The following is a 57,671-nucleotide window of genomic DNA, read 5'->3' as shown; positions in this document are numbered from 1 at the left end:
CGATCCGTCGCTCCAGCCCGGCCCTGACCAGCACGGAGCGGGCATTCTCGCGGGCGATCCACTTGGCCAGCTGTTGCGGCGAGTCGCCGGCGCCTGGGCCCAGCTCGCGAATGCGCGACAGCGATTCGCTGCGGGCAGCGGCTTGCCGGTTCCAGCGTTCGAGGGCCTTGGCCATGTTGCTTCGGCGGGCAGTGGCAACGGCATCTGGCGTCTTGCTCAAGGGCACCTCCTGGCGGGTACGGGATTCCTTTCGGGCTGTCGATTTGAGCGTAGACAACAAGTGCCGCGGCAGACGGCTGGCGACATGCCGGCTCGTCGGATCCGTGGGCGGCATACAGGGTGAAAGGCGGCTCAGCTGACCGGGCGGGAGATACCGGTGGCCAGGCGCATAAGGCCGTCAAAGGCGCGGTCGGAAAGCAGCCTGCGCAAGAAGATCAGCGGTTTGGCCCCGAACCCGACGGCATAGCGGGTCTTAGGTCGGCGGGCGTTGACAGCCCTGGCGATGGTATCGGCGATGACTTGCGGCGGTGACTGATACTTGCGGCTGGTCTCGCCGACCATGGACCGCGCCATGGCTTGCGCCTGGGGAGCGTAGGGCCCACGGCCCGAGGTCTCGACGACTTTCTGCGCCGCGATGTCCGCCCACTCGGTCTTGATGCCGCCCGGCTCGATCACCACCACATCGATACCGAAAGGCTGCACCTCCAGGCGCAGGCAATCGCTGATCGCTTCCAGGGCGAACTTGGTGCCGTGGTACCAGGCGCCCAGCGGCGTGTGCATCTTGCCGCCCATCGAGGTGATGTTGATGATCGTCCCCGAGCGCTGCACGCGCATCTGCGGCAACACCAACTGGATCAAGCGGACGGCGCCGAACACATTGACCTCGAACTGGGCACGGGCTTCGTCGCTCGGCACATCCTCCACCGCGCCGTAGGATCCATAGCCGGCGTTGTTGACCAGCACGTCGATACGCCCCGACCGGGCGAGAATGTCCTGCACGCAGGCCTGCATCGAGGCATCGTCGGTCACGTCCAGGGGCAGCACATGCAGGCCGGCCTGCGCGAGCGGGTGCATGCGCTCGACCCGGCGGGCGGCGGCATACACCGTATAACCCAGGGCTTTCAACTTGAGGGCGGTGGCCTCGCCAATGCCGGAAGAGGCGCCCGTTACCAAGGCAACTTTGCTGTTCATGTCTGTCGATCCTCTGATTGAGAAGGGGCCGGCAAGCCAGCTCGGGCCGCCATCCGTGGGGGGAACTTTAGGGGGATGGCGGCGCCGGCGCTCTAGCGCTTGGCGCCATCGAACTTGCAAACAGCGCCACGGCCATCGAGGGTTTTCCGGGCCGATTGCGCGATGGGCACAGGAGCGCCCTGGCCCGGCAGTTTCAGTTCAGGCGCAGGGCGTGGCGGGCGCGATCGGGGGTCTGCCCGGTCCAGTCGAGGAAGGCGCGGTAAAAGGAGTTCGGGTCTTCGAAACCGAGCAGAAAGGCGATTTCCGTACCGGACAGGGCGGTGTTTTCCAGATAGTGGCGTGCCAGGCTTTCCCGCGTGCCGTTGAGCAGCGCGCGGAAGTTCTCGCCTTCGTCCTCCAGGCGCCGCTGCAAGGTGCGCTTGCTCATGCACAGGCGGGCGGCGACCTCCTCGATGCTGGCCGCATTGCTTGGCAGCAACTCCAGCAGCAGGGCGCGCACCCGTTCGGCGGTCGCCGCCGTGGCATCGAGTTCACTCAGGCGTCGACGCAGGTCGGGCTCGAAGACCCGCCACATCCCTTCGTTGAGGGTCAGGAAGGGGCGCAGGGCATCGACCGCGGCGAAGCGGATGCTCAGGTTGGCGCCGCGTTGCACGGGCACTCCGAAGAAGCTTGCATACTGGCGGGCATGGGCGGCGGGGGGGAGCGCGGGGAGCGTTACACCGAGGGCGTTCACCGGTTCGCGGGTCGCCAGCCGCGCCAGCCGGACAAAGAACGCCAGCTCCGCGACCTGCAGCGAATAGGGGATGTCGCCCCGGGCCAGCAGCCAACGCGGCGAGAGTCTCAGGTCGCCGTTGCCGGCGACCTCGATGTCCAGGCTCATCGGCGCCACCAGTTGCTTGTACTTGGCCAGGCGCTGGACGGCCTGCATCAGATTGGCGCTGCACAGCGCGGCGAACACCGGTGGGTTGAACGACTCCGCCGAGACCGACTCGATGATCCGCAGTGCAAACAGCGGATCCGCGGCCTCGTCCTCGAGGCTTTGCCAGAAGCGCAGGTACTGCGTCGTGGAAAGGCTCTGGCCCGGGCGAGACAGCAGGTCTTGCGGCAAGCCCGCGCGACGCAGCACGTGGGCGGGCTGAAAGCCCAAGTCCTTGAGGATCAGCTGCCATCCGATGTCGAGGGGGAAAGACTGATTGCGGGTCATCGAACCTCTTGCGCTGTGCGGAGAAGGACGGTGGATGTGGAGGTCGAGTATAGGGGGGCCAAGAGGATTCCTGGCATTCGGAGCGCGCCAGGCTGCCGGCAATTGGCGCCAGTGCGCAGGCGCCTGATCCCTAGGATCGTCCCGCTGGCTGTTTGCCGAGGGAGCGCCATGGGGTTGGAAAACGCGTGATGCTCACGGCCTTTGGCATGAATTGGCCAATCGGGTGCCGATGACGGCATGAAAAAACCTATTGCGCAGCAGGTTTGAGGGATTTACTGCGAATGAGACGCTCATTACAATGATAATCATTGCTATTAACATCCCTCCCTCGAGTGCCCATCTTGAAGCCATCCTGTCCGCGTGCCCGTCGTAAAACCCTGATCAAACGCATGTTGCCGACACTGTCTTGCTGTCTGGTCGCCAGCCCGCTGTGGGCACAGGAGGCGGTCGAGCTGCCGACCACCGATATCCAGGCCGATCGCCTCAGCCAGGACACCGGCTACACCACCTCGCAGGCCAGCACGGCGAGCAAGAGCAATGTGCCGATCAAGGAGGAGGCGCAGTCGATCAACGTGGTGACCCAGCAGACCCTGGCCGACTATCAGGTGCGCTCGCTGGAGGACGCCATGAAGTTCGTCAGCGGCGTCAGCCAGGGCAACACCCTGGGCGGCTCCCGGGACTCGCTGGTCAAGCGCGGGTTCGGCACCAACGACGACGGCTCGATCCTGCGCGATGGCGTGCGTTCCAACCTGGGGCAGAACTTCAGCGCCACCACCGAGCGGGTCGAGGTGCTCAAGGGCCCGGCCTCGATGCTCTACGGCGCGCTGGAGCCGGGCGGACTGGTGAACATCATCAGCAAGCAGCCGGAGTACACCCAGAGCACCACCCTCAGCGGCTCAGCCTACAGCGAAGGCGGCGGCACCATGGCCCTGGACACCACCGGGCCGCTGGGGGATACCGGCCTGGCCTACCGCCTGATCGCCGAGCGCGGCCATGAGGATTACTGGCGCAACTACGGGGTCAACGAGCACACCCTGGTGGCGCCGTCGCTGACCTGGACCGGCGAGCGCGCCAGCCTGACCCTGAACTACGAATACAACGACTATTCCAACCCCTTCGACCGCGGCACCGTATTCACCAACGGGCATCCGGCGGACATCGACTACGACAAGCGCCTGGACGAGCGCTGGGCGAAAAGCGTCGGTATCCGTGAAGTGGCCAGCGCGCGCTTCGAGTATCAGTTGAGCGACGCCTGGAAAACCCGCGTCACCTACGGCTGGAACAACGACCGCTACAGCCTGTCGATCGCCCAGCCCAACAGCCTGACCGGCAACACCCTGCGCCGGGCCGCCAACGGCGCCCACTACGACGACGAAACCCGCTACGCCAGCTGGGACTTCATCGGCCAGCAGGAGCTGTTCGGCCAGCGCCATGACCTGCTGGTGGGTGTCGACAGCGAGCACTCCGACCAGTACCGCGGCAAGACCTACCGCAACACTGCCCAGGTCGGTTTCAACATCACCTCGCCGGTCTACGGCAAGCTGGCCGAGCCGAGCCTGGTCAGCGCCACCCAAAGCAATCTGCGCAACCAGCTGACCTCGAGCTCGGTGTACTTCAAGGACAACTGGCACTTGGACGACCAGTGGATCCTGGTCTTCGGCGGTCGCCAGCAGCATTACGACCAGTACAGCGACCAGGGCCTGGGCCGCAGTTACACAGTCAACCGCGACAGCAACGGCGATACCTTCGTACCCTTCCTCGGCCTGGTGTTCAAGGCCACCGACAGCCTGTCGCTGTACGGCAACTACAGCCGTTCGTTCAAGCCCAACACCGATGTCGACGACGCCGGCAACACCTTCGATCCGGAAGAGGGCCGCAGCTACGAGGTGGGGGCCAAGTACGATCCGCTGCCGGGCCTGAACATCAACCTGGCGCTGTACGACATCGAGAAGAAGAACGTGGTGACCACTACCACTGTCAATGGCGTAAGCCTCTCGGAAGCCGCCGGCAAGGTCGGTTCCCAGGGCGTGGAGCTGGACGTCACCGGGCGCATCGCCGAGCGCTGGGACCTGATCGGCACCTACGCCTACAACCACACGGAAATCCTCGACGACCCGAGCAATGAAGGTCATCGCCTGGCCAACGCCCCCAAGCACACCGCCAGCCTGTACCTCAGTCATCACCTGAACGTACCTGCGGAATTCGGCGCCTGGCATGCGGGCGGCGGCGCCCGTTATGTCGGCGAGCGCGCGGCCAACAACGCCAACGATTTCTGGCTCAGCAGCTACACAGTGGCCGATGCTTTCGTGCGTTGGGAGTCGCCGCTGTTCGGCTACAAAACCAGCCTGCAGTTCAACGTCGACAACCTGTTCGACAAGCAGTACTACCCGTCGTCCACCGGCAGCCAGCTGCAGGTCAATGTCGGCGAGCCACGCACCGCACGCCTGAGTGCCAGCGTGACTTTCTGACAACACCCGGACCGCTGCGCGTCGCCCTGCAGGGTGGCGCGTCGGCGGCAGCCGTTGCCCCGCTGTCGCTATTCCCCCCGCCCATTCCGCCCTTCATGGCATTCCCGCCAATCTCCCGACTTTGCCCGCCCGCGGCCCGATTCCCCGTGGCCTGGCGTCAAGAAAGCTGTGGCCATGTCGATAGTTGAAAGGCGATTTTGGCAATTTGCCACTATCGTTGCTGACTGAACCGCTCGCCGAAAGCGGTCATCCCGTTTTGCCCTCTGCCGTTTTTCTTCCCGTCACGTACATGGAGTAAGAGTGCATGGCTTTCCCCCCGCGTTTTCTCGAGCATTACCGCAAAGCCGACCGCATCATGATGGGCCTGATCTGGCTGATGTTCGCCTATGCCCTGGGCCTGGCGTTCTGGCACGACACCTTCACCCAGGCGCTGCTGGTGGGCGGCGGCACCACCCTGGTCCTGAGCCTGCTGTACCGCGCCATCAGCGGCACGCGCCTGATGCGCTGCTGCATCGCCATCGGCTTCATGCTCATGGCGGCGCTGCACATCAACCAGGCCAAGGGCCTGATCGAAGCGCACTTCGGCATTTTCGTGCTGCTGGCGGTGCTGACCTTCTATCGCGACTGGCTGCCGATCCTGCTGGCGGCGGTGACCATCGCCCTGCATCACGTGGTGTTTCATGTGCTGCAGCACCAGGGCTTTCCGGTCTATGTCATGGCCCATCACGGCGGTTTCGGCATGGTGGCGGTGCACGCCTTCTATGTGGTGGTGGAGACGGTGATCCTGCTGTACCTGGCGGTGCACAGCCATGCCGACGCGGTGGAGAGCCAGGACATGCTGGACAAGATGCTCGCCGCCACGTCCCAGCTGACGGTCGAGGTTCATCAGGGCGAAAGCGGCAAGGAGCATGTGTCGCTGGCCCAGCGTTTCGACCACTTCATGCAGCAGATCACCGCTCTGGTGGATGGGGTGGTGCGGGACACCCATGGCCTGCGCGAACTGGGCCAGGACCTGGCGAAAACCAGCCAGACCCTGGAGCAGGGCGCCCAGCACCAGTTGACGGAAATCACCCAGATGACCGGCTCCATGCAGCGCATGGGCGATGCCATGGGCGACATCGCGGTGCACGTCGAACAGGCGGTCGAGCGCGCCGGCCAGGCCAGCGCGCAAATCAGCCGCGGCCAGCAAAGCGTCGACCGCGCCCAGGCGGAAATCACCCAGTTGGCCTCACGCATCAACGGCACCAACGAAACCGTGCAACGGCTGGCGGGGCAGGCGGAACAGATCGGCAACGTGCTGGAAGTGATCGGCAGCATCGCCGCCCAGACCAACCTGCTGGCCCTCAACGCCGCCATCGAGGCCGCCCGCGCCGGCGAGCAGGGCCGCGGTTTCGCCGTGGTCGCCGATGAGGTGCGCAACCTGGCCCAGCGCACTGCGCTGTCCACCCAGGAAATCAAGACCATCATCGAAGCCCTGCAACAGGGCAGCCGCCAGGCCGCCGAAGCCATGCACGACAGCCGCGAAGGCGCCCAGCGCTGCGTCGAAGACAGCCGCCAGGCCTCCGCGATGTTCCAGGCCGTGGGCGCCGACATCTCCCATATCGACCAACTCAACGGCCGCATCGTCAGCACCACCCGCGAACAATCCAGCGCCAGCCTCGACATAGTCGGCCGCCTGCACTCGGTCCAGGCCATCGCCCAGAACACCGCCGACGACATGGGCAGCCTGGCCCTGAGCAGCCAGCGCCTGCCGCCGATCGCGATCCGCCTGGAGGCGTTGGGGCAGACGTTTCATAAGTAACAGGGGAGCGGTGCTTGCTTGCCGATAAGCAGCGGGCGCCATCACTGCTGCTGGTTCGCAGGCCCTGAGCGGAATCCGGACTACAGGTCATTCAGACCGGTCGACGTCAATCTCAGAGTTCTCCAAGTTTCCAAGGGCGAGCTGTTTCGCCAACTTGAGATATCGACAGCCTGAGTGTCATTACACCGAAACATCACATCGACATTCACCGAAAAGGATGACGTTTATCAATGAAGAACAGCATCACTGACTTTACCGAAGATGAATTTGTCAGCTATCTGAAAGAACTGCTCGCCGCTAACACGACCGCAACCGACAGTGTGCTTGACGATCTTCTAGAGAAGTTCTGCGAGATTACCGGTCATCCAGACGGAACCGATTTGATTTACTACCCGGAGGACGGTTCAAAGGGAACCGCCGAAGACATCACGCGAGTTGTGAAAGCGTGGCGTGCGGCGAATGGGCTACCGGGATTCAAACGGTGATGATCGAAGGCGAGGGCGAGCGTCTGATATCAGGTTCATCAAAAGTGATATCTCCAAAAGCATCGCTCAAGGTTAGCTGCCATGTCTTTAGATAAGACCCGGCTTGAGCACTACACAGAGTGTGAGTTCCTACAGCTGATCAATGAGTTCTTCAGTGAAACCAATGACCTTGAAGGGGCCCAACTCGAAAAGTATCTGAGTACGCTGGCCAGTCATTTTGAGAAAGTCACCGGGCATCCGGCGGGTTATGGACTCATTTACTACCCGGATCAAAACGGTATTGAAGACAGTCCTGAGGCGGTCTTGAGTGAGGTGAAAGCATGGCGGGCCGCGAACGGTTTACCTGGCTTCAAGGCGTGATGCCCCACCTTGTTGAGCACCAAACAGAACCGATAAAAAGCCCCGCTCATGCGGGGCTTTTTCATGGCTGGGAACAGGTCAGCCGGGCGGCAGGCTGGCGCGTATCTGGCTGACGCGTTGTTGCACTTCTTTCCAGGGTGCCTGGCCCGCCAGGTTCTGGCGCAGGAAGCTCAGCAGGTCGGCGATCTGTTGGTCGTCGAGGCTGTGGCGGAACGCGGGCATGTAGCCCAGTTCCGGGTTGGCCGGTTGGGCGATGCCTTCGAGGATTATGCGGATGGCGTTGTCGGGGCTGTCGGCGTAGAGGTTGCTGTTGAGGGCCAGGGAGGGGCGCATGCCGGTCAGGGTCGGGCCTTTTTCCTGGGCGTGGCAGGCCATGCAGGCCCCCGAGAACAGGCGGGCGCCAGGGGAGCCGAGGGGCTCGGTGCGTTGCTCGGCCTGGCGGTTCAGGGTGGCGGCGCTGGCTGGTGTGGCGCTGGCCGGTTGCAGGCTGGACAGGTAATGGGCGATGGCCTGTAGATCGGCCTCCGGCAGTTGCGCCAGGCCTTCGTGGATCACTGGGGCCATGGGGCCGGCGGCGACGCCGTGGCGCGGGCTGTAGCCGTGGCTCAGGAAGTCCAGCAGGTCCTGTTCGGTCCAGGCCAGCGGCGCCTTGCCGCCGGCCAAGGCATGGGCGCTCCAGTCTTCGGCAATGCCGCCGCTCAGGTGGCGCCGACCGCCGCGTTCGCCAAACAATGGGTCGCGGGGCGAGTGGCAGGCGCTGCAGTGTCCCAGGCCTTCGCTCAGGTAGGCACCCCGGTTCCACTGGGCGCTGCGCCCGGGATCGTCGGCCATGGCGCCGGGGCTGAGGTAGAGCCAGTTCCAGGCAAGGATGCCCGGGCGGATATTGAAGGGGAAATGCAGGTCGGTCTGCGGTGGCTGGTGGCGGACTGGCGGCTGGCTCATCAGGTAGGCGTAGAGCGCCTTGAGGTCCTCGTCGCGGGTCTTGGTGAAGGCGGTATAGGGAAATGCCGGATACAGGTAGCGCCCGCCGCGGTCGATGCCGTGGCGCATGGCGCGCTCGAAGGCCGGATAGGACCAGCTGCCGATCCCAGTCTCTGGATCGGGGGTGATGTTGGTGCTGTACAGGGTGCCGAACGGGATGCGCATGGCCAGGCCGCCGGCGTTGCGGGCCCCGCCCGGCGCGGTATGGCAGACCGCGCAATCGCCCAGGGCCGCGAGTTGCTCGCCCTTGGCGATTTGCGCGTGGCTGAAGAACTGGGTGTCGTGATTGTCCAGAGGCGCGATCGCCGGCTGCCAGCTGAGGAACACGCCCGCGGTGACGGCCAGGCTCAAGGCAGTCAGGCTCCATCCGGCGATGGTCTTGAGTGTGCTCATGGGCGGGGCTCCAGGCCAGGGCGGTCAGCGCCGGGGGCTCGCTGCAAGGCTTGCAACACCCTCCCCGGGGTGAAGGGCACTTGCCGCAGGCGCACGCCGACCGCATCGAAAATCGCATTGGCGATGGCTGCGGCACTGGGGACCGAGGCCGACTCGCCGGCGCCCATGGACGGTTGTTCCGGGCGGTCCAGCAGTTGCACATCCACTTCCGGCAATTCGTCGAAGCGCAGGATCGGATACCCGCCCCATTCCAGGGAGGTGCTGCCGCGGCGGTCGAAGCTGACGTATTCCTTGAGCACCCGGCTGCACGACTGGACGATATTGCCGTGCACCTGGTGCCGGACCCCGGCCGGGTTGACCATGCGCCCGCAGTCGTGGCTGACGAAGATCTTGTCCAGGCGGATCTGCCCGGTGCGGCGGTTGACGCTCAGGTCGCAGACCCAGGCGGCCCAGGCGGCGCCGAAGCCGGGGAACTTGCTGTGGAAATAACGGGCATAGGCAAAACCCCGGCCCTTGACCCATTCCTGTGACGGCGGTGCCGGGTTGCGGTGAGCGCTGCCGTCCTGCCAGTCGGCCTGCTTTTTCAGCGCCTCGATCAACGCCAGGGCGCGCGGATCGTCCAGGTAGCGCAGGCGGAAGGCGATCGGGTCCTGCTGGGCGATGTAGGCCAGTTCGTCGATCCAGGATTCGTGGGCGAAAACATTGGGCAGCGCCGAAACCCCGCGCATCCACGAGGCGCGGACGATCGGCGCGGCGTCCTGGCAGACGATGCGCATCTGTGGGAAGCGGTATTGCGGGATCGCCGTGCGGTCGCCCATCTGCTGGATGTCGGGGCGGTTGGCGACTGTGCCGGTGAGCAACAGCGCCAGGGTGCGGGCGTTGTTCGAGGGATAGCAGGTTTTCAATTCGTAGGCGGCCACTTCGCGTTTGCCGTCGAGGCCACCGCGGACCTGCATCAGTTGCGCGGTGCCCTTGGGTTCCCAGCCGGCTTCCTGTTCGCGCATCAGTTGCACCCGCACCGGCCGCCCGACCGCCTGGGACAGCAGGGCGGCATCGGCGGCCACATCGTCGGCGCAGTTGCGTCCGTAACAGCCGGAGGCCTCCATGCGGTTGACCTGCACCTGTTGCGGCGGGCGCCCCAGCAGCAGGGCGATGTCCTTGCGCAGGTCGTGGGGGTTCTGGCTGCCGGTCCAGACCTCGGTGCGTTCGGCATCGACCATCGCCACCGCGCAGGAGGGTCCGATGGAGGCATGCAGGTGATAGGGCCAGACATAGTCGACATTGAGCGGGCTGTTGAGCTTGCCCAGGCGGCTGTCGAAATCGGGATCGTCGCGTAGTACCCGGTCTTGCTTGGGGTGGGCCAGGAGCGTCTTGCGCAGTGCATCCGGCCGCAGGTCGGGCAGCGCGTCCCAGGGTTTCCACTGGACCTTGAGCTGGCGCATGGCGGCTATGGCCTGCTCCTCGCGCTCGGCGACTATGCCGACAAAGTCACCGATCACCACCAGTTTGACGATGCCCGGCAAGTGCGCGATGGACGCCACGTCCACCGCGATCAGCGCATGGCCCAAGGGCGCGCTGGCATCGGCGCCGGGGTAGGGCGGGCGTACCACGCGACCGTGGAGCATGCCGTCCAGGCGCAGGTCGTGGACATAGGTCAGCTGGCCGCTGACCTTGGCCGGGATGTCCACGCGTGGGGTGGACTGGCCGACATAACGACCGGCGCCGACGGCCTTGAGTTCGACGCGCGGGTCCAGGGGCAGATGCAGGTCCTGTCCGCGGGCCAGTTCGGCATAGCTCAGGCGCCGTTTGGGGCGAGCGCTGGCGTAGATCTGCCCTCGTTCAACCCGCAACCCGGCAAGCGGCTGGTCGAGGATTTCCGCTGCGCCTTCCAGCAGCCACCGGCGCAACTGGGCGGCGGCCTGGCGCAGGGGCAGGGCGCTGACCTGCAGCGTCGCGCTGGCGATGGTCGGGCCCTGGTCCGGGGTGCTGGCGGTGTCGCCGAGAATCATCCGCACCTGCTCGAAGTCGACATCCAGTTCATCGGCGACGAGCTGCGCCAGCGCGGTGCGCACCCCGGTGCCGAGATCGACATGACCGCAGAACGCGGTCACGCGGCCGTCGGCGCCCAGGGCGATAAAGCTGTCGACATGGTCTGGCGTCGGGTCCGTTGGCAACGCAGTCGGGTTGCGGGTTTCGGCCATGGCCAGCAGCGGTTTGGGCAGCAGGGTGCTGATCATGATCAGGCCGCCGGCCTGGAGCAGGCGGCGACGGGTCAACGGCAGGTCGTTCATGGTCGACCCCGCTCTGCCAGCAGCTGGCGAGCCCTGGACGCGGCTTGCAGGATCTCGAAGTGCGCGCCGCAGCGGCAGAGGTTGTAGGCCAGTTCGTTCTTGATCCGTTGCTCGTCGGCCTCGGGTTCGCGCTCGAACAGCGCCACCAGGGTCATGATCATGCCGTTGCTGCAATAGCCGCATTGCGCAGCCTGCTCATCGATGAACGCCTGCTGCACCGGGTGCAGGCGCTCTTCCTGCTTCAGGCCTTCCAGGGTGGTGACCTGTCTGCCCTGCACGCTGGACAGCGGCAGGGTGCAGGAGCGGGCGGCGACACCGTCCACCAGCACCGTGCAGGCGCCGCATTGCCCCAGGCCGCAGCCGTATTTGGGGCCATTGAGGCCGAAGTCGTTGCGCAGGGCATACAGCAGAGGTGTGTTTGGCGGCAGCTGATCCAGTAAAAGGCGGCGGCCGTTGAGGGTAAAAGTCATGGCAGCTTGGGTCCTGTGAGTGAGTGGCGTGGCGCGCGGAGAACGCGACAGCGGTCAGGGCAGGTGTGAGCCGGCAACGCGCCCCGGTCAGGGACTGGACAACAGGGTTGGGCTCAGGTGCTGGGCAGATTGGCGGGGGCGAAGCATGCGGCGTTTGAGGTGGCTCGATAAATAAGACGATTCTGGTTTTTTGTAGGCCAAAGCCAGGGGGCGATTCGGTTTTATCTGAGCAAGCTCCTGAGAAAGCTCCTGAGAAAATGATGGCTAGTAGCCACAATTGTCGCTTGTGACAGTCTTGGGCAGGGCGTAGGATGCGCGCCCTGATCAGCCTGGCTGAACCGTTTTACCCGAATGCGACATGGATTGTTATGACTCACTCCCCCCGTTTTTTCTCGCCCTTGCTCATCCTGGCAACGGTGACGCTGCCGGCTTTCGCCGATCCAGGCGCCCAGCGCGCCGAGCTGCTGCAGGTTTACCGCCAGGCCGTCGAGCATGACGCCCAGCTGTCCGCGGCGCGCCACGAGTACCAGGCCCAGCGCGAAAGCGTCCCCCAGGCCCGGGCCGGGTTACTGCCCACGCTCAATGCCGGCAGCACTGTGGAATCGGTGCGTCTGGAGCGGGATGAACCGGGCCTGACCCGCACCCGCAGTACCACAGTATTCCAGGCCAATCTCAACCAGCCGCTGTTTCGTGCCGATCGTTGGTTTCAACTGGAAGCGGCCCATGCCAGCACCGCCCAGGCCGAGCTTGAATTGGGCGCGAAGGAGCAGGGGCTGGTGCTGACCACGGCCCAGGCCTATTTCGAAACCTTGCGCGCCCTGGACCTGCTCGCCGCCTCCAAGGCCGAGGAAGCGGCGCTCAAGCGCCAACAGCAACAGGCCCAGGCCCGCCTGGAGAATGGCGCCTCGAGCATCACCGATGTGCTCGACGCCCAGGCCGCCCATGACAACGCCGACGCCAATCGCAAACTCGCCGAGCGCAAGGTCGAGGATGCCTTCGAGGCCTTGTCCCGTTTGACCCGCCAGGACTATTCGACGATCGAGGGCATTCAGCATCAACTGCCGGTGGAGCTGCCGGTGCCCAACGATGCCAACGAATGGGTCAGCCGCGCGGTGCGCCAGAACCTGGCGTTGCAGGCCAGCAGCTACGCGGTGATTGCCGCCGAACAGACCAATCGCCAGCGCAAGGCCGGTTATGCGCCGACCCTCGATGCGGTGGCGTCCTGGCGCAAAGGTGAAAACGACAGCTTCGGCTACAGCAACCCCACCGACTTCGGGCGGGATGGCTATCGAGGCAATGTCACGCAAAGCAGCATCGGCCTGGAGCTGAATATTCCGCTGTACTCCGGCGGCATGACCCGTTCCCAGGTGCGCGAAGCGACCGAGCGGCTGGCCCAGAGTGAAGACGAGCGCGAGGACCGCCGCCGTGAAGTGGTGCAGAACACGCGCAATTTCTACCGCGCGGTGAATTCCGATATCGAGCAGGTCATTGCCCGCCGGCAGACGATTCGTTCCGGCCAGGCTTCGGTCAAGGCCAACCAGGTCGGGCGGGACCTGGGCTCGCGTAACACCGCGGATGTGCTCAATGCCCAGCGCCAGCTGTACAGCGCGGTGCGTGAGTACAACAACGCGCGCTACGACTACATCATCGACACCCTCAAGCTCAAGCAGGCGGCGGGAACCCTGAGCCCGAAGGACCTGAGCGATCTGGCGATGTACCTGACGAAAGACTACGACGCCGATCGGGATTTCCTGCCACCGCAGGAGCGCAAGGCGCTCTGATGGGCGGTTCATACAATCGAGTGAAATAAATCTCAATCAATGATATCGTATTGATACTAATTGTTTCAGGTTTGATATAACATCTTGAAATATTAGGACTTTACGGCCGCAACGCGGCATGCATGGAAGCTTATGAGCGAACAAGGAAGGGGCGCTGAGTCGCCCACACCAGACACTGGCCTGGTCTGTCTGGTGATGCTGGCCCGGTTTCATTCGGTGGCGGCATCCGCCGAGCAACTGGCCCACGAATTCGCTCCCGAGAACCAGCCGTTCACCCAGCGCGAACTGCTGCTCGCCGCCCGCAAGCTGGGGCTCAAGGCCAAGTCGGTCAGCACTTCCATCGCTCGCCTGGAGCGCACGCCATTGCCGGCGATCGCGGCCGATGGCGACGGCACATTCTTCATCATTGCCAAGCTCGACCAAGGCCAGGCGCTGATCCAGGACCCGCGTGCGGACCGGCCTGAGGTCATCTCCTTCGAGGCCCTGGCCGCACGCTGGACCGGCGAGCTGGTGCTGCTGCGCTCCGAGGCCGGGTTGCCGGGGGAAACCTCGCGGTTCGATTTCACCTGGTTCATTCCCGCCATCGTCAAATACCGCAAGTTGCTCGGCGAAGTGCTGCTGGTGTCCTTTGCCCTGCAGCTGTTTGCCCTGGTGACGCCGTTGTTTTTCCAGGTGGTGATGGACAAGGTGCTGGTGCACCACGGGCTGACCACCCTGGATGTCATCGCCGCGGGGTTGCTGGGCATCATGCTGTTCGAATCGGCCTTGAGCGGTTTGCGCAGCTACGTGTTCGCCCATACCGCCAGCCGGATCGATGTGGAGCTGGGCTCGCGCCTGTTCCGTCATCTGATCAACCTGCCGCTGGCGTATTTCCAGGCGCGCCGGGTCGGCGATTCGGTGGCCAGGGTGCGTGAGCTGGAGAACATCCGCAGCTTCCTGACCGGCAACGCCATTACCTTGTTGCTGGACGTGCTGTTCTCGCTGGTGTTCATCCTGGTGATGTTCTACTACAGCGGCTGGCTGACCCTGGTGGTGCTGTTGTCGCTGCCCCTGTACGTGCTGGTCTCGCTGTTTGTCACCCCGCTGTTGCGCGCCCGCTTGCAGGACAGTTTCACGCGCGGCGCGGAGAACCAGGCGTTCCTGGTGGAGACGGTGAACGGCATCGACACGGTGAAATCCATGGCCGTCGAGCCCCAGGCGATTCGCAAGTGGGACAACCAGATGGCGGCTTATGTCGCGGCCGGGTTCAAGACCCAGACCTTGTCCACCATCGCCAACGAGAGCGTGTCGCTGATTGGCAAACTGGTGACTGTGGCGACCCTCTGGCTGGGCGCGCGGCTGGTGATCGACGGGCAGCTGTCGGTGGGCGAACTGATCGCCTTCAACATGCTGGCCGGCCGGGTCAGCGGCCCGATCATGCGCCTGGCGCAGTTGTGGACCAGCTTCCAGCAGACCGGCGTTTCGGTGCAGCGCCTGGGCGATATCCTCAACACCCGCACCGAGCTGTCCCAGGCCACCCGCAGCGCCTTGCCGCCCCTCAGGGGGCAGATCGAATTCGACCAGGTGCATTTCCGTTATCGCGCCGACGGTTCGGAAATCCTGCGCGGGATCAACCTGCAGATCGCCGCCGGCGAAGTGATTGGCGTGGTGGGGCGTTCCGGCTCGGGTAAAAGCACGCTGACCCGCCTGCTCCAGCGCCTGTATGTGCCCGAGCGTGGGCGGGTGCTGGTGGACGGCATGGACCTGGCGCTGGCGGACGTTTCCTCCCTGCGCCGGCAGATCGGCGTGGTGTTGCAGGACAACATGCTGTTCAACCGCAGCATCCGGGAAAACATCGCCCTGAGCGATCCGGGCGTGCCGCTGGAAACGGTGATGCATGCCGCCAGCATGGCCGGGGCCCACGAATTCATCCTGGAACTGCCCGAAGGCTACGACACCATGGTCGGGGAGCATGGCACCTCGCTGTCCGGCGGCCAGCGGCAACGCATCGCCATCGCCCGGGCCCTGATCGGCAACCCGCGGATCCTGATTTTCGACGAGGCCACCAGTGCGCTGGACTACGAGTCCGAACGGATCATCCAGCAGAACATGCAAAGCATCTGCGCCGGGCGCACGGTGATCATCATCGCTCACCGGTTGTCGGCGGTACGCGATGCCAACCGCATCCTGGTGGTCGACCGCGGGCAGATCGTCGAGCAGGGCAACCATGCCGAACTGCTGGCGCACCAGGCCGGCCACTATTCGCGCCTGCACCGCATGCAGCAGGGTTGAGCAGTCCTTCCGCCGCTTGTCATGACCGCCCCGGCGCGCAGGATTCCAGGCGCGCCGGCACTCACCGTATTCCGGATTCAAGGATCGATTTCCCATGAGCGCAACGCCTTCGTTAATGCAGCGTTATCGCCACGCCTGGCGTGAGTCCTGGCGCCAGCGCAAACGCATGGACAGCGTGCAGCGCCTGCCCCATGAAGCGCAGTTCCTGCCCGCCGCCCTGGAGTTGCAGGACACCCCCGTGCATCCGGCGCCGCGGATCTTTGTCTGGAGCATCCTGGGCTTTGCCGTGCTGGCCTTGCTGTGGGCCTTTATCGGCAAGATCGAAGTGGTGGCGGTCGCGCCGGGCAAGATAGTGCCCAATGGCAAGACCAAGCTGATTCAATCCAGCGAAACGGCGGTGGTCAGGGCGATCCATGTCAGTGACGGCCAGGCGGTGAAAGTCGGCGAGCTGCTGGTGGAGCTCGACCCGACGGCGGCGGATGCCGACGTCAGGCGGATTCAGAACGAACTGCTGGCGGCCCACGTCGACAGCGCCCGTGGTGCGGCCATGCTCGATGCGATCAATCGGCAACAGCCGCCGGCATCGCTGATCGGCGCGATTGCCAATGCCAACCCGGAGCAGGTGCTCGGCGCCCAGCGCTGGTTGCAGGGGCAGTATCAGGAATACCGCAGCAACCTGGAGCTGGTGGACGCGGAAATCCTCCAGCGCAGCGCCGAAATCCAGTCCGCCCAGGCCCAGGTGGCCAGCCTGCGGCAAACGGTGCCGATCGCCACGCAATTGGCCGAGGACTACCGGCGGCTGCTGGAGCAACAGTACGTGGCGCGCCATGAGTACCTGGAAAAGGAACAGGCGCGCCTCGACCTGCTGCGCCAGCTGAGCGTGCAGCAGGCCAGTGTCTTGCAGTCCACCGCGGCCCAGGCTGAGGCGCGGCGCCGGCGCGAAGGCGTGGTCGCGCAGAACCGCCGGGCCATGCTCGACCTGCAACAGGAGGCCAATCAGAAAGCCGCGAGCCTGGTCCAGGAACTGGCCAAGGCCCGTTACCAGGAAACCCTGACCAGCCTCAAGGCCCCGGTGGACGGCACCGTGCAACAACTGGCGATCCACACCGTCGGCGGCGTGGTCACCCCGGCCCAGCCGCTGATGGTCATAGTGCCCGCGGACCAGCCGGTAGAAGTGGAAGCGATGCTGGAAAACAAGGACGTGGGTTTCGTCCGCGCCGGTCAGTCGGTCACGGTCAAGGTGGAAACCTTCACCTTCACCAAATACGGCACCCTCGACGGCGAAGTGCTGAGTGTCTCGAACGATGCCATCGAGGACGAAAAACGCGGGCTGATCTACAGCAGCCGCATCCGCCTGAAGTCCGACCACCTGCTGGTCAACGGCCAACGCGTGGCGCTGTCGCCGGGCATGTCGATCACTGCGGAAGTGAAGACCGACCAGCGCCGGGTGATCGACTACTTCCTGAGCCCGTTGCAACAGCATGTGGATGAGAGTTTGCGGGAGCGCTAGAGCTGTTGAAGTGACGTTCCCGGCGTATCGCCAGGCATCAATGATTCTTTCAACGTGGGGGGAATGACCGGTATGGCCAGATCTGTAAGCCGAAGCCTGTATTGGCTCGGGGCGGCAGCGGCAGTTGTGCTGCTTGTGTACTACTTGCTGCCAACCACGCAAGACAACCCCTACATGAAACTTCATTCAATCGGGGATGGCAGTGTTTTTACCGGGTGTGAGTTTTCACCCATCAAGCAGGACCTGCCTGCTTTTCGACTCTCCATGAGCCCGCAGACCTGTCGCCTGGTGCGTTATGACGGCAGCAGCGGCATTGAATTCACCCTTGAGTATCCAACGGCAGAGGTGGTCAGCGACGACGCCAAGGGCAGCCGTTACCCGATAGCTTTGTTTATCGAACGTATTTCCATGGAAGGCTTCGACGCCGACAGGCACCTGCGCGGGAAGCATCCCGTGGCGCTGGCGGACGGGATCGAGGGTTATGAGGTCGGTGGTTTTCAGGAGCGCAAGTTCACAGGGAAAGACGGTGTCTCGGTATATGTCTCGGACTACCTGGCGACGGTCCGGGCGAACCGCCTGTATGGCAGCGGATCATGGGTTTTCTACCAATACCCAAAGGAACTTACGGATGTAAGGGCAGTAGATGATTTTGTTCTCGATGCCCTCGGTAATGTATTGGCTGAATAAGGAGGTGGTGTGTGGAATTGATGGCGTTTAATGACCACCAGCTACAAGGGGCTTCGCGCTTTTTGGATAAAAAATATTATTCGGTTGGCAAGGTTCTTAATGTTGCTTCAAGGATCGAGGTCTGGCGCAAGTTCTTGATTTTTTTCAGTTGTATCTGGCTGGCGGCATGCTCTGCACCGGTATGGGTGGTCAAACCCATTGATATTTCACAGGCCGAACAAAGAGTCACAGCAGATTTTGTAGTCAGCAAGTCGGCTGACTATAGATTCGCTTTGCTATTTGTTCAGGGAAACACCCTGGACGAAATAATCAGCCGGGAAGAAATCTTGGGCACCAGCCACAAGGAAGGTGTAGCGATTCCTCTGCATCTGCGGGTCTTGAAAGATGGAACGCCGGTGTTTGACGGGAACATAGTGACCACGCGTATCTACTGGGGGCAGACGTTCGATTATCAGGGGCAGCGAATCAACACGGCGGTGCGTTTGATCAAGACATTGGAATTGTCGCCTGGGAAATATTCGGTCGAAGTCGGCACTCTTGGGGAAGTACAGGCATTTCGCAGTATCGAGAGCTACGTAGAGTTTAGTTATTACAATCCCAAGCATTGAAGCGTTTTTGTAAGCTGGTAACGCACTGAAGGGACAGATTTGTTTTTAGGTGAATCCAGCTCTAAAAAATAAATCTATCCCCGTTGACTAATTATTGAGGGATCAGGAGATGTTATCGATAATCCACTTTCAACGCAGTTTGCTGATCGCTGTAATCCTGTTGTTTTCTGCTTCGGTTACTGCGTCCTGCAGGTTTGAGGGGGGAAGGGATGGTCATCACTCATATGAGCTGAATCTTCCTGAGTCCGAATGTCGCTGGGTGGACAATGGGGGCGGTGAAGTCATGACGCTTTCAATCGAGTACCCCAGCATGAAAGTCGTAAAACCGCGAGTAGGGAACTCAGTTATCACGATTCGAATGTTCCCGGTTTTACGACCCTCTTTTCGGGAAGGGGCATTTTTAGAAGGGGTGAAACCGTTCAAGGTTGTTGAGGGAGTCGAGTTCTACGACTACGGGGGACTTATTACTCGCACATTTGACGGAGGTGAAGGCGAGACTGTATTTACCACCGATCATGAGCGCTTCTGGCTGGCTAAGCGTTTGTTTAAAGATTTGCGGGTGTCTTATCAGTATGCGCGTAACTATGAAGACATAAAGTTTATGGATAGGTTTGTAATGGGTTTTCTTGAGCAGGTAATAGTTAGGTAAGGGTTTACAGCATCCGCATCCGCCCGAAAGCCGACCACCTGCTGGTCAACGGCCAGCGCGTGGCGCTGTCGCTGGGCATGTCGGTCACCGCGGAAGTGAAGACTGACCAGCGCCGGGTGATCGACTACTTTCTGAGTCTGATGCAACAGCATGTGGGTGAGAGTTTGCGGGAGTGTTGAGGGTTGTTCGCCATTTATATGCTATTGAGGTCAATTGATGATTACTAAATCAAGGAAATATCTGTATTGGCTGGGGGGCGCAATATTTTCTTTATTATTGCTGTTTTTCTTGGTTTCAAAGCCGAAAGACAATCCATATATGACGCTTTATTCGTCGTCGAATGAGCACGGCTTTTCAGGGTGTGAGTTTTCAAACGAAAAGCGGCCAGGCGTGAGGTTTCGATTTTATGTCCCAGCCGATGAGTGCAAATTAATTATTTATCATGGTGGCGCTGGTATTAGATTTTATATTGGTTATCCGAGCTTGAAGGTTGTTCGTGCGGGTGCCAAGGAAGGCTTTTCTATCTATTTTTACATGGAGCGCATTTCCTCAGGTGAGTTTGATGCAGATAGGCATTTGGCAGGAAAAAAGCCGATTGCAGTTAGGGATGGAATGGAGATATATGAACTTAATGATTATAAGGAAAGAAAATTCAATGGAGAAGATGGTGTTCCTGTTTATGCTTCTGACTATCTAGCTACCATTCGGGCAAGCAGGTTGTACAAGTCGGAGTTTTTGGTTTTTTATCAGTACCCAAAAGAGTTTGCAGATGTCAAGGCAATGGATGATTTCGCTCTTGATGTTTTGCGTAAGATAGTAGCTGAATAAGGAAGTGGTCCATGGCGTTGGTAGTATTTAGTGATGATCAAATAAAAGAGCTGCAGCGGCTTTCGGATAAAAAAGATTATCCAGCAGCGTATGACTATATGCATGGTATTCTCGCGGCTGAAACCGCAAAAGCTGGGAACTCAGCGAATGCGGCTGATTTACAGGCCGTTACTAACTGGCTCGCGACAGCCAAGGCTATCAATTCAAACGATAGAGGCAATTTCCTTAATGATCTTGTTCGTGGGTCGATACAGTATTCGGTTGCCAAGACCGGGCGCCCGTTAGATGATGCCGCGTTTCAAGTTGCTTCGGACAGACTGGCTTCGGAGACAATAAAAAATATAGTGAATGGGAAGGGAGTATCTACGGCCGATATTATCGGGGATTTAGAGTCGGACGGTATGACGACAGGGTTGCAGTTACAGGCATGGCAATGGCCCGGCGCCTTGGCTGACATACTTCCAGCTCCCGCGGGCATGGGGCGGGACTTCATACAGATGCCCCACGAAACGAACATGGAGTTTATGCAAAATATCATAAGTTCCATGATTTCAAATATGGCGGGATTGGAACGAGTATTAAACCGAGATTCTGTACTTGATCGCAGTCCAGCGTGGAAGTTGTGGCGAGAGTTAAATACATTTGTGGCGAATAACCGCTATAAACTGTATGAGAAAGATGACGCGGCGCAAGTTGTCCCCCGTAAAGACCTGATCAACATCGACATCAACCCATCCCCGCAACCCCAACAACACATCCAGGGCGAAAGCAAAGCCCAGCAGGACGTCGCCAACGGCTTCATTCAAAACTCGGCGACCAACAGCATCTTTGCCGTCGGCGGCATTCTCAGCAAAACCGATTTCACCTCGACCCAGATGGCCAGCCTGGCCTCGGGTGGCATTCGCCCGGGCGAAATGCAGCTTGATCCCAATGCTCGCCCCAATACCTACCTGACCCAGTTCTACCAGCCGTCCAGCCCGGACAAGCCGGATTTCAGCCTGCGTAACGCGGTAACGCTGAACGGCCTGTCGGCCATGACCACCTTCAACACCTACGTTGACCCGCTGTTGCTGGACCTGACCGGCAACGGCGTGCACATGACCGATATCCGTGACGGCGTGCTGTTCGACACCGACCACAGCGGCACGCTCAAGCGCAGTGGCTGGGCCGATCGCAGCACCGGCATGCTGGTGATCGACGATGGCAGCGGCCAGATCAAGGACGTCAGCCAGATGTTCTCCGAGTACTACGGCGGCAAGGCCGGGGTGAACGGTGCGGCGGGCGAGACGAAATTCAAGGACGGTTTCGCCGCGCTGGCCAGCGAGGACGCGAACAAGGATGGGGTGATCGACCAGCGCGATCCGATCTGGAGCAAGCTGCGGGTCTGGGTCGACGGCACCCATGACGCGAAAGTCGATGCCGGCGAACTCAAGACCCTGGCCGAACTGGGCATCACCCAGATCAACGTGCGGGCGGCGGCGTCCACTCAAACCGAAGTGCGTGACGGCAACCGGGTGCTCGCCACCGGTTCGTTCACCATCAATGGCAAGAGCCAGGAAGCGCTGGCAGTGGATTTCCTCGGTGACCCGGTCAGCAACACCCTGAGTGCCCAGGGCGCGGGTACCAAGGTGACCTCGACCACCAATGGCATCACCACCACCGCCTATGCCAGCCAGAGCACCACCGGCGAAACCCTGGACGCGGCGCAGCTGGGCGTGGGCAACCTGTATGGCGGCAGCGGCAACGACACGCTGATTGCCGCGCCGGCCGGTGGCTGGCTGGTGGGTGGCGGTGGCAGCAACACCTATGTCGGCGGCAAGGGCGATGATGTCTTCGTGATCAGCGCCTCGGACGACACCAAGAACATCCACGGCAATGGCGGTCATGACACGGCGATCATCGTCGGCGACAAAGGCGTGGTGCTGAACATGGCCCAGGCCGGCCTGACCATTGCCCAGGGCGGCAGTGGCGACGACACCCTGATCAGCGGCGGCAACGGCAGCGCCTTCATCAAGGGCGGCTCCGGCAATTCGACCCTGGTGGGCGGGGCGGGCAGCGACGTGCTGGTCGGCGGCAGCGGCCACAACACCATCATCGGCGGCAGCGGCAAGGCGGTGATCTACGCCGGGCCCCAGGGCGACGTGATTTACGCCGCCGAAGGCGGCAGCATCATTCACGCCGGTGGCGGCGCCGACCGGATTTTCGGTGGTGCCGGCAATGACGTGATCGAAGTCGGCCACGGCAACGCGACCATCGACGGCGACGGCGGGATCAACCTGGTGACGCTGCACGGCAACCATGGCGACTACCGCATCACCCGCACCGCCAGCGGCTATGAAGTGGCCGACAAGGTGAGCGGGCGCGACGGCACTGTGACCCTGAAAAATATCCAGAAGCTGAATTTCTCGGATATCTCAGCAGTCGACCTGCAAACCCCCAACGCCATGCCCGTGGCCGATGTGCTGACCCTCGACAAGGACGGCAAGGCCTTCAACCGGACCCAGGCCCACCTGATTTCCGCGCAAAGCCTGCTGGCCAACGATCAACACCTCAACAGCCAGGGCGCGCTGCGCATCGCCAATGTCGGCGACGCGGTCGGCGGCACCGTCAGCCTCACCGCCCAGGGCGACGTGCTCTTTACCCCGGATGCGCGCTACACCGGTCTGCTCAGCTTCAAGTACGGCGTGGTCGATGCCGCCGGCAACCTGTCGGCCTCGGTGGTGGACCTGAGCAGCGGGCAGACCGCGCCGATGCGCGCCGGGGTGACCTTGCTGACCCCGGAAGTGCCGCTGGACCCATTGGCGGCCCAGGAGTGGTACCTGAGCGACACCAACGTGCTGCCGGTCTGGAAGGACTACACCGGCAAGGGCGTGCGTATCGGCCAGTTCGAGCCGGGCGGCCAGTTCGCCACCGCGCCCGAGATCTTCGATATCGCCCACCCGGACCTGGCCGCCAACGTCGATAAGGCCTGGCTGCAAACCCAACAGAGCAACGGCAGCTTGCCGGGCCTGGTGTCCAACCACGCCACCATGGTGGCGGGCGTGATGGTCGCCGCCAAGAATGGCTCGGGCGGGGTAGGGGTGGCCTACGGCGCGACGCTGGGCGGCTACTACCTGGCCAACAGCGGCGCCGACCTGGCCGGGCTGGGGCATATGGTTAGCTTCGACATTGCCAACAACAGCTGGGGCTTCACCAACGATTTCGCCCTCAGCAGTTTCCAGGACGGCTTCGTCAACACCGCCACGGCGCTGAGCATGAATGCCCAGTACGCCGCGAGTAACGGCCGCGGTGGCCTGGGTACGATCATTGTCGCGGCCGGCGGCAACAGCCGCGCAACCGGCGGCAATGCCCAGGGATCCCTGACCAACAACAACCGCTTCTCGGTGGAAGTCGGCGCGATCAATGCCCAGGGCGACTTGTCGACCCTGCAGATCGGCTCCTCGCCGTTCTCCAACCCGGGGGCCAGCCTGCTGGTGTCGGCGCCGGGCAGCAACGTGGTGTCCACCAGCCATATGCTGGAAACCGATCGTGGCTCGACCTTCGGCAACGACTACACCAGCATGCAGGGCACCAGCTTCGCCGCGCCGATCGTCTCCGGTATCGTGGCGCTGATGCTCGAGGCCAACCCGAACCTGGGCTACCGCGACGTGCAGCAGATCCTCGCGCTGTCCGCGCGCAAGATCAACGACCCGTCCACCCAGTGGAGCGACAACGCCGCCCACGGTTGGAACGGCGGCGGTATGCACACCAGCAACGACTACGGTTTCGGTGAAGTCGACGCGCGGGCCGCGGTGCGCCTGTCCGAAGCCTGGATGACCCAGAGCACCGGGGCCAACGAGTATGTCTACAGCGCCTCCAGCGGCGCCCTGGGCAAGAGCCTGGCGGCGGGGGGCACGCTGAGCTCGTCGATCGCCATGAACGCCGGCCTCAATGTGGAACACGTCGAGATCGACTTCGATGCCCAGGTGGGCCGCCTTGGCGACCTGACGCTCAAGCTGATCTCGCCCGACGGCACCCAGAGCGTCCTGCTCAACCGCCAGGGCAAGGTGCCGGACGGCATGCCCGGCGCGAGTGCCAGCGATGTCGGCAGCACGCAGTCGGGAGCGTTCAAATACACTTTCATGACGACCCATGACTTCGGCGAGCGCTCGGCGGGCAACTGGACCCTGCAGGTGAGCGATGCGGCTTCCGGCCAGCCGGTCACGCTCAATGCCTGGTCGCTGCGTTTGTACGGCAGCAAGAGCACCCCGGACGACACCTATTTCTACACCGACGAATACCTCAAGTCGGTGGTCGGGCATGCCAACCGCGCGGTCCTGGACGATGCGGTCAATGGTGTCGCGGGCGGGCGCAATACCCTCAACGCGGCAGCCGTTTCGGGGGACACCTCGGTCAACCTGTTGACCGGTGTCGCCAGCATCGGCGGCGCGGCGTTGACGGTGAAAAATCCGGCGAGCATTCAGAACATCGTCACCGGCGACGGCAACGATGTGCTGGTGGCTGGCAAGGCCGATGCCTTGCTCGACGGCGGGCGTGGCAACAACAGCCTGAGCGGTGGCGCGGGCAAGGACTTCTTCGTGGTCCACCGCCGTGAGGGCGGCAGCGATGTCATCAGCAACTTCGAGGCTGCCCGTGGCGAGATCATCGACCTGGTGGGCTTTGCCGGGAAGAAGTTCACCGACCTGGTGCTCAGCCAGCAAGGTGCGGACGTCAAGATCGACCTGACCAAGGGCCAGAGCATCGTCCTGAAGAACCAGCTGCTGGCCGGGATCGGCGCGGCCAACTTCAAGTTCCAGGACACCTTTGTCGCCCCGACGGCCTACGTCAACAGCGACGCCTCGGCGGTCCAGCCGCAGGAAGGCCTGGGCACCGTGCTGCTCAACGGCGGCGCTAAGGGCGTGATGTACAGCAGCGATGCCCAGGGCAAGATGGTCGCTTCGTTGAGCGGCACTATCTACAGCCATGACAGCGCGACCTCGGATGTGTTCGTGGTGGCGGCCCAGTCGGGCGTCAAGGACTACAACAACGCCTTGCGTGGCTTCCGTCATGGGATCGACAAGATCGACCTGCGCCAGACCGGAGTGACCGATTTCAGCCAGCTGACCATCGAGCACAAGAATCGCGCCACCCTCAACGGCCTGACGCAGATTCATGGGGTGTACGTGACACGTAACGGCGCCCAGGGCGCTGCCTCGAACGTCAACCTGGTGTACCTGGATGCGCTGGATGTGGCACAGGTCAGTGCTTCGGACTTCATCTTCGCCGAGCATGCGCCGGAGGTGGTGCCGAGCGTTGGCCCGGTGCCTGCGGTAACCGAGCAGCCGACGGTGACTGTGCCGGGTACGCTGACGCCGATTGTCGAGCGTCCTGGCGTGGACAAGCCATCGGTGGTGTCGCCGCTGCCGCCGGTCGATCTGCACCCGACCATCAGCGTTCCAGTGGTCGACCCGGTGTTGCGACCTACGGTCACGTTCCCGGACATCAGTCTGCCGGAACACAAGACGATCGATCAGATCCTTGCCGAACGCGGTATCGACCTGAACCCTAAGGTGCCGGAGCACAAGACCCTCGACCAGATCCTGGCCGAGCGTGGCGGCAACCAGGGACCGACGACGATTCCCGAGCACAAGACCATCGAGCAGATTCTCGCCGAGCGCGGCATCGGTTCGCTGGAGCCGTCGAAGGTGCCGGATATCGGCCCGGTCGGCCGTGATCTGGCGGGGCGTACCCCGGTGGATGTGCCGAGCCCGCGACCGATCGTGATCCCTGATATCCCGGTGGTCGATATCGCTCACCGCGACCTGGATATTCCGAGTCGTCCACGGGTTACCGTGCCGGATATCCCGGTGGCGTCGGACCCGCGGCTGAAGTTCGACGATCCGCTGCCAGCGGTGACCGACACCGATGATTTCTCGTTCGCGTCGATCCGCGACAGAATCCGTACGCGCCCGACACCGACCACCGTGGAGCCGGTAACGAGCTCGTCGCGCGACCCGCTCACGCTGAGCCCGTTGCCGACGGTCGATCCCGCGCCCGTGGCCAGCGATCCCAACACCATGACGGTCAAGGGCTTCTTCGCCAATGTCAGCCTGGGCGACGAGAGCAAGACCATCAACGTCGAGGCTACAGGCGCCAAGCTGGTGGCCGGTAACGGTGACAACAAGGTCAACGTGACGGGCCGCCGGGCCGAGATCACCCTGGGCAATGGCAACAATGTGATTGCCGGCGACATCAACAAGCTCACGGTCGGTCATGGCAACAACAGCATCACTGACAGCGGCTCCTTCGCCACGGTGAAGCTGGGGGATGGCAACAACAAGGTCGTGGTCAGCGGCAGCATGCCGACCGTGGAAGTCGGACACGGGGTCAACGACCTCGAGTTCAGCGGCAGCATGGGCCAGCTGGTGTTCGGCCAGGACATCAGCCCCGAGCGCCTGTGGTTCCAGCATGAAGGGGCGGACCTGCAGATCTCGGTGATCGGCAGCCAGCAGGAAGTCACGCTGCACAACTGGTACGCCGCAACCCCTGAGCGTCCACGGGACATCATGACCGGCGACCGTCACCGGTTGCTGGGCAACGATGTGGAAAACCTGGTCCAGGCCATGGCGGCGTTCGCGCCGGCAGCCCCGGCGACCATGACCTTCGGCGCTGCCGAGCAACAGGCCTTGCAACCTGTGCTGGCGGCCAACTGGACGTGACCGCGGTAGTTTGATCCGGTAACAGGGCCCGCGATGTTTATCGCGGGCTTTTGCCGCTCTCGTTCGGGAGCGGTTTCTGTCTTATCCCTCCAATCTCCTCGTCTTGCCAATCACCCGTCGCTCAGTCGCCGGCAGGCGTCTGCTCCTTCAGGCCAAGGTGACGTGGCACCGGACCTGGTCGGGGCTCTCCTTGAAGCAAGCCATAGTGTCTGGCCTGCACAACGCTTTTTTCCATTCCAGGCTCCAGTGCTTGAGAAATGTGGATTCGGAGCGGAGTGGGTCCCGTTATGGGGCGCATAGATCAAATAGAGTCCAGCCCACTCAATGTTTGAGTGCTGTGCTCCGCGCAACTTCCGATGCATTTCAAGAGTACCAGTTCGCTTCCCGCTTTTCAGACGAGTTCGCACCCTGGCTTATCAAGTTTCAGATTAACGATATCTAAACTGTCGAATGCCCATAGGCAGCAGTAGGAATGCTCCTACAGTGTGTCAGGAACAACTCTTATAGATTTGTTTGCAGGGCGCGATGACACTGATATCGCCTCTTGATGTTCGCAGGAAATACCAAGTTTCTGAAGTCTCTATCCCTGTGTTTGTACTGGGTTTAGTGAAAAGTTAATACAGTGATAGCGGCGGCAGGGGCGATATCAAGGCAGGTGTTTAATTCTGGATAATATATTGCAGTGCGAGCGATTATCCAGATTAATGTAATCATCCATATTGGAAAATACATCATCTACAGGGGCTTAATATGAATACTCAATCAAATCAGGGAGAGGTCGTGGGCGCGGTAGACTGGAGCAAATTTGATGGGATTGAAACCTTGAATATCGAATTCGCCGACAACACCGCATCCTCCAGCGCAGCCATTTTTGGCAATGGCAGAAATCAGGTGGGCGTGACAATAACAGTAAGGTGTTATAGCAAGGATGGTGGATATCTGCCCATTACAGAGGCAGACCTTAAGAATCCAACGTTCCTCTGCTATTACGAGAAAAACCCGGTCAGCAAGCTTAACTACTATTCAAATGCCGCCTACAACACTAACTCATGGTGGTATACAGATACAGCGAACGCCTATAACCGTGCTTATCAACCCTATGCGTCATCTGAACAGGTTAAACGTCTCCAGCTTAAGGACGATGGATACGCTCAAGTCACTTATTACGTGTATTGGGTTCCAGGCGCAGGAACACCAACAAGTGCAACGGATATAGCAGGGGGTATCAATATCAATGGAACATATTACACAACGAATGAATACGAACAACCATCGATCCCTGCATATCTGAACATTAGTGAGTTGAACGCAAAGAACTACACGACCGAAGACACCAATTTTACGAGGGTCGATACCGCCACGCATTCGGATATCTGGGTCGACACCAGGGAGAATGGAGGGAGCTGGGCTGATTTCTGTTCGGCTGATCAAGACAACTATTACCTGTCCCTTAAGGACCCGAATTTCCGGATTCAAGACTTCAGTGGCTGGAACACTACTCAACCGTTCTACATTCGTGGAATGTCAGAGGGTGATGCCTGCATGAACGAGGCCTACCTGTTTACAAAGGCCATGGGGACAAGCCACATGGTAACGATGTGGTACTACAACAGCTCGAATCATACAATTAAGAGCGTCTCGAACGGTTTTAATATTCCAATTAACGATCGAAGTAATGCGATTACATTGGCCCGGATCGCCTACAAGCCGAACAATAAAAATGCAGATACCGATGATGACTGCCATTCGGATTGCATTATCAGTATCTTTGATCAGTATGGGAATACCGGGAAGTTCAGCTTCTATTCCAATGATAATGATGGCTGGGGTAATTTGATTTCTGTGAGCGATGCTTGATTAACAAAGTTTAATTTTTATCCCCGTACTGGGCGGACGGGTGCCGCCCAGAACCTTACAAGCAAGGTAGGTCCGCTTATGTCATCTAATTACTATAGTCAGGCAACTGCAAATTTTACTGGGTCGACACAGGCCTATGTAGATCCACGAACCGGACAGTTCGCATTCTCAATGCCCCTTGGCACCCTGATAGGGAACTGCAATCTAGGCCCTTCCTTGCCGTTGGCGATACAGTACGCCCCGATGACATCTGACAATGTTCAGGGGATCGGCATTGGTTGTACGCTAGGGCTCTCTAATTACGATCAAGAGGGGAAATTGCTCACCCTGAATACAGGAGAGCAATACAAGACGATAGAGTACCCGGACTCTGTGACAGTCAATCAGAAGAAACTCAACAGTTTTGTTTTCATAAAACAGTCCTCGTCTGAATATCATATTGTCTATAAAACGGGAGAGGTTGAGGTACTGACTAATAAGGGGTTGAGCCCAAGAACCTTCAAGCCCACACAGATTCTGTCGCCAGCGGGGCATTCTTTGTTCCTGACCTGGCAGATGAACGGTAACTACTGTCAGTTGACCATGGTTCAGGATGAAACAAATACGTTATGCAGGATATCTTATGACGGCAAACCCACCGTATCCATCTGGCCTGGTTCCGATGAAGCTTATTCAGTCACGTTAACCGTGACGAACAATCGGCTCTATTATGTGACGAACAATGCAGAAACCCCAAGTCTAACTTGGTCCATAGACTATGACTCGGTCCTGATAGGCGCGGAGAAAGTACCACTAGCCACCAGTATCACTGCCCCCACTGGCTATCAGCAACATGTTACCTACGCGGCCAATGTCATGGCCTTTCCCACGTCAGCCAACTTGCCGCCGTTGCCGGCTGTAACGAACTACACGCAACGACCTGGCATGGGGCAGCCGGCAATTACAACTACTTATTCCTATAGCTCAAAGAATTATTTGGGTTTTGATGGTGTAAGTTCTTGGACTCCGGATGTTGATAATCTGTACAGTGTGCTCAGTGACTATGAGTACACTTCGACTGAAATGGTGCTGGATAAGTCGAGTGTTCCTACTATGGTAACTGTTCGTGCATACAACAGCTTTCATTTGATGACCTCGGAGAAGATTTCACAGGGTAAGTGTTCGCGTCTTGCGAACACCGAGTATTATGCAGTTGCTGGCGCTACTTTTGATCAGCAGCCCAACTATTATCAATGCCCCATGACCCAGACCGTCACTTGGAGTAATGGTGACGAAAGTCGTTCGGAAGTGACAACTTCAACTTATGATTCGGACGGGAATCTCCTGGCTCAAATTGACCCTGATACGACGCTTACTGAGTATGAATACAATGCGGCAGGTTCGAGTGGTTTTGTAAATCTACTGAAGAGCAAAACTGTTACCCCTGCCAAAACCGAATTTAATGATGAGTCTGCATATAGAACTGAGTATGAGTATGAGGACCTGTACCTGGGGTTGATCCCTCCTGTGGGTAGTATTGTCACGCAGTGTTATGTTCAAACAAACGAGATTCACAGCAGTAACGGCCTGGTACTGTCTAGCCGGGCTACAGAATACGTGAAGGACTCAACATCCGGTACTCTGTCATCTGAGTTTGGACGGATCAGCCGTTTGACATCTGTTCACTACAACGCCCCTGATGAAACATATACGAGTACGGTTGGTTTTGAATTTTCTCGCAGCGGTAACTCTCTTGTACAGTGCTCTTCCTATAGCTCGCATGATGGTATTTTGTATAGCGTTGGTCGTACTCAGTCTTGCTTGAGTGGTCGGCTGTTTTCAACTACTGACAGGCTTGGGAACGTAACGAATTATGCCTATGATAATTTAGGCCGGCTAACTGAGAAAACGTCGAATGTAGGGAGCTTGAATTATCAGCGTGTGGTTTCAACCCAGTATTCCATGGTGACTGAAACTGACCCTGTCACTCAAGGTGTTATTGTCACAGACATTGTTACTACACGAACGGATGAGCAAGGGAACTCGCAGAGAACTCACTTTGATGGTCTCGGTCGGGTTCTTGTGTGTGCTCGGAATTGGGTTGATTCAGGCCAGGTTGACGTATGGTATGAAACTGAGAGGAAAAGTTATGATGAATTTGGGCGGGTAGTAGTTACGGAAAGTAGCGACAGCTTAAAGTCATCTGAAGGGAATCAGACGTCGCTCACTGTTACAAATAAATATGATGATTGGAACCAGAAACAGCTCCGCATATATTCTACGCAGCAGCAAGCCTATACAGACTATAACCCGTGCCTTCGGCAGACCAAGACCCAACTCCAGGTTGTCGATGGCTCTCATGTTCTTGGCTATTTTTTGGAAACCTACAAAGCCCAAGTTGTATCCGACAGCGATGTGATGGAGTTTTCCAGTACTAATATTGCTTTTGATTCTAGCGATACGCCTCAAGAAACTACCTGCTCCGATTTCGATGCTCTCGGTCGAATGAGAAGGCAAACTATAGAGTTGACTGCAACCAGCAAGGCGACTAGCAGCTGGGATTATGATGTGTTTGGTCGGGTAGTCAAACAAACGCTACCTGATGGTAATTACATTCTGACTCAGTATGATCCGAGTACTAGTCGTAATCTGGTTTCGAGTCTGAAGATCGTAGATGTCAGCGCAAGTCCCTATCCTGTTACCTACGATCTCGGTCTTCAAAAATTTGATGGTCTGGGACGCTTGATCAGCCAAAGCTCCGGTGGTCGCACACAGACACTAACTTATAATAAGGACAATTTCAGCTCGAGCCCGAACTCGACTACGGACAGTCAGGGAATAGTCATTAATTATGGTTATATTAAAGAACTAGGGAATCAGCTGGCCAGCCTCAAGAGCACTGGGGCTGCTGTGCAACAAGACTTTGCATATGGCAAGACTGGTGAACTCATTGAGGCAGATGAAAGTGGCGGTATGAAACGAAGCTATTCGTACACGGCATCTGGCTTTTTGGAACAGGAGGTTTTTACTCCTGTATCTGGTTCAGCATTGGCAGCGGATTACACCTGGTCTTTACAGGGGGCTCTTCTTTCATATACGGATGTTGCTGGGAATTTACAAACCATATCGCTTGATAAGTTTGGCCGGACTAAAAGTATTTCTGATCCTGCTGTATCAGTGAGTCTCTCATACGACTTTGCCGGGCGAATGTATAAGCAGGATGCAACGGATACTAAGACAGGCCAAGACATGACGACGCTGCTGGAGTTTGATGATTTTGGACGGGAGACTAAGCGTACACTGTCTACTGCCAAGCAGGCTCAGGTTTTACTGTCTGTTACTCAGTCATATAACTTGAATGGGCAACTGGCAACCCGCACTGCGACAGACTCCGAGGGCAATATTTTGCGTGACGAGCAGTTTGTGTACGACTTGTGCAGTCGTCTAGTAGTTTACAGTGTTGCTGGGTCTCAGCCTCCAGTTGACGGGTATGGTCAGATAATTTCAAAGCAAAGCTTTGAATACGATGTGCTGAACAATATTACTCAATGCACCACCGTGATCGTTGGTGGAGAGAGTGATGTTGTGAGTTTTTCCTACAGTGAAATTGATCCCGCGCAACTATCGAGTTTAACTCGTACAAATTCCAGCGCTCCCATTGTCCTCTCTTATGATCAGAATGGCCGAATGACCAAGGACGAAGCAGGGAGAAGCTTGAGTTACGATGTTCTTGGTCGGCTTAACACTGTTGTAGAGCAAGACTCCATTGTCGCGACTTATGCTTATGACGCTTTGGATATGCTGATTTCACAGAGACTATCTGGCAACGACATTCGCCAGCTTTACTATCGTGGAACCACTCTGGTCAATGAGATCAATGTACCTCAAGGTAAACAATCACGGTTTGTCAGACTGAACAATACCTGTCTGGGCGTCAGTGATGATGAGCTGTGATTTTTATAAATAATCTTGTTGTTTGGAGTGAGTTAAATGTCATTTAAATTGATTGGTTCTGACGATATGAATAGCGCGCTGTTGGCGCTATCTGGTAGCGGGCAGCAAAATATTGCTTATGCACCTTACGGCAGTAAAAATTTCAATTCGGTGGACGCTCCGTTGCCAGGTTTTAATGGTGAGCGCACTGATCCGATAAGTGGTGTGTCCCATCTGGGGAATGGCTACAGGGCGTACAACCCGGTTCTGATGCGTTTCAACTGTCCAGATAGCTATAGCCCTTTTGGGGCAGGTGGAGTGAATGCCTATGCTTATTGTGCTGGTGATCCAATAAACAGAGCTGATCCTAGTGGCCATATGAGCTGGCAAGCGGGTGTGGGGATTGGTTTAGGTGTACTGAGCATTGTTGCAGCCATCTTTACCTGTGGTACATCTATTGCTGCGGCGGGAGGGGTAATGGCAGCAATACGAAGTGCTCGCCGAATTGCATTAATTGCGGGAGCTGCAGGTATAGCAGCTGATGCAACAGGTATTGCAAGCGCTGCGACGGAAGAGAGTAATCCTCATGCGTCTGAGGTATTGGGCTGGGCCTCCTTTGGCCTGGGAATGGTCTCGTTGGGAGCAAATGTCGCGGACGGGGTACACCAGCGAAGCCTCAAGAGGGACTCTAATGAGTCCATGAGTGGTTCAGTCGAAAGTAATATGAGTATCGAAGGTGAGGGGGAGTACCATCCAATAAGTGGAGAAACCTTAAGAAACACCAAGGCTGATTTCTTTGATGTTGAAGAAAATCTTGCTGTGGGGAATATAAGGGATGGCAAAGCCAGAACGACTCAAATTAAATCTAGTCAAGATTTAAGGGTGCTTAGGGATAAAAGCAAAGCCCACAAGTTTGTTTTTAATCGAGAAGGTGCATTAATGGTAGGAAGCATTGATGACAAAATGGATCCGAAAATAATGTCGCATCCTTATTTGGCGTTTTCCGCTGGGAACTCTGAAGTAATTAGCGCAGGATATATGTATCGACAGGGGAAGAGCATTTATCTGGTTAACCACTCCGGGCACTATAGGCCGAATATTAGCTCTTTAGAACCTGTTCAGGATTATATTGAGTCTCTAGGCTTCAATTCAAAAAAGGTAACGGCTGAGAGTCTTGGTCACGGGTTTCTGAAATTTGGCCTGAAATTTATTCCCTAGTAATAGCTGGGAATACAAGGCATATTATGAGAAAAAACCAAAACACTCCAATAGAGGTCAATCTGTTGAGATTGGGGGTAATTACGAGGTAAGATAAGTAAGTCTGGGTTGGCGGATATTCAACTGAAGACTCCGCCGATCTAAATTAATCAGGCTGCAGATAAAGCATTTAGATTCTCTACATGAAAAAGCAAGAAAACATCACTCGTTCTTGATTTTTCTTGGGCAGGAAGTAGGTCATGTCCCAGATAAGACTTTGAATAATGCTGTTTGTGGGGTTTAGTTGTTTGCAGAATCCGGAAGTCCATAGAAGTAAGAGTTTATATTTTGTTAAGAGGCTTTCCTGAAGTGCTACATTTTTCCGCGACCAGTCATGTTCAATGACCCACAGATCATCCCCAATAGATCCCCCTTATGATCATGCGTAGGCGTAGTCCAGTACTGGATGATCATAGGTTGTCCAGCAATATTCAGTACCAGATTACCGCTGTTAGGTTTGGCCTGTTGAGTCATGAGCAGATACTGACTCCTGAAATCTTCTAGTTCATCAAATAGAGGCCAACCTAGCTCGGCGATCTGCTTGCCATATACTTCGGCCTGACTCTTGCCAATAAAGTCACAGAACGCCTGGTTGCAAAATATCAAGCGTCCTTGTGCATCACATGCATGTATCTGCAGGAGCATGGAGGTGACTATGGAGTGGGATATATAAAGCTCATTTTCGATGTTTAATGTTTCGTGCAATGCGGGGCGAAGTTTTCGTGTGCTGCTTTCCCCGTGATTGAAGCTGTTTCGATTGTAGATTTCGATCACTTCAATCAAGGAGGTTACATTGAGCTTTTGCATCAGCCGCGTCTTGTACGTGCTGACGGTTTTAAAGCTGATGGACAGCAGGTTGGCTACGCCTTGATTGCTCAGCCCCTGTGCCAGATATTGCAATACGGTCAATTCGCGTTCGGATAACTGGTGTAAAGCCTCATTCTCTGAGGGGTTGGCTGCGAGTAATCCTCCGGCACCAACAGGAAAATAACTGCGCCCGGAGAGGGCGGCCTTTATACCTCTATCAAGTTCTTCTAGGTCATCGTCTTTGCTCACAAAGCCGAAGGCACCTGCTTGCAGGCAGCGCCCGGCAAAATACTCCGCATTCTCGGAGCTGAATACCAATATCTTGAGGCTGTCGTTGCGTACCCGCATTCTCCGGATCAAATCCAATCCACCCATTTTTCGGGTATTGAGTTCCAGGATTACAAGGTCCGGGCGCAGTTCTCGATGTACTGTAAGGGCCTCCAGTCCGCTCCCTGATTCTGCGACAATCTCGTGTCCCTGTTTTTCAAGTCTTGAGCGAATGGCATATCTAATAATTGGATGAGAATCAATAATCATGATTCGGCCCATCTATCCACTCCTTTATTGAATTTTGTGCTTCCGCGTGTAACCAAGAATTAAGCGACTAGCCTGTTGATCCGTTGCGTCACGGTTATTGTCTGGAGCAATAAGTTTGACATTGTACTCAATATCTCCGACCCGCTCTAGCAAAGCGTAGGTAGGAATCCTCCTACAGACTTGCTCTATGTGTTTGTGGTTAACGATGTTTATTTGATATTTGCATGGAGTCTGTATTGCGCGACATGAAAAACAGGAGCCCGATCCCATACAGTTGCTCCGGGTTCTATATGTCGTACTCGATCAAGCACTTCTTGGTATCTATTTTTACCCGCATTGAATATTAAGGTGTCGGGCCAGCGCTCCGAACCGAGGATGTTGGCTTAGTCTAGTGAGGGTTGGATATTCACACTTGGCTGCACCACAGCCGATAACGCGTCTAACGACGACTCTTTTGTTTGGATTGGAGAGTTGGACTTACTGTCGGCAGATTGCACGAGGATCCTGGTTAACTGATGAAGATTTCCAGTGGTGCCAGCAGCTACAACGTCGGTGGTGGCGAGGTGTGGGTGTTGGTCGATTATCTGTTGACTGTCTTCTGATTGCTGAGCGCTAGGCAGGCCGGCATGGAGTCGCGTGCTCGCTTGAGTACACCCTGATCATGAGTGCAGCCGGCATCCCGATACGGCTCTGTTGACGGCAGAGATGATGGCAACTTAACATCGTGATATCACTTTGATGTCATCGTATCTCGAGGGATCGAACATGCTCTCACCCGCCCTCGCGGGGAGGTTGTGCCTGGCTTTGCTGTGCCTGACTCCGCTGCACCTTGTTTATGCCGCTCCCACCCCCGGTGACACCGACCTGATTCGCGAACGCCAGGACCGCCTGCTCGAAGAGCAGCGCCGGCGCCTGGAAGAACTCAAGGAGCTGCCCGGTAAAGAGGCTGCTCCCACCGCGCCGACCGCACCTGCCGACACCCGCTGTTTCCCGATCAAGGACATCGAGCTCAAGGGTGCCGACAGCCTGTCCGCCAGCGAGCAAGCGCGCCTGCTCAAGCCCTATATCGGTCAGTGCCTGGGTGTCAGCCAGCTCAACGAGCTGCTCAAGGTCATCACCGACTACTACCTCGAGAAGGGCCTGGTCACCAGCCGTGCCTACCTGCCACAGCAGGACCTGTCCGGCGGCCATTTGAAGGTGCTGGTGGTCGAGGGCCGGCTCGAAGGCTTGAAAGGCGCCGCCGACAGCCAGCTGTCCGAGCGCGAGCTGGCCATGGCCTTTCCCGGCCAGGTCGGCGCGCTGGTCAACCTGCGGGAAATCGAACAACTGGTGGATCAGCTCAACCGCCTGCCGTCGAACCAGGCGCAAATGGAGCTGGCCCCCGGCAAAGAAGTGGGTGGCAGTGAAGTACTGGTCAAGAACACCGCGCAAAAGCCCTGGCGGGCCGGGCTGTCGCGCAGCAACGACGGCCAGCGCAGCACCGGCGAGCAGCAGTGGGGCACCACCTTCGATTGGGACAGCCCGCTGGGGCTGGCCGATCAACTGATGTTGCGCGGTGGCCACGATGCCATGAGCGACCACCAGCACACCTCCAACAACGCCATGCTTTCTTACAACCTGCCCTGGGGCTGGTGGAACTTCAGTTACACCTACAGTCAGAGCGAGTACCGCTCCCAGGCCCAGGCCAACGGTTTCAACTTCAAGCAGACCGGCGACAGCCAGAACCACCAGTTGCGCGCCGAGCGGGTGATCCTGCGTGATGCGGTGAGCAAGACCTCGCTGAATGCCGGCCTGGCCTACCTGCGCACCAACAACTTCATCGAAGACAGCAAGCTCAAGCTGAGCAGCAACCGCCTCAGCGAAGCCCAGTTCGGCATCAATCACGGCCGGCGGGTCGGCGGTGCCTTCGTCAACCTCGACCTGGGCATGCAGAACGGCATCGGCGCCTTCGACGCCCAGGACAATGGCCACCCCGGGCCCGGGGAGCCGAATGCGCGCTACCGCAAATACAGCGCCACCCTGAGTTACCTGCAGCCGTTCAAGCTGTGGGGCGAATCCCTCAGCTTCAGCAGCCTGATGACCGGCCAGCGCAGCGAAGACGTGCTGTTCAGCCCGCAGCGCACCAGCCTCGGCGGGCAGTCGTCGATTCGCGGGTACAAGGATCAGTCGCTGTCCGGCGACAGCGGCGGTTACTGGCGCAACGACCTGCGCTGGAGCCGTCCCGTGACCCTCGGCTGGCTGCGTCCGGTGTTCGCCGAGTACGGCAGCAGCCTGGGCTACGACCAGGGCGTGATCCGCGGCGACCGCTACAACGGCGAGCAGCACGGGCGCCTGTCGAGCAACTCCCTGGAACTGTTCGCCCGCGGCCAGCACCTGGCGACCAGTGTGACCTTCGCCCATTCCCTTGAGCGTCCGGATGTCCTGAGCGAGCGCGAAGCGCCGATCTACTTCCGCCTGGACCTTCTCCTCTAAATCGCGTTTTTTCGAGACTTCGATATGGACGTTCGCCAATTTGCCTTCCTGGCCCGTCAGCCTTCGGCTGCCCTGAAAACCCGCGAGCACTTCTGGGGCATGCCCAAGCGCGGCCTGGCGTTCATCCTGGCCAACGCCATGTTCTGGCAACCGCTGTGGGCCCAGGCGGAAGGCATAGTGGTCAGCGCGCCGGGCACCAGCCTGGGGCAGGCGGGCAACGGCGTACCCATCGTCAATATCGCCACGCCCAATGGCAGTGGCCTGTCGCATAACCAGTTCCACGACTACAACGTCGGTCAGCAGGGCGTGATCCTCAACAACGCCACCGACCGCACGCAGAGCACTCAACTGGGCGGGATCATTGTCGGCAACCCGAACCTCAAGGGCGTCGCGGCGCAAACCATCCTCAACGAAGTCAACGGCGGCAGCCCCAGCCAACTGCGCGGCTACACCGAGGTGGCGGGGCAGTCGGCCCATGTGATCGTCGCCAACCCTTATGGCATCAGCTGCAACGGCTGCGGTTTCATCAACACCCCGAAAGCCACCCTGACCACCGGCAAGCCGGTGATCGAAAACGGCCAGCTCAGCCGTTATCAGGTCGATCAGGGGCAGGTGACCATCGAGGGCAGCCTGCTCAATGCCAACAACGTCGACCGCTTCGAGATCATCACCCGCAGCGCCAAGATCAATGCCGAGATCCAGGCGAAAAACCTGACGATCGTCACCGGCCGCAACGATGTCGACGCCCGCACCCTGAACGCCACCGCCCGCGCCGACGACGGCAGCGCCAAGCCGGAACTGGCCATCGACTCTTCGGCCCTGGGCGGCATGTACGCCGGGGCGATCAAGTTGGTGGGGACCGAAGCCGGGGTCGGGGTAAAACTCGACGGCAAGCTGATCGCCAGTGGCGGCGATATCCAGCTCGATGCCAACGGCCAGCTGCGCATGGCCGAGACTTCGGCCTCCGCGGGGGCGGTCAAGGTCAAGGCGGCCAGTCTCGATGCCCAAGGTCCGGTGCATGCCGGCAGCACCCTCGATGTGCAAACCCAAGGCGACCTGAACAACCGACAAAACCTGACCGCGCGCGACAGCATCAGCCTGAGCGCCGGCGGCCGCCTGACCAACAGCGGCATCATCGAAGCCGGGGTCAATACCGACAACAGCCGCAATGCCAGCGGCGATGTCAGCCTGAGCGCGCAGGCCCTCGACAACGGCGGCAAGAGCGTGATTGCCAGCCGTAATCTGAGGGTCACCACCGTGCAGACCCTGAACAACCAAGGCGGGACCTTGAGTGCGGGGCAGAGCGCTAACGTCACCATTGCGACCCTGGATAACCAGAACAAGGGCCGGGTGCTGAGCAGCGGCAGCCTGAGTCTGAATGCCAACCAGTTGCTCAATAGCCAGGGCGGGCTGGTGAGCAGCAATGGTGAACTGGTCGCCAACCTGGCTGCGCTGGGTAACGGTGGCGCTGAGATTTCCAGCCTCGCCGGGGTGACCTTGAATCTTGCCTCCCTGGATAACGTCGCCGGCCTGATAGCGGCCGGTAGCGCTCTGAGTATCAATGCCAGCGGTGTCGTCAACAATCAGGGCGGTACCCTGAGCGCGAAACAGAACGCGGACATTCGTGCGGGCACCCTGGATAACCAGAACAAGGGCCGGGTGCTGAGCAGCGCTAGCCTGAATCTGAATGCCAACCAGTTGCTCAATGGCCAGGGTGGGCTGGTGAACAGCAAGGGTGAGCTGGTCGCCAACCTGGCTGCGCTGGGTAACGGTGGCGCTGAGCTTTCCAGCCTCGCCGGGGTGACCTTGAATGTTGCCTCCCTGGATAACGTGGCCGGTCTGATAGCGGCCGGTAGCGCTCTGAATATCAATGCCAGTGGTGCCTTCAATAACCAGGGCGGTCGCTTGAGTGCTCAACATGACCTGCAGCTGGTCGCTGCTTCCCTGAACAACAGCCAACAAGGCTCGATCATCAGTCAGGGCGCCTTGGGGCTGACGACGCAGGGGGCACTGGACAATCATCAGGCCGGCAAGATCCAGAGTGCCGGCAGTGCGCTGATCAACAGCGGCAGCCTGGATAACCATCAAGGGGGCGTGCTGGGCAGCAGCAACGCTCTGAGCCTGACCAGCGGCCAAGTGAATAACAGCGAAGGTGGGCACATCACCAGTGCCATGGCCCTCTCTGCCAGTGTCAGCGGTCTGGACCAGCACGATCAGGGCCTGTTGAGCGGTGCCGCGGGGCTGACCCTGGACCTGAACAACGGCGTGCTCAATAACCAGAACGCGGTGATCAATACACCGGGCGTGTTGCTGCTCAAGAACCTGAATGCAGTGGCCAACCAGAGCGGTGAAATCTCCAGCCATCAAGGTTTTACCTTGCAGGCCAGCAGCCTGGACAATACGGCTGGCAAGGTCCTCAGCGAGCAAGCCCTGACCCTGCGTATCGCCCGGGCCCTGGACAATACCGGGGCGCTGATTTCCGCCTCTGCCATCGACCTGAAGGCCGACAGCCTGAACAACCGGCAAGGCAAGATAAACGCTGGAGCAGGGCTGAACCTGCTGCTGGCCGGCAGCCTGAACAATCAGGGCGGCAAGCTGGGCGCTCGTGACATCAGCCTTCAAGTGGCGGACCTGGACAACCGCCAGGGGCAAGTGATCGGCGATGGGAACCTGACGCTGAACAGTCAGGGCGCGATCAACAATGCCACCGGCTCTATGACTTCCGGCCAGTTGCTGAACGTGCAAGGCGCGAGCCTCGACAACACCCAGGGCACGCTGCTGAGCAGCGCGGGCCTGACGGCGAAGATTGCCGGGCAGTTGCTGAACCAGGCCGGTCTGTTGTCAGCGAACGCTTTGCTGACCCTCGACAGCGCCAGTCTCGACAACCAGCTCAAAGGGCGGATCCTCAGCAAGGCCGGCGCCAACCTGAATACGGTTGGCGTCCTGGATAACCGCGGCGGCAGTGTCAGCGCCGGCGGCGTTCTGACGCTCAATGCCAACAAGGTGGATAACCGTGAGGGTGGTTCGCTGAATGCTGCCCAGGGGGTGGACCTGGGGATCGACAACCTCGACAACCAGGGTGGCAACGTCTCCAGCCAGGGCTACTTGAAGCTGACGGGGACGACGCTGAATAACAGCCATGACGGCAAACTGCTCGCCAATGACGACATCGATCTGACCCTCGTCCAACTCGACAATCAACTCAACGGCCAGTTGTCCGGGCAGGCGGGTGTACAGGTCAAGGCTGCGCAGCTGAACAACGGCCAGGGTGGCAATCTCTACGCCAAAGGCAAGCTGGACCTTGAGCTGAGCGGGCAGTTGCTCAACTCCCGAGGCACGCTCAAGGGCGATGGCGCCATTCTGCTCAAGGCCGGCAGCCTGAACAACGACGCTGGCCAGCTCTCCAGCGTCAAGGGCTTGCAGCTCACCAGCCTGGGCACCCTGAGCAACCTGGGTGGCAGCCTGACCAGCGGCGACACCCTGGACCTGGTCAGCGGCCAACTGAACAACGGCGCTGCAGGCAGTATCTCCAGTGCCAAGGCCCTGACGGCAAGCGTCAGCGGCCTTGATCAACAAGGCGGAAAACTGTTTAGCAGCGCCGCGCTGAGTCTCGATCTGAATAACGGTGAGCTCAATAACCAGGACGGTCTGATCAATGCCCCTGGCCTGTTACTGCTGAAAAATCTCAAGGGTGTCAGCAACCAGGACGGTGAGATTTCCAGTGACCAGGGCTTCACGCTGGCCGCGCAAGCCCTCGACAACACCGATGGCACGATTGGCAGTGAGCAGGCGCTGGTCTTGCGTGTCGAGCGCACCCTGAACAACCTCAGGGGGCTGGTGTCGGCCAATGGGCTGGAGGTGCATGCCGCCAGCATCGACAACACCGAAGGCACTATGGGTAGCGATTCGGGCCTGAGCCTGACCGTCGAGGAGGCGCTTACCAACCTCAACGGCACCTTGTCCAGCGCCGGTCTGTCGAGCCTTAAAGCGGCCAGTCTGAACAACACCCAAGGCCAGCTGACCGGGGATCTCGGGCTGAGCATCGATCTGAGCGGGGCACTGAATAACCAGGGCGGGATGCTCGGTTCCGGCAAGGCACTGACTCTGAATGCCGGCAGTCTCGACAACCGCGCCGAGGGCGTGTTGCTGGCGGTCGATGGCTCCCTGACAGGCACGGTCGTTGGCGCTTTCGATAACCGTGAGCTGGGAAAACTCAGAGCCGCCGGTGGCATCGAGTTGACTGCCGGTAGCCTGGATAACCGTGGCGGCAGCCTGTCTGGCAAGGATCGGCTGACCCTGCGCAGCGACCTGGCGGATAACCGGGGAGGGCTGATCCGGGCCGACAAGGACTTGAAGTTGCTGGTCGGGCAGTTGGATAACCGCGATAAGGGCGTGGTGAGCGGCAAGGCTGCCATTGACTACCAAGGCTCGCGGCTGGACAACAGTGGTGGCCTGCTCAGTGCGGTCGGCCCGGTGACGCTCAAGGCCGAGGAAGTCACCAACAGCAAAGGTCGGATTGCCAGTCAGGTCGACCTGACCGCTACTGTCGATACCCTGAACCAGCAGGGTGGTGCGCTGGTAGCCCAAGGCAGTCTGTCGCTGACGGGCAAGGCCCTCGACAACCGTAACGGCGGCCTGGTGGGCAGCACCAACGCACTGACCCTGAATGTCGATCAGGTCGACAACCGCGCCGGGGAAATCTCCAGTACCGAAAACAGCCTGAGTTACACCGGTCAGCACCTGGACAACAGCGATGGCGGCAAGCTGCTGTCCGCAACCGACCTGCAGCTGACGGTGGCGCAGTTGATCAACCAGAGCAAAGGCCGACTGTTCGCCAAGGGCAGCGCAGGCCTGACGGGTACCCGGTTCGACAACAGCAGCGGTAGTTTTTCCGGCCTCAAGGGGCTGGACATTCGTCTCGATGGGGCTCTGCTCAATAACGCCGGGTTGCTCAGCAGCGAAGCGGGATTGACCCTCAATGTCGCCACTCTGGATAACACTAAAGGCAAGCTCGGCAGCGCCGGCGCCTTGTCGGTCACCAGCCTGGGTGCGTTGCTCAACCAGGGCGGCTCGGTCCTCGCCGACCAGGGGCTGACCCTGGCCAGTTCCAGTCTCGATAACAGTCAGAGCGGTGTGATCAACGGCAAGGGCGCGACCCATGTCACCACCGGCATCCTGGACAACAGCCAGGGTGGCCACCTCACCAGCGACGATACGCTGGACCTCAGTGCAACCCAGGTCGACAACGGCGCCAGCGGCCGCATTGCCAGTGAAAAGACCCTGACGGCCAAGGTCACCGGCCTGGATCAACAAGGAGGCGAATTCTTCAGCAAAACCCAACTGAACCTGGACCTGAACAACGGCCGGCTCGACAACCGCAAGGGTCTGATCAATGGTCCGGTGCTGGTGCTCAGCAACCTCAAGGACGTCGCCAACCAGAACGGCGAAATCTCCAGCGCCCAGGCCTTCACGCTCGCCGCGCAAAGCCTCGACAACAGCGCTGGCAAACTGCTGAGCAAGCAGGGCCTGACCTTGCGTATCGCTCAGGCCTTGAACAACCAGAACGGGTCGATTTCCGCAACGTCCCTCAACAGCCGAAGCGCCAGCCTGGACAACAGCCATGGCCTGATCAGCAGCCGTGGCGAGGTCGACCTGGGCGTGACTCAAACCTTCACCAATCAGAGTGGCACCCTGGTCGGCGACGGGGCAGTGCTGCTGGCCGCCAACAGCCTCGACAACCGCGACGGCTCGGTCGCCGGCAAGGCCGACGTTACGGCCACCATCACCAGCCTCGACAACCAGAACGGGCAATTCATCGCCAGCGGCGCCCTGGGCCTGACCGGCAGCGTGCTCGACAACCGCCAGAGTGGCCTGGTCGGCGCTACAAAAGCGCTGAAACTCGAGGTGGGCAGTATCGACAACCGGGGTGGCGAGCTCTCCAGCAGCGCCGACATTGGCCTGACCGGCAAGCGCCTGGACAACAGTGACAGTGGCCAGATCATTGCGGCCATGGGCTTGACCATGACCCTGGATCAGGTGCTCAACCGCAATCAGGGCCTGATCAATGGCAAGAGCGGTCTGACCCTGGATGGCCAGACCCTGGACAACACGGCGGGTCAATTGCGCAGTGGGCAGGATGTGCGCTTGGGCCTGGGCGGCGACCTGACCAACAATCAGGGATTGATCAGCAGCGAAGGCAAGCTCGACGTCACCAGCGCCAACCTGAGCAACACCGCTGGCAGCCTGTCGAGTGCCGGTGCGTTGAAGGTCAAGGCCAGCGCAGCGCTAGGCAACCAGGGTGGGCAACTGGTCAGTGACAGTAGCATCGAGCTGAGCAGCGCCAGTCTCGACAACCGTCAACAAGGCGTGATCAGCAGCAAAGGCTCGATGGGGGTGACCACCGGTGCTTTTGACAACAGCCAGAACGGTCGCCTGAACAGTGGCGACAGCCTGACTCTGGCGGCCGCCCAGGTCACCAACCGCAACGGTGGCGTCATCGGTAGCAGCAAGGCACTGACAGCCAACGTCACCGGCCTCGACCAGATGGGCGGCAAGCTCTTCAGCAACACGGGCCTCACGCTGGACCTGAACCAAGGTCAGTTGAACAACCAGACGGGCCTGATCAATGCCCCGTCGCTGGTGCTGCGTAACCTCAAGGGCATTGACAACCAGGGTGGCGAAATTTCCAGTGCCCAGGCTTTCAGCCTCACCGCTGACAGCCTCGACAACAGCAACGGCAAACTCCTCAGCAACCAGGCCCTGACCCTGCGAGTCAATCAAGCCCTGACCAACCTCAAGGGCCAGATCGCCGCGGCAGCCCTCGATGTAGGGGCCGACAGCCTGGACAACGCTGAGGGGGCGATTAACAGTCGTAGCGATCTGAAGCTGACTGTCGCGGGGCTGTTGAGCAACCAGAATAAAGGCCTGATCAACGCGACACAGAACCTGACGCTTGGCAGTGCTGACCTGAACAACCAGGGCGGTACCCTGCTTGGTGGCAGTGCCGTGACCCTGAATGCGATGGCGCTGAACAACAGCGCCAACGGCCTGATCAACAGCCAGGGCGGTCTGGCCCTGACCGCCAGCAGCCTGAACTCCAGCAACGGCGGTGAGGTTTCGGCCAAAGGCGATATCACGCTGAACCTGGGGGCGCTGACCCAGAACGGCGGGCGCTTGCTGGGCGACAGCGGCGTGCGTCTCGACCTGGCCAACACTGACCTCGACAATCGCAATGGCCTGCTGATCGCCAAAGGTCCGCTGACCATCAATCGCCTGCGGGACCTGAACAATCAGAACGGAGAGATTTCCAGCAGCCTGAGCACCAATCTTATTGGTCGTGTGCTGAACAATAACGGCGGCAAGCTGATCAGCAACAACCAACTGGGGCTGACCGGCGAGACCTTGCTCAACCAGGGTGGCCTGATCTCTGGCTGGCAGGGCCTGACAGTGACTGGGGGCAGCCTCGACAACCGCAACAACGGCACGCTGTCCAGCCGCAGTGGCGACCTGAATGCAAACATCAGCGGTGCATTGCTCAACAGCAGCGGCGGCGCGCTGGTCAGCCAGAAGGCGCTGAACGTCAATGCCGCCAGCCTGGATAACAGTGCCGGTATTCTGTCCAGCGGCGCCGGTCAGCAACTGACCGTTGGCGGCCTGCTGAACAATACCCAGGGTGGATCGATCGACAGCGGCGCTGCCCTGACGATGCAAGCCATGACCTTGAACAACGCCGGGACGATCAGCGCACAACAGGCCCTGGGTTTTACCGGCACGACCCTGGATAACACCGGCGGCAGCCTGGTCAGCAACGGCGCAGTGAACCTCGACCTGCTCGGCAGCCTGAGTAACACCAACGGCAAGCTCGCCAGTGGCGGACCGCTGGTGATCAGCCGTAGCAGCCAGATCAACAACCAGGGTGGCCAACTGGTCAGCCAGGGGCTGATGAGCGTGCTCGCTGGCGGCCTCGACAACCGCAATCGCGGCACTGTCGCGGCCAACGGCAATCTGCTCGCCAAGGTATCGGGCGCCGTGCAAAACAATGGCGACGGCCTGATATACAGCCAGAACGGTACCTTGGAACTGAGCGCTGCGAGCCTGGGCAATGCCAAGGGTACCCTGCAAAGCCAGGGCGCGATGGACCTGGCCGTGACGGGGGATATCGACAACCAGAGCGGTCGGCTCCTGGCCCAGAATGGTGACCTCAAGGTCAGCGCCACCAACCTCGATAACCGCGGCGGCACCCTCGCCAGCCTCAAGGGCGCGCTGGAAGCCCGTATTGTCGGCGTGTTGAAAAACGGTTATGACCTGAACAACAACCGCCAGGGCGGCATCGCTCAGGCCCAGCGCCTGAACCTCAGCGTATTGGGCGGTATCGATAACTACGGCGGACGTATTTCCGCCCAGAACGGCGATGCACTGATCACCACCGGCAACTTCGACAACCGTAACGGCGGCCTGTATGCCAAAGGGCTGGTCAAAGTCAGCGGCAATAACTTCGACAACAGCGGTGACAACGACGGCCAGATCGCCGGTAACCGGATCGACCTCAGCCTCAATGGTCACTTGAACAACCGTATGGGCATCATCGAGAGCGACAGCACCCTCAGCGTGCGTGCCGCCAGTCTCGATAACCAGACCGGCCAGCTTCGGGCCCTGGGCGCCGGTGGCAAGACCGACTTCCAGATCGGCGGCTTGTTCGACAACCGCAACGGCAAACTGGAAAGCGCCAACAGTGACCTGACCCTGAATGCCGCGGGCTTCCAGAACCAGGGCGGCAGCTTGTTGCATGTGGGCAACGGCACCTTCGATATCTCCACGGCCAACGTCACCAATGCCGGCGGCAGCCTCGTCACCCGTGGCGGGCTGACCCTCGCGGCTGATAGCTGGACCAACAGCAGCGTGATCCAGGCCGGGCGCCTGACCGTCAACGTCAACAACCTGATCCAGACCGGCAGCGGGCAATTGCTGGCCACCACCAGCCTGGTGGGCAACGGCGGTAACTGGACCAACGATGGCCTGATTGCCAGCGACGGCACGGCCAGCCTGACGCTGGGCGGCAGTTATAGCGGCAGTGGGCGCTACAGCAGCCTGGGCAGTCTCGGGTTGACGGCTGCTTCGATGAGCCTGGGCAGTGCGGGTAGCGTGGCCGGCGGTGGGAACTCGACGATCAGGATCGGCGGGCCGCTGAGCAACGCCGGGCGGCTGACGTCCAATGCCGGCCTGACCGTCGAGGCCGGCAGCCTTGTCAATTCCGGGACCCTGGGGGCTGCGCAGAACCTCGAGCTGAGAACCCCATCGTTGCTCAACGATCGCGGCCTGATTTTCAGCGGCGCGGATATGACGTTGGGGGTTGGCAATTTCACCAACCAGAACGGCGACCTGTACGGGCTCGGTAACGTATCTATCGGTGGTTACGGCGGCGCCGCTCGGGCCGCGGGGATCTACAACGTCTCCGGTTCCATGGAAAGCGGTGGGGCCTTCGCGCTCAACGCCGATGTGTTCCAGAACCGTACCGATGGCGCGGTGGCGTCGGGCAGTCGCAAGCTGGTATCGGGGTTTATCGCCAATATCTGTAATGACTGCAAAGGGAAGGTTTACACCTTCACGCTGGCGGCCCGTGAGGTCTACGAAAGTGTCGACAACGACACCAGCGCCTCGGCGCTACTGACAGCGGGCAAGGATCTCGTTTTCCAGGGCGGCACTTTTCTCAATAGCAAAAGTACTGTAAGCGCCGGCGGCAATATCAATATCACGGCCGACAGCCTGCAGAACATCGGCGCGCAGAACGGGACCATCGAGCGCACGCGCCTGTACAAGGTCTACGATATGGGCGCGGGTGCTACCGGGCGGCTTTTCTCCGATGTCCTGACGCCTTACAACCAGCGCAACAACCCTGATTTCCCTTATGTGTATTACCTTGATCTGGACGACAACATCCACAAGGCCATAGCTAAATCGGAGGATTACAGTGGGGGAGACGGTGAAAGCTATTCAGTGGTGTCTCTCAACAACGTCGCTACGGGGGCAGGCGTCGATACAAGCAGCGTCTATAACCGCGTATTTCCCGGCCTGGAGTACGGCTTCGAAAAGACGACGTTTTCCCAGTACGACCCGAACAACCTGCTTGAACTGCCGAGCCAGTTCTCTCAGTTCACAAAGCTCAAGGATGTGGAGATCGCCAAAGACAGTAGCGGCGCTGTCAGTACCATCGGTAGCCGCAATGCGGTGATCCAGGCCGGTGGCAATGTTTCGATCACCGCCACCCAGGATCTGCAGAACAGTGTCATCCACCAGGACTACAGCGCCAGCGGTGGCACCAACAAGGTCGCGGATACCCGGGTAAACGGCACCGGCACCACTGTTGTCAGGCTCAACAGCCAGCTACCTCCCGATCTGGCCCAGCAACAAGTCAACCCGCTGAGCCTGCCCGGCTTCACATTGCCGACAGGGCAAAACGGCCTATTCCGCTTGAGTGGGCAGGGTGGATCGGCTCAACAGGCGACCCAGGCCAATATCGGGCCGCAAAACTGGACCATGGGCAGCGCCTCGGTCAGCAGTGCTCAGCGTCAACAGAACCTGCCGGATATCCAGGCGCGCAGTTTCCAGATCGATGATGTTGCCCAGGTGGCTTCCAGCGATCGGCAACTGACCCGGGTCACCCGTCAGGCCACCGACAGCAACCTGAGCGCCAGCGCGATCGACGTCAGCGCCCCTGTCGACAATGGCGGCACCCTGGCGTTGTCAGGTCATGAAGGCAATGCTGGCGCGATCACCCAGGTGGGAGCCGTGCATGTCGAGGAGGCCAGCCATAGCGCGGTCGCCACAGGGCCTGACCTGAGCGTGCCAGCGCTGCCGCTCAACCAGCGTGATCCGTTGGCCAGCGTGACCTCGCCTGTTGTTGGGAGCGTACCGACCGGCGCTGTCCCCGCAGTGGCCAATCCAGTAGTCGCCACTCCAGTGGCCAGCCAGGCCGTGGCCCGCGTTCAAGGTCTGCCGGATACCTCGTTCAAGCCGAACCCGCAGAAGTACCTGATCGAAACCAACCCGGTACTCACCGATCTCAAGCAGTTCATGAGTTCGGATTACCTGCTGGCAGGCCTCGGTTACGACCCGGACATCAGCGCCAAGCGCCTGGGTGATGGCTTTTACGAGCAACGCCTCGTGCAGCAAGCCATCACCGCGCGTACCGGCCAGGCATTTCTCGCTGGGCAGAACTCCAACGAGGCTCAGTTCAAGTACCTGATGAACAATGCCATCGCCAGCAAGGATCAACTCAACCTGTCGGTCGGCGTGACCCTCACGTCGCAACAGGTTGCGGCGCTGACCCACGATATCGTCTGGCTCGAAGAGCATGAAGTGAACGGCGAGAAGGTGCTGGTGCCAGTGCTGTACATGGCCCAGGCCAACGATCGTCTCGGCCCTACCGGTGCATTGATTGCCGGTAACGACGTGAGCCTGATCACCGGCCAGAACCTCGACAACGTCGGTACCTTGCGCGCCACCAACAACTTGTCTGCCACGGCGGGCAAGAACCTGGTCAACAGCGGGCTGATCCAGGCCGGCAATCGCCTGGACCTGCTGGCGGCCAACGACATCACCAACAAGGCGGGCGGCATCATCGCCGGTCGTGACGTGACGATGAACGCGATCAGCGGTGATGTGCTCAACGAGCGCAGTGTCACCTCGGTGGACAGCGTGGTACGGGGCTATTCGCACAAGGACTATGCAAACAGCGCCGCGCGTATCGAAGCCGCCAACGACATGGTCATTTCCGCCGGTCGTGACATCACCAATCCCGGCAGCGTTCTGCAAAGCGGCCGGGACATGAGCCTGAGCGCGGGGCGCGACGCCAATCTGGTGTCCACCCAGCTCAGCAACAGCCTGGCGCTGGGCAAAAACCACTACAGCAGCGATATCACCCAGATCGGCTCCGAGGTCAGCGCCGGCCGCGACCTGACAGTGAAGGCCGGTCGCGATATCAACGCCATCGCCAGCGAGATCGAAGCCAAACGCAATATCGCCATGGCGGCCACCGAGAACCTGACGCTGTCCTCGGCGGCTGACGAGCGGCACTCCTACGAAAAAACCAAGAAAGTCACCCGCCAGGAAGACCATGTCAGCCAGATCGCCACGACCCTCAGCGCCGGTGGCGATGTGGACCTCAGTGCGGGCAAGGACATGGCGCTGATCTCCAGCCGTATCACCGCCGGCGATGAAGCCTACCTGGTGGCCGGCGACAACCTCGAACTGCTGGCGGCGCAAGACAGCGACTACTCGCTGTACGACAAGAAGAAAAAAGGCAGTTGGGGCAGCAAGCAAACCAAACGTGACGAGCTCACCAAGATCACCCATGTCGGCAGTGAGATCTCGACTGGAGGCGATCTGACGCTGGTCAGCGGCGGAGACCAGAAGTACCAGGCGGCGAAGCTGGAGAGTGACCAGGACATCACTCTGCAAAGCGGTGGGGAGATCACCTTTGAAGGGGTGAAGGACCTGCATCAGGAGAGTCACGAGAAGAGCAGCAACAGCCTGTCGTGGACCAGTGCCAAGGGTAAAGGCAACACCGATGAAACCCTGCGACAGAGCGAGCTAGTGGCCCAGGGACAATTGGCGATCAAGGCGGTCGATGGCCTCAAGATCGACATCAAGCAGATCGACCAGAAGTCGGTGAGCCAGACCATCGATGCCATGGTGCAGGCAGACCCTCAACTGGCGTGGCTCAAGGACGCCGAAAAACGCGGTGATGTGGACTGGCGCAAGGTGCAAGAGGTTCACGAAAGCTTCAAGTACAGCCACTCCGGTCTCGGCCAGGGGGCGATGTTGGCAGTCATCATCATTGTGACAGCGTTGACAGCCGGTGCTGCAAGCGCCGCATTGGGCACTGCTGCCGGGGCTACTGCAGGCTCCGGGTCGGCCATGGCGGCTGCCGGTACTTCGCTTGCCGGAACGGCGACTGCAGCCGGTTGGGCCAACGTTGCGGCCACAGCAGTGGTGACATCTGCCGCCAGCGGTGCGGCGATCAGTACGATCAATAACAAAGGCAACCTAGGTGCAGTTGTTAAGGACGTCACGTCCAGCGACAGTCTGAAAAATTACGCGGTTGCCGGTGTGAGTGGTGGTCTTGCCGGGGCAAATGTCGGTGTCCGTCTGGCAGTCAATTCAGCCCTGAAAACAGTTGTAAATGGAGGGAAGTTCAAGGACAACCTAGGCCAGGCTGCAGTGGGATTGGCGGCGGATATGCTGACTGGAGCGATCTACGAGAAAGTTGGCGACAGTCTGGTAGGAAGCGGTTTACCAACGAAGGTAGCGGTCCATGCCATTGTCGGTGGTCTGATTGGTGAGGCCGCAGGGGGGGATTTTGCTACCTCTGCGTTGGCGGCTGGTGCCAACAAGGCCCTGATCCAGATGGTAGGGGACAAGATTTTCCCTGGCGTCGCTCATGAGCAAGTGCTGGCAATGACTTCTCAGTTGCTCGGCATGACGGTTGCGGCTGCAGCCGGAGGGAGTGAGAAGGATCAGCAGGTTGCAGGTTGGGTGGCGCAGCAGGGGACGGTTTACAACGAACTGAAGCATAAGGAGGTGGAAAACCTCATTGAAGAGGGTAAGGCCTGCCTGGCCACTAATACCTGCGACAAAGTCAGAGATAAATATGCAGATCTGAACGACGCTAACGCAAAGCGTTTGGAGGCGATCTGCGGAACGGACCCTACTGCATGTAAAACCGAATATAGCGATTGGGTTGCGAACTATCAGAAAACCAACGAGCTGATCTCACAAGCACGAACCTCTAATGACGTACCTGAGGAGGTGAAGCGTATGCTTGGGGCGGTTCAGTTGATGAATACAAACACCCAAATTCGTCTTGCAGGGGCAGGGATAGTCCAGGGAGCTCTGCAGTCAGTCAGTGATGCTGCTGGCCAAATAGGTGTTGAGGTTAAGCCTGATACGCTAGGGACTATTGCCAAATGGACGGCTATACTTTTTGGGGTTAAAAATGCAGCAGGTGAAAAAGGGGGCGCTCTCGTAACTAAAGGAAGCGAGGTCACTCCAGAAATTATCCAGAAAGCATTAAAAGGCGATAAAACTATCAGTGCGCAAGAAGGTGTTTCCCTACCGGCTATTCAGCGATACGTTGACAGGCTCCTTAAAGGAGATATTGCTCCACCAATTAAGATGGATGGTGATGTAATTGTTGACGGTAATCATCGATACATTGCGGCTAAGATACTCGGTAGAGAGCTTGAAGTGAATCCTGGCGTATTGACTGACTACAAGGCGAGTAAGAAAAGACCAACCGTTAATCTTGAGATTTCACCTTTGGATTGGGGCAATAAATGATTACTGTAAGATTTGAGACAGGTGATTGTCTGGAGCTTTCTATTGAAAGCTTTGTTGGTGCGGATCTTAAAGGTATTAATTTTCATCGCGCCATATTTGAGTATTTAGATTTCAGTGGTGCTGATTTTACAGGTGATGATTTAAGGAATTCTGTTTTTTATTTTTCTGTATTGAATAATGCGAAGATGAAAAATGCTTCATTGGTTAATGCGATATTGACGGGGTCTAAAATGAGAGGGGTCGATCTTTCTGAGTCGTTACTTATGTATTCTGATTTCTCTAAGGTGGACTTAAGCTTAGCGAATCTAAAAAATTCGAATGTAGAGGGGGGGGACTTTCGAGGCGCTGATTTGTCCGGGGCGGACGTCAGTGTTCTAGGGTTAGATAGGTGTAAGCTTCAAGGGGCCTTATATAATGGTGCGACGATCTGGCCGGAAAATTTCAATCCCAATAATCATGGTCTGTTAAAGCGGGAAAGTGGCACTGGTCCCCTATTGTAATTCTCCTAAATGTAAATGGAGGCTAGGCAAGGCGAAGGCAAAAAAGGCCGAAAAGTGTAAGGATTTTTACTGTTCTAGACAGAAGTTGGGGCAGGCCGTAGTTCTATTGTTTAGAGGCTTGGTACTTTTGATTTTGGTCTTGCTCCTATTTGTGTGATGATGTTTCAAAGATGTGGATGAGAGATTGAGGCTACTATGCGCACAGCTTGCTAAGATGGATTCTGCTCAGGCTGTCGACTGGTTGATTGATAAGTATCCTATGGACGCTATTGATTACGGGGAGGCGATTTTGTTAATTCCTCACCGTACTTGGAAACGATCTGATCAAAGGCGGTTAGCGCAATATTATTTTGAAAAGTTACCTTTTTCTGGGTCGAGAGGGTATGAGTCCTTTGCATCAATTATGTCTACAAAGTTGATTATTGATTGTGTTAGAGGTTTTCTTCCAATGGAAGAGTCGAGGGTTGAGTTATTACTTTATTATTTGGTTCCGGCTTTAGAGCGGGCAGCAAAAAATGATGCGGATAGAAAAATAATTAGAGAGTTTGTTTCGGATGTTCAGTGAAAGTGTAAGGGGTTAGGTTTGATCTGATGAGCGCTGAGGATGTCAATGCCACGTGTGGAAAGGATGGCCGTCCTGAACCATTTGCCGCCTTTAATAAGAAGCATTACTATTCACGCCTCCCCACCCCTCAGCACAGCGCAATGACCCCCAAGCCGCCTCGCCGCCCAGGCTTTTTCGAGCACTACGAAGAGTTGATCGGTACCTGGACGCGTCGGCTGAAGAACCGTTCGCAGGCGGAGGACCTGGCCCATGACACCTTTGTTCGGGTGCTGGAGTCGGATGCGGCGGCGGTGCAGCAGCCGCGGGCGTATCTGCATCAGACGGCGCGCAATATTGCGGTGGATGCCTATCGCCGTGAGGATCGGCGCGGTGCCATGGAACTGGAGGCGGTGTATCAAGGCGCGTCGCCCAGCGGCGACCCGGAGCATTTCATGCATGCGATCCAGCTGGCTGACTCCATCGAACGGGCCCTTGGCGAGTTGCCGTTGAACTGCCGCAAGGTGTTCGTCTGGCAGAAGATCGAAGGGCTGACCCAGGCCGAGATTGCCCAGCGCCTGGGGCTGTCAAAAAACATGGTGGAAAAGTATATGATCCGCACCCTGCGGCATCTGCGCGAGCGCGTGGACGGGCCGCAGTGATGAATGCCATGACTTTCTCCCCCCAGCCCAACAGGATGTTCCATGACGCAGACTCGTGAGTGCGCGTGCGGGCAGGCGACGGTTCGCGATGAGGCGGCGCTGTGGTTTGTGCGCCTGCAAGAACCGGCGATCGATGCCGAGGAGCGGCAGCGTTTCGACGCCTGGCTGGCGGAACACGACGCGCACCAGGATGAATACCAACTGCTGCAAAGCCTATGGGCGGCCACCGACCTGGTGCCCAAGGCGCGTTTGCAGGCGCTGTGTGATGCCCCGAACCCGACCATCAAGCGGCGGCCGCTGCTGCGATATGCCGTGGCGGCCAGTGTGCTGGCGGTGGCTGTAGGCCTGGGGCTGTTCAGCGGCATGAACCAGTCCGCGCTGTACAACGCCGAGTTCGTCACGGCCCTGGGCGAGCGCCGCCATGTGGCCTTGCCCGACGGTTCCCAGGTGGACCTGAACAGCCGCAGCCGCTTGCTGGTGCGTTATGAGCAAGGCCAGCGCAGCGTCGAGCTGAGCGAAGGCGAGGCGATGTTCAGTGTCGAGCACGACAGCAGCCGGCCTTTTGTGGTGGCGGCGGGGGCCGGCAAGGTCAGGGTCACCGGCACCCGTTTCGATGTGCGCCGCGACGCCAGCCAGACCCGGGTCGCGGTGGAGCAGGGCAGGGTGAAAGTGCAGGGGCGGGACGCCGCGGACAGCGACTTCGTCAACCTGACTGCCGGCCTGGGCACTGCGGTCGATGCCCAGGGTAAAGTGGCTGCGGCCTATGCGGTCGATCCCCAGGTGCTGACCGCCTGGCGCAGTGGCAAGCTGGTGTTCAACAACGCCAGCCTCAGCGAAGTGGCCGCCGAGGTGTCGCGTTATCGCGAGCAGCCGCTGCGGGTTGGCAGTGAGGCGGTGGGCAGGCTGCGCCTGACCAGCGTGTTCAAGTCCGACGACACCGATGCGCTGCTCAAGGCCTTGCCGAGCATCCTGCCGGTGGCGGTGAAGACCCATGCCGACGGTAGCCAGGAAATAATTGCGCGATAGATTCAGGTTTTTTTCGAGTTCTTCGTCTTCTTGTCCAACTGCAACTGGTTTGCATTAACAGACGCATCTACTTGCGATCAACAGGACTGCTCGAACTTGAAACGCCTCGACCTGAATAACAACAATCCTTGCTCGCCCTCCACCCGCTGGCTGCCGCTGGCCCTGGCCCTGGCGGTCAGTGCCGCGCTGCCCCAGGCCCATGCCGAGCAGGCGCCGAGCGCCATCCATATCCAGGCCCAGCCGTTGGGCCAGGCCCTGAGCCAGCTGGGGCTGCAAACCTCGCTGCAGGTGTTTTTCAGCCCTGAGCTGGTGGCCGGCAAGCAGGCTCCGGCGGTGGACGGCAACCTGTCGCCGGAGCAGGCGTTGCGCCAGTTGCTGCAAGGCAGTGGCCTGCAATACCAGATCGATGGCGGCTCGGTGACCCTGAGCCCGGCGCCGTCGGCGGCGGGTGACGGCCCTTTGGAACTGGGCGCCACCAGCATCAGCGTGGTGGGTGACTGGCTGGGCGACGCCAACGAAGCGGTGGTGCAGAACCACCCGGGTGCGCGCACGGTGATCCGTCGTGAAGCCATGCTCGAGCAGGGCGCGATGAACGTCGGCGACGTGCTGCGTCGGGTCCCGGGCGTGCAGGTGCAGGACGCCAACGGCACCGGCGGCAGCGATATTTCCCTCAACGTCGGCGTGCGCGGCCTGACCTCGCGCCTGTCGCCACGCTCCACCGTGCTGATCGACGGCGTGCCGGCGGCCTTCGCCCCTTATGGCCAGCCGCAGTTGTCGATGGCGCCGATCTCCTCGGGCAACCTCGACAGCATCGACGTGGTGCGCGGCGCCGGTTCCGTGCGTTACGGACCGCAGAACGTCGGCGGGGTGATCAACTTCGTGACCCGGGCCATCCCGGAAAAAGCCACCGGGGAAATCGGCAGCACCCTGGAAACCTCCCAGCGCGGCGGCTGGAAGCATATCGACACGGCCTTCCTCGGCGGCACCGCGGACAACGGTATCGGCGCCGCGCTGCTGTACTCCGGGGTCAACGGCAACGGCTATCGCGGCAGCAACAACGGCAACGACATCGATGACGTGATCCTCAAGACCCATTGGGCGCCCACCGACCAGGACGATTTCAGCCTCAACTTCCACTACTACGACGCCAAGGCTGACATGCCCGGCGGCCTGACCCAGAAACAGTACGACGCCGACCCCTACCAGTCAGACCGCGACTGGGACAACTTCAGCGGTCGCCGGAAGGATGTGTCGTTCAAGTACCTGCGCCAGATCGACGATCGCACCCAGTTCGAAGTGCTGACCTACTACTCCGACAGCTTCCGCGGCAGCACCATCGCCGCCCGCGACCAGAAGACCCTGGTGTCCTATCCGCGCACCTACTACACCTTCGGCGTCGAGCCGCGGGTGTCCCATGTGTTCGACCTCGGCCCGACCACCCAGGAAGCCAGCGTCGGCATGCGCTACCTGAAAGAAGGCATGCACGAAGAGGCCAGCCGCCTGGCTTTGGTCAACAACCAGCCGGTGGTGCGTCCGGGCTCCGACGGCCATGTGTACCAGGACCGCACCGGCGGCACCGAGGCCACGGCCTTCTACATCGACGACAAGATCGACGTCGGCAACTGGACCATCACCCCGGGTATCCGCTTCGAGAACATCCGCACCGAATGGCACGACCGCCCGGTACTGGGTACCAATGGCGTGCGGGTCCAGGAGAAGCGCCGCGAGATCAACAGCAACGAGGCGCTGCCGGCGCTGAGTGTGATGTACCACATCTCCGATGCGTGGAAGCTGTTCGCCAACTACGAGACCTCGTTCGGCAGCCTGCAATACTTCCAGCTGGGCCAGGGCGGGGTGGGCGACCAGACCGCCAACGGCCTGAACCCGGAGAAGGCCAAGACCTACGAGATCGGTACGCGCTACAACGATGAGGTGTGGGGCGGTGAGTTGACGGCGTTTTACATCGACTTCTCGGACGAGCTGCAATACATCAGCAACGATGTCGGCTGGACCAACCTCGGCGCCACCAAGCACCAGGGGATCGAGGCTTCGGTGCACTACGACCTGGCCGCGCTGGACCCGCGCCTCGATGGCCTGACCGCCAATGCCGGTTTCACCTACACCCGTGCGACCTATGAAGAGGGCAGCTCGGCGTTCAAGGACCGTGACCTGCCGTTCTACTCGCGCCAGGTGGCGACGCTCGGCCTGCGTTACGACATCAACCGCTGGACCTACAACATCGATGCCTTCGCCCAGTCCAAGCAGCGCTCGCCGGGCAGCATGGTCAACGCCGACGGCAGCTTCAACGACAACTACATCACCGAAGGCAGCGCCGACGGCCAGTACGGCGATATGCCGGGCTACGTCACCTGGAACGTGCGTGGCGGTTATGACTTCGGTTCGCAGCTGTCGAACCTCAAGCTCGGCGCCGGGGTGAAGAACCTCTTCGACAAGCAGTACTTCACCCGCTCCAGCGACAACAACTCCGGCATCTACGTCGGCGCGCCACGGACCTTCTTCGTCCAGGCCAGCGTCGGGTTCTGATAGACCGCGTCGCGCCCATCGCGGGCAAGCCTCGCTCCTACANACAGAAGCGAGCTTGCCCGCGATTTTTTATGCCTGGCGCAAACCCTGTAGCCGCTGCCGCAGGCTGCGATAAGGCCCGCAGGGCCTTCTTGCGATCGTGAAAACACAGCAGGGTGCATGGGCGTGCAGCGTTGGCTGGGCGGGCTTATCGCGGGCAATCGAGCGTCGACCGGCCGCTCCTACAGGGGCATGGTTTGTACGCGATTTTTTATGCCCGGCGCAAAACCCTGTAGCCGCTGCCGCAGGCTGCGATAAGGCCCGCAGGGCCTTCTTGCGATCTTGAAAACACAGCAGGGTGCATGGGCCCGCGCGTTGGCCGGTCGGGCGTATCGCGGGCAAGCCTCGCTCCTACAGGGGCATGGTTTGCCCGCGATTTTTTATGCCTGGCGCAAAACCCTGTAGCCGCTGCCGCAGGCTGCGATAAGGCCCGCAGGGCCTTCCGGCGATCTTGAAAACACAGCAGGGTGCATGGGCCCGCGCGTTGGCTGGTCGGGCTTATCG

General features: G+C 59.5%; 29 protein-coding genes and 1 pseudogene (1 of these 30 cut by a window edge). 23 read left to right on the top strand and 7 right to left on the bottom strand.

The window, feature by feature from the left end; all coding sequences use genetic code 11:
• The 3 genes from ACTJKT_RS10015 to ACTJKT_RS10005 form a co-directional block, all read right to left on the bottom strand.
• Positions 1-226, bottom strand: the start of a protein-coding gene (locus ACTJKT_RS10015; RefSeq protein ID WP_440786961.1) for a DNA/RNA non-specific endonuclease. Its footprint begins 2,000 nt before the window's first position; 226 of the gene's 2,226 nt are visible here — the first part of the coding sequence; the start codon lies at positions 224-226; its stop codon lies off the left edge, out of view.
• A 125-nt stretch (positions 227-351) separates the two neighbouring features.
• On the bottom strand, positions 352-1,191 hold the full coding sequence (locus ACTJKT_RS10010; RefSeq protein WP_440786960.1) for an oxidoreductase: 840 nt from the start codon (positions 1,189-1,191) through the stop codon (positions 352-354).
• A gap of 193 nt (positions 1,192-1,384) precedes the next feature.
• On the bottom strand, positions 1,385-2,395 hold the full coding sequence (locus ACTJKT_RS10005; protein WP_440786959.1) for an AraC family transcriptional regulator: 1,011 nt from the start codon (positions 2,393-2,395) through the stop codon (positions 1,385-1,387).
• A gap of 389 nt (positions 2,396-2,784) precedes the next feature.
• On the opposite strand from ACTJKT_RS10005, the gene ACTJKT_RS10000 reads away from it, so the two are divergent.
• From ACTJKT_RS10000 to ACTJKT_RS09985, 4 genes are all read left to right on the top strand, one after another.
• A complete protein-coding gene (locus ACTJKT_RS10000; protein WP_440787039.1) occupies positions 2,785-4,863 on the top strand; it encodes a TonB-dependent siderophore receptor in 2,079 nt (692 codons plus the stop codon).
• Positions 4,864-5,167: 304 nt separating this feature from the next.
• Positions 5,168-6,664, top strand: coding sequence for a methyl-accepting chemotaxis protein (locus ACTJKT_RS09995; protein WP_440786958.1), 1,497 nt, complete (start codon positions 5,168-5,170; stop codon positions 6,662-6,664).
• Positions 6,665-6,894: 230 nt separating this feature from the next.
• Positions 6,895-7,149, top strand: coding sequence for a bacteriocin immunity protein (locus ACTJKT_RS09990; protein WP_440786957.1), 255 nt, complete (start codon positions 6,895-6,897; stop codon positions 7,147-7,149).
• Positions 7,150-7,230: 81 nt separating this feature from the next.
• The gene (locus ACTJKT_RS09985) at positions 7,231-7,509 is read left to right on the top strand and encodes a bacteriocin immunity protein (protein WP_440786956.1); all 279 of its coding nucleotides are present in this window, start codon (positions 7,231-7,233) and stop codon (positions 7,507-7,509) included.
• A 78-nt stretch (positions 7,510-7,587) separates the two neighbouring features.
• Here ACTJKT_RS09985 and ACTJKT_RS09980 read toward each other — a convergent pair whose 3' ends face one another.
• From ACTJKT_RS09980 to ACTJKT_RS09970, 3 genes are read right to left on the bottom strand one after another with little or no spacing between them, the layout of a single operon-like run.
• On the bottom strand, positions 7,588-8,883 hold the full coding sequence (locus tag ACTJKT_RS09980; protein WP_440786955.1) for a cytochrome c: 1,296 nt from the start codon (positions 8,881-8,883) through the stop codon (positions 7,588-7,590).
• Positions 8,880-11,174, bottom strand: coding sequence for a molybdopterin cofactor-binding domain-containing protein (locus ACTJKT_RS09975; RefSeq protein WP_440786954.1), 2,295 nt, complete (start codon positions 11,172-11,174; stop codon positions 8,880-8,882). Before ACTJKT_RS09975 ends, ACTJKT_RS09980 begins: the two co-directional genes overlap by 4 nt.
• The gene (locus tag ACTJKT_RS09970; RefSeq protein ID WP_440786953.1) at positions 11,171-11,644 is read right to left on the bottom strand and encodes a (2Fe-2S)-binding protein; all 474 of its coding nucleotides are present in this window, start codon (positions 11,642-11,644) and stop codon (positions 11,171-11,173) included. The genes ACTJKT_RS09975 and ACTJKT_RS09970 overlap by 4 nt, the downstream gene beginning before the upstream one ends.
• A 368-nt stretch (positions 11,645-12,012) precedes the next feature.
• Here ACTJKT_RS09970 and ACTJKT_RS09965 point away from each other — a divergent pair, with 368 nt between their 5' ends.
• From ACTJKT_RS09965 to ACTJKT_RS09910, 12 genes and pseudogenes are all read left to right on the top strand, one after another.
• Positions 12,013-13,425, top strand: a complete 1,413-nt coding sequence (locus ACTJKT_RS09965) for a TolC family outer membrane protein (protein WP_440786951.1) — start codon at positions 12,013-12,015, stop codon at positions 13,423-13,425.
• A 132-nt stretch (positions 13,426-13,557) separates the two neighbouring features.
• Positions 13,558-15,696: a type I secretion system permease/ATPase gene (locus ACTJKT_RS09960; RefSeq protein ID WP_053280041.1), complete on the top strand. Its 2,139-nt coding sequence runs from the start codon at positions 13,558-13,560 to the stop codon at positions 15,694-15,696.
• Positions 15,697-15,790: 94 nt separating this feature from the next.
• Entirely contained in the window at positions 15,791-17,206 is a 1,416-nt protein-coding gene (locus ACTJKT_RS09955) for an HlyD family type I secretion periplasmic adaptor subunit (protein WP_440786950.1), read from the top strand.
• A 63-nt stretch (positions 17,207-17,269) separates the two neighbouring features.
• A complete protein-coding gene (locus ACTJKT_RS09950; RefSeq protein ID WP_440786949.1) occupies positions 17,270-17,893 on the top strand; it encodes a hypothetical protein in 624 nt (207 codons plus the stop codon).
• 20 nt (positions 17,894-17,913) lie between these two features.
• Complete coding sequence (locus ACTJKT_RS09945; RefSeq protein ID WP_440787038.1) at positions 17,914-18,501, top strand: DUF5625 family protein; 588 nt, start codon at positions 17,914-17,916, stop codon at positions 18,499-18,501.
• 310 nt (positions 18,502-18,811) lie between these two features.
• Positions 18,812-19,150, top strand: a complete 339-nt coding sequence (locus tag ACTJKT_RS09940; RefSeq protein ID WP_440786948.1) for a hypothetical protein — start codon at positions 18,812-18,814, stop codon at positions 19,148-19,150.
• A 2-nt stretch (positions 19,151-19,152) separates the two neighbouring features.
• Positions 19,153-19,329: pseudogene (locus tag ACTJKT_RS09935) on the top strand (hemolysin secretion protein D); the annotation flags it as partial.
• A gap of 37 nt (positions 19,330-19,366) precedes the next feature.
• Complete coding sequence (locus ACTJKT_RS09930) at positions 19,367-19,978, top strand: hypothetical protein (protein ID WP_440786947.1); 612 nt, start codon at positions 19,367-19,369, stop codon at positions 19,976-19,978.
• A gap of 875 nt (positions 19,979-20,853) precedes the next feature.
• A complete protein-coding gene (locus ACTJKT_RS09925) occupies positions 20,854-26,676 on the top strand; it encodes a S8 family serine peptidase (protein WP_440787037.1) in 5,823 nt (1,940 codons plus the stop codon).
• A gap of 750 nt (positions 26,677-27,426) precedes the next feature.
• On the top strand, positions 27,427-28,533 hold the full coding sequence (locus ACTJKT_RS09920; RefSeq protein ID WP_440786946.1) for a hypothetical protein: 1,107 nt from the start codon (positions 27,427-27,429) through the stop codon (positions 28,531-28,533).
• A 78-nt stretch (positions 28,534-28,611) separates the two neighbouring features.
• Complete coding sequence (locus ACTJKT_RS09915; RefSeq protein ID WP_440786945.1) at positions 28,612-32,466, top strand: RHS repeat domain-containing protein; 3,855 nt, start codon at positions 28,612-28,614, stop codon at positions 32,464-32,466.
• Between the two features lie 36 nt (positions 32,467-32,502).
• Positions 32,503-33,663, top strand: a complete 1,161-nt coding sequence (locus ACTJKT_RS09910; RefSeq protein WP_440786944.1) for an RHS repeat-associated core domain-containing protein — start codon at positions 32,503-32,505, stop codon at positions 33,661-33,663.
• Between the two features lie 351 nt (positions 33,664-34,014).
• On the opposite strand, the gene ACTJKT_RS09905 is transcribed toward ACTJKT_RS09910, so the two are convergent.
• The gene (locus ACTJKT_RS09905; protein WP_440786943.1) at positions 34,015-35,058 is read right to left on the bottom strand and encodes a response regulator; all 1,044 of its coding nucleotides are present in this window, start codon (positions 35,056-35,058) and stop codon (positions 34,015-34,017) included.
• Between the two features lie 753 nt (positions 35,059-35,811).
• Here ACTJKT_RS09905 and ACTJKT_RS09900 point away from each other — a divergent pair.
• The 7 genes from ACTJKT_RS09900 (at position 35,812) to ACTJKT_RS09870 (ending at position 57,128) form a co-directional block, all read left to right on the top strand.
• Positions 35,812-37,518, top strand: coding sequence for a ShlB/FhaC/HecB family hemolysin secretion/activation protein (locus ACTJKT_RS09900; protein WP_440786942.1), 1,707 nt, complete (start codon positions 35,812-35,814; stop codon positions 37,516-37,518).
• 24 nt (positions 37,519-37,542) lie between these two features.
• On the top strand, positions 37,543-51,855 hold the full coding sequence (locus ACTJKT_RS09895) for a two-partner secretion domain-containing protein (protein ID WP_440786941.1): 14,313 nt from the start codon (positions 37,543-37,545) through the stop codon (positions 51,853-51,855).
• Positions 51,852-52,355: a pentapeptide repeat-containing protein gene (locus ACTJKT_RS09890; protein ID WP_440786940.1), complete on the top strand. Its 504-nt coding sequence runs from the start codon at positions 51,852-51,854 to the stop codon at positions 52,353-52,355. Before ACTJKT_RS09895 ends, ACTJKT_RS09890 begins: the two co-directional genes overlap by 4 nt.
• A gap of 214 nt (positions 52,356-52,569) precedes the next feature.
• Positions 52,570-52,920 carry a hypothetical protein gene (locus tag ACTJKT_RS09885; RefSeq protein WP_440786939.1) on the top strand — a complete coding sequence of 117 codons (351 nt, stop codon included), beginning with the start codon at positions 52,570-52,572 and terminating at the stop codon, positions 52,918-52,920.
• 140 nt (positions 52,921-53,060) lie between these two features.
• The gene (locus ACTJKT_RS09880) at positions 53,061-53,558 is read left to right on the top strand and encodes a sigma-70 family RNA polymerase sigma factor (RefSeq protein ID WP_025804837.1); all 498 of its coding nucleotides are present in this window, start codon (positions 53,061-53,063) and stop codon (positions 53,556-53,558) included.
• 42 nt (positions 53,559-53,600) lie between these two features.
• Positions 53,601-54,584: a FecR family protein gene (locus tag ACTJKT_RS09875; protein ID WP_440786938.1), complete on the top strand. Its 984-nt coding sequence runs from the start codon at positions 53,601-53,603 to the stop codon at positions 54,582-54,584.
• A gap of 96 nt (positions 54,585-54,680) precedes the next feature.
• Positions 54,681-57,128 carry a TonB-dependent siderophore receptor gene (locus tag ACTJKT_RS09870; RefSeq protein WP_440786937.1) on the top strand — a complete coding sequence of 816 codons (2,448 nt, stop codon included), beginning with the start codon at positions 54,681-54,683 and terminating at the stop codon, positions 57,126-57,128.
• Positions 57,129-57,671: the final 543 nt, after the last annotated feature.

The sequence above is a fragment of the Pseudomonas sp. 22526 genome (genome assembly GCF_052044735.1).
Classification (GTDB): Bacteria; Pseudomonadota; Gammaproteobacteria; order Pseudomonadales; family Pseudomonadaceae; genus Aquipseudomonas; species Aquipseudomonas piscium.
The sequence above is the reverse complement of the archived record's forward strand: the minus strand, read 5'-3'. Positions and strand labels throughout refer to the sequence as shown.

Bases quoted from the DNA above. Each gene is read 5' to 3' on its own strand.
- ACTJKT_RS09955 (WP_440786950.1), top strand. From the start codon at position 15,791: ATGAGCGCAACGCCTTCGTTAATGCAGCGTTATCGCCACGCCTGGCGT.
- ACTJKT_RS09975 (WP_440786954.1), bottom strand. From the start codon at position 11,174: ATGAACGACCTGCCGTTGACCCGTCGCCGCCTGCTCCAGGCCGGCGGC.
- ACTJKT_RS09905 (WP_440786943.1), bottom strand. From the start codon at position 35,058: ATGGGCCGAATCATGATTATTGATTCTCATCCAATTATTAGATATGCC.
- ACTJKT_RS09880 (WP_025804837.1), top strand. From the start codon at position 53,061: ATGACCCCCAAGCCGCCTCGCCGCCCAGGCTTTTTCGAGCACTACGAA.
- ACTJKT_RS09920 (WP_440786946.1), top strand. From the start codon at position 27,427: ATGAATACTCAATCAAATCAGGGAGAGGTCGTGGGCGCGGTAGACTGG.
- ACTJKT_RS09970 (WP_440786953.1), bottom strand. From the start codon at position 11,644: ATGACTTTTACCCTCAACGGCCGCCGCCTTTTACTGGATCAGCTGCCG.
- ACTJKT_RS09895 (WP_440786941.1), top strand. From the start codon at position 37,543: ATGGACGTTCGCCAATTTGCCTTCCTGGCCCGTCAGCCTTCGGCTGCC.
- ACTJKT_RS09890 (WP_440786940.1), top strand. From the start codon at position 51,852: ATGATTACTGTAAGATTTGAGACAGGTGATTGTCTGGAGCTTTCTATT.
- ACTJKT_RS09900 (WP_440786942.1), top strand. From the start codon at position 35,812: ATGCTCTCACCCGCCCTCGCGGGGAGGTTGTGCCTGGCTTTGCTGTGC.
- ACTJKT_RS09985 (WP_440786956.1), top strand. From the start codon at position 7,231: ATGTCTTTAGATAAGACCCGGCTTGAGCACTACACAGAGTGTGAGTTC.
- ACTJKT_RS09875 (WP_440786938.1), top strand. From the start codon at position 53,601: ATGACGCAGACTCGTGAGTGCGCGTGCGGGCAGGCGACGGTTCGCGAT.
- ACTJKT_RS09915 (WP_440786945.1), top strand. From the start codon at position 28,612: ATGTCATCTAATTACTATAGTCAGGCAACTGCAAATTTTACTGGGTCG.
- ACTJKT_RS10000 (WP_440787039.1), top strand. From the start codon at position 2,785: ATGTTGCCGACACTGTCTTGCTGTCTGGTCGCCAGCCCGCTGTGGGCA.
- ACTJKT_RS09930 (WP_440786947.1), top strand. From the start codon at position 19,367: ATGATTACTAAATCAAGGAAATATCTGTATTGGCTGGGGGGCGCAATA.
- ACTJKT_RS09980 (WP_440786955.1), bottom strand. From the start codon at position 8,883: ATGAGCACACTCAAGACCATCGCCGGATGGAGCCTGACTGCCTTGAGC.
- ACTJKT_RS09990 (WP_440786957.1), top strand. From the start codon at position 6,895: ATGAAGAACAGCATCACTGACTTTACCGAAGATGAATTTGTCAGCTAT.
- ACTJKT_RS09995 (WP_440786958.1), top strand. From the start codon at position 5,168: ATGGCTTTCCCCCCGCGTTTTCTCGAGCATTACCGCAAAGCCGACCGC.
- ACTJKT_RS09925 (WP_440787037.1), top strand. From the start codon at position 20,854: ATGGCCAGCCTGGCCTCGGGTGGCATTCGCCCGGGCGAAATGCAGCTT.
- ACTJKT_RS09885 (WP_440786939.1), top strand. From the start codon at position 52,570: ATGGATTCTGCTCAGGCTGTCGACTGGTTGATTGATAAGTATCCTATG.
- ACTJKT_RS10010 (WP_440786960.1), bottom strand. From the start codon at position 1,191: ATGAACAGCAAAGTTGCCTTGGTAACGGGCGCCTCTTCCGGCATTGGC.
- ACTJKT_RS09965 (WP_440786951.1), top strand. From the start codon at position 12,013: ATGACTCACTCCCCCCGTTTTTTCTCGCCCTTGCTCATCCTGGCAACG.
- ACTJKT_RS09950 (WP_440786949.1), top strand. From the start codon at position 17,270: ATGACCGGTATGGCCAGATCTGTAAGCCGAAGCCTGTATTGGCTCGGG.
- ACTJKT_RS09940 (WP_440786948.1), top strand. From the start codon at position 18,812: ATGAAAGTCGTAAAACCGCGAGTAGGGAACTCAGTTATCACGATTCGA.
- ACTJKT_RS09945 (WP_440787038.1), top strand. From the start codon at position 17,914: ATGGCGTTTAATGACCACCAGCTACAAGGGGCTTCGCGCTTTTTGGAT.
- ACTJKT_RS09910 (WP_440786944.1), top strand. From the start codon at position 32,503: ATGTCATTTAAATTGATTGGTTCTGACGATATGAATAGCGCGCTGTTG.
- ACTJKT_RS10005 (WP_440786959.1), bottom strand. From the start codon at position 2,395: ATGACCCGCAATCAGTCTTTCCCCCTCGACATCGGATGGCAGCTGATC.
- ACTJKT_RS09960 (WP_053280041.1), top strand. From the start codon at position 13,558: ATGAGCGAACAAGGAAGGGGCGCTGAGTCGCCCACACCAGACACTGGC.